The sequence below is a fragment of the Acidipropionibacterium virtanenii genome, assembly GCF_003325455.1.
Lineage (GTDB): Bacteria > Actinomycetota > Actinomycetes > Propionibacteriales > Propionibacteriaceae > Acidipropionibacterium > Acidipropionibacterium virtanenii.
This window is the reverse complement of the sequence record NZ_CP025198.1, coordinates 57,672-113,360: the sequence shown is the minus strand read 5'-3', so window position 1 is coordinate 113,360 and position 55,689 is coordinate 57,672. Positions and strand designations below refer to the sequence as shown.

The following is a 55,689-nucleotide window of genomic DNA, read 5'->3' as shown; positions in this document are numbered from 1 at the left end:
CTACCCCGGGGACCTCCCCGAGGCGTGACGCCGGGACACGAATTCGCAGTCTCAGATTGCATTCCTGAAATCGGTGTGGCAGACTTTCCTATCGCGTCGCAGGCGACGCAATCGAGAGAGGACACCGGCCATGGCAACACTGCAGAGAAGTCGCACATATGCGACCGTCCTGCCGCGCCCTGGCGTCCTCAAGCTCGACGCCCTCGATGGGCGACAGCGATCGCTGGACAAGCGATCCGGTAAGCCCCAGAACTGAGCAATGACGGGCCCGTAGCGGCCTGCTGACGTCTCACCCGGGGCACCCCCAAGGGCGCACCCCTTTCTTCATCGACTCCGATCAACAACGTGGATCATCTCGCGGATCCCCGTGAATACGAGCCGCCGGAAATGGGCTCAGTGCGCCCGAAAACACCCGATTAGGAGAATCATCATGTCCATTTTCCCGGTGTCGCTGAGCGGCACCGACAACACCTTGATGTGGGCCGAGGAGGCCGGCATCGAGGAGGCCGCACGCACCCAGCTGCGCAATGTGGCCGCACTGCCCTGGACCCGCGGCGTCCGCGTGATGCCCGACGTCCACTACGGCCTGGGCGCCACCGTCGGATCGGTCATCGCGATGAGCCAGGCCGTCGCGCCGGCCGCCGTGGGCGTCGACATCGGCTGCGGCATGACGGCGGTGCGCACCAGCCTGCGCCCCGACCAGCTGCCCGAGGACCTCGCGGGACTGCGGCACGGGATCGAGCGAGCGGTCCCGGTGGGCTTCGCGATGCACAACCGGGAGGCCCGCACGATCGCCCGGCACACCGACCTCAAGGCCCGCTACCGGACCGTGATGACCGACTACCAGGATCTCTACGCCCGCGAACTCACCGCCTCGGCACGCACCGGGAAGGCCGAGGCCAAGGCCGGCGGCCAAGTGGGCACCCTGGGCGGCGGGAACCACTTCATCGAACTGTGCTCCGGCGACGACGGCCGGGTCTGGGTGACGCTGCACTCCGGGTCCCGAGGCACCGGCAACCAGCTGGCGCAGGTGCACATGGAGATCGCCCAGGGACTGGCCCACAACCAGAACCTGGTCGACCGCGACCTGGCGGTGTTCATCGCGGGCTCGCCCCAGATGGAGCACTACCTGGGCGACCTGTGGTGGGCGCAGGCCTACGCACTGCTCAACCGCGACGTCATGCTCGCCGCCATCTGCGACGAGCTGAGGCATGCCATCCACGGGATCGGCTTCGAGGAGCCGATCCGCTGCCACCACAACTACGTCGCGGTGGAGACCCACGACGGGGAGGAGCTGATCGTCACCCGGAAGGGGGCGATCCGCGCCGGCGCCGGGGACATGGGCGTGATCCCGGGATCCATGGGCACCGGCTCCTACATCGTGCGGGGTCTGGGCAACGAGACCTCCTACCAGTCGGCCTCCCACGGGGCCGGACGCCGGATGTCCCGGAAGGCCGCCAAGCGGCGCTTCACCGCCGACGACCTGGCCGCCCAGACCGCCGGCATCGAGTGCCGCAAGGACGCCGGGGTCATCGACGAGATCCCCGCCGCCTACAAGGACATCGACGCGGTGATCGGCGCCCAGGCCGACCTCGTCGGCGTGGTGGCCCGCCTCCAGACGCTGCTGTGCGTCAAGGGCTGACGGCGCGGGATGTGGTCACGCGACCGATCCCCCGACAGTTCGGACTTTTTGGCCCGTTTCGGCTGAAAACACCGATCTGTCGGGGAATCGGTCTGCCCACCCGTCAAGTGGCCTGCCCCCACACCACGACTGGTTCCCGGACCTGCCCGTTGTGATGCGCTTCGACGACGACACACAGCCCACCGAGACGATCAGGTCGCGCCAGATCTGATCGTGCGTCGACCGCGCCTCCACCTTGACACCCTTCTGGGCCACCGTGACACTCGGCCTCCGCCTCGAGGTGCACCGAGAACCGGCCGCCTGAGATGCCGCCACGCGCGCCCGACGGGCCGCAAGGTGCGCGGCCTGGGGGCAGCGTCCTGACTGAACATCTTGCCCTGCGCCCGCCGCCACTCTGGCCAACGTCCCGGACGCCGGGTCCATTACCATGTGGTGTTGCCGTTTCCCGGAGGTGTCATGCCAGAACCGATCCGCGTCCTGCTGGTCGACGACCAGTCCCTGGTCCGATCGGGGTTCCGCATGCTCATCGAGGCCGAGGACGGCATGGAGGTGGTCGGCGAGGCCTCCAACGGCGCCGAGGCCCTCGAGGTGCTGCGCCACACCCCGGTCGACGTCGCCCTCATGGACATCCGGATGCCGGTGATGGACGGGGTGGAGGCCACCCGCCGTATCGCCGCCTCCCCTCTGGACACCAAGGTGATGATCCTCACCACCTTCGACCTCGACGAATACGTCTACGCGGGCCTCAAGGCCGGCGCCTCGGGATTCCTGCTCAAGGACGCCCGCCCCGCCGAGCTGCTCTCTGCCATCCGCAACGTGGCAGCCGGGGAGGCCGTCGTCGCACCCTCGGCCACCAGACGACTGCTCGAGCACGTCGTCCCCACCCTGCCCAACAATCCGCGCGAGTCCGACGAGCGGCTCTCGGTGCTCACCGAGCGGGAGCGCGAGGTGCTGGTGGAGATCGCGAAGGGCGCCACCAACTCCGAGATCGCCGCGAACCTCTTCATGGCCGAGGGCACCGTCAAGACCCACATCGGACGGCTGCTGTCCAAGCTCGAGTGCCGCGACCGGGTCGGGCTGGTGCTCTTCGCCCATGAGGTGGGCCTCGTCTCCTGACGGCGGGAAGAGACCGTGTCGGAAGTTGGGGAATAGATGCCCCAAGATCCGACACGATCTCCGGCCGGGCGTGGTGCCCTCACGGTTCCGGACGTCTCGTCCTAGGCTGACCACAGGCCGCACGTCGCCCGTCGAAAGGCAGAGATGTCCACTCCGCGTCGATCCAACCCGCTCGAGCCCCCGGCCCCAGACGCCGGGCCGCAACCTCGGGACGACATCCAGGCACCCCGTCGCGGTCTCGAGGAGTCGGCCGGTTCTCCCTCCTCGCAGTCCTCACCGCAGGACGACCCGCACCACTCCAGCCCTGTGCCACGCCCGGGCCCGGCATCTGAGCCACTGACATCGCCATTCGACGATCCCGCACTGCCCGATACCACGCAGGCCGATCCCAGCCAGGCCGCCTCGGCCGGCGTCGCGCTCACCAAGGTCTACGGCACCGGAGACACCCGCGTCACAGCCCTGGACGGCGTCTCGGTGGGCTTCGTGGGTGGCTCCTTCTCCGCGATCATGGGACCCTCCGGATCGGGCAAGTCCACCCTCATGCACTGCCTGGCCGGCCTGGACCGGATCACCTCGGGATCGGTCTTCCTGGCCGGCACCGAACTGTCGGCCCTGCCCGACAAGCAGCTCACCCGGGCCCGCCGTGATCAGGTGGGGTTCATCTTCCAGTCCTTCAACCTGCTCCCCACCCTCACCGCGAAGCAGAACATCCTGCTGCCACTGGAACTGGCCGGCGCCAAGCCCGATGCCGACCTGTTCACCAGCCTCGTCGAGGGGCTCGGGATCGCCGACCGGCTGACCCACCGTCCCTCCGAACTGTCGGGCGGCCAGCAGCAGCGCGTCGCCTGCGCCCGCGCGATGATCACCAGGCCCTCGGTCGTCTTCGCCGACGAGCCCACCGGCGCCCTGGACTCGAAGTCCGGCACCGCGCTGCTGGAATACCTGCGCCACTGCGCCAGCGACCTCGGCCAGACCATCATCATGGTCACCCACGACGCCCGCGCCGCGTCCTACGCAGATCGCGCCCTCATGCTTCTGGACGGCCGCATCGTCGATGACATCGCCTCCCCCACCGCCGAATCGGTGGGTGCCGCCATGGCCGGTCTGGAGGCCTGATGCGCCGCGCCCTGGCGGAGGTCCGCTACCACCCCACCCGTTACGTCGCCACCCTGGTCGCGATCGCCATCTCGATCGGCTTCATGGTCGGGGTCTCGGTGTTCATCCGGTCCCAGAGTTCGGCCCTGGGACAGCAGGAGTCCCTGGTCACCTCGAGGGCCGACGTCGTCGTCGACACCGGCTCCGGCGAGGCCGATCCCGACGAGGTCACCTCGGCCGTCAAGGGCGTGAAGGGGGTCGCCGCCGCCGAGCCCGCCTACCAGACCACCCAGGCCCTCCAGAACGGGGATGAGGCCGTCCAGGCCAACGTCTACGGGCTCCCGGGCCCGCAGTTCCGATGGGCCGGGCTGTCGAAGGGATCCTGGCCGACGTCATCCTCCCAGATCGCGCTGTCGACCGACGCCGCCTCCCGCCTCGGTGCCGACGTCGGCGACCAGGTGACCATCGGCGACAGGAAGCTCTCGGTGACCGGTCTGTCCGACGATCCCGGATCCCTGTTCGCCCAGACTGCCTACATGGCCCGCGACGCCGTCTCCGCCGACTCCCCGGCGTCGACATGGCTGGTGAAGATCGACTCCGGGGCCGACCCGTCGGCGGTCTCGACCGCGATCCGCAACGCCCTGAAGGGAATGGACGGGATGCCGAAGGCCGGCACGACGTCGGGCACTCTTCAGGTGGCTCCGGCGGCCCAGTACCAGCGCGAGGCGGTGACCTCGCTGACCGGCGACTTCGACGTCTTCAAGTACATGCTCCTCGCCTTCGCGGGGATCGCCCTGATGGTCGGCATGATCATCATCTTCACCACCTTCCTCATTCTGCTGGCCCAGCGACGCCGCCAGATCGGCCTGTTGCGCGCCGTGGGCGCCTCGGGCGGACAGGTGCGCGGCCAGTTCTTCGTCGAGTCGCTCATCATCGGGGCCGTCGGATCCCTGCTGGGAATCGGTCTGGGAGTCCTCATCGCGCTGGTCGGCTGCGCCTACACCGGGGCGCTGACCTTCGGGCTGGTGATGCCCTGGCGGGAGGTGGCGATCGAGTTCGGGATCGGGGTGCTGGCCACCGTCCTGGCCGCCTTCGTGCCGAGCCTGCGAGCCACCCGCGTCGCCCCCCTGGAGGCCTTGCGCCCCGCCGCCACCGTCGAGCGCAGACGCACCTCCATCGTCCTGGTCGTGATCTCCTGCGTGCTCCTGGTGATCGGCGCCCTGCTGGCCTGGCAGTCGCTTCGGGCCGGCTCCTGGAATATCGCCTGGGCGATGGGCTGCGCCGCGGTGCTGGGGATCGCCGTGCTCATCTCGACGCCGGTCTACGTGCCCTGGGTGATCAAGGGCCTGGGGCTGCTGCTGCGGCCGTTCGGGCCCACCGCGAGGCTGTCGACCTCCAACGCCGTCCGCAATCCGGTGCGCACCGCCCTGACCACCGGCGTCCTCATGCTGGCGGTCGGCATCATCGTCACCCTGCAGGTGGGATCCTCCACCACCCAGGCCACTGTCATGAAGCTCATCGACGACAACTATCCGGTGGACGTCACCGTCTCCACACAGCCGCAGAGCTTCGATCCGCAGACCGGGAAGGAGACGCAGGCGACGTCGGCCGAGCTGCCCTCCGGGGTGGCCGGCGAGGTGGCGAAACTACCCAATCTCAAGGCCTCGACGACGCTCGACGGGGCCCTGGTGACCAGTGGCGCCAACAAGGAGAAGGTGCTGGCCCTGGCCGGCTCCGACATCGACCAGGTCTCTCCGTCGGTGGCCTCCCGGGTGAAACCCGGCACCGTCCTGGTCTCCGGGGACACCGCGAAGGAGGGCTCGAAACTGGTGCTGACCGGCGACCGCGGCCCACTGACCCTGACCGTGGATCACACCGGGGCGCTGGACTCCTCGCAGATCATGCTGATCTCGGTCTCCGACCTCAACAAGCTCTCCTCATCGACGGTGCCCGCGGCGGTCTGGGGGACGATGTCCGACCGGACAGACATGGCTCAGACGATGGTGCCGATCGCCACGATCATGCAGTCCCACCCGGATCTGGCGGTCGGCGGTGGGGCCTTCATCGCCGGAGTCCTGGAGCAGGTGCTGAGAGTGCTGCTCATCGTGATGACGGCCCTGTTCGGGGTGGCGGTGATCATCGCGCTCATCGGTGTGGCGAACACTCTGGGCCTGTCGGTGCTGGAGCGCGGCCGCGAGTCGGCCCTGCTGCGGGCGATGGGCATGCAGCGAGGGTCGCTGCGTCTCATGCTGTTCTTCGAGGCGATCCAGATGGCGATGGCCGCCGTGCTGGTGGGGGTGCTGTGCGGCGCCTTCTTCGCCTGGCTGGGGATCAGATCGATCTTCAAGATGGCGGGGACGTCGACGGCGGTGCGCTTCTCGGTGGACTGGCCGACGACGATCGGGCTGGTGCTCATCTGCTTCGTCGCAGCGGCCCTGGCCTCGGTACTTCCGGGACGCCGTGCCGCCCTGGCGACGCCGACGGAGGCGCTGGCCGAGGAGTAGGGACGGGGACAGCGGTGCACCGAATGGTCGGACCGATCGGGCAACACCTCACCTGAACGGACAACACATCCGCGGAACGGGCAACACCTGGCCCCTTTCGGGCAACACCTGGGACAACACCTCATTGCTGGACTGACGTCATCAGTGGTGCGGACGTCCGGAGGTGGATCATGTCGGGGTTTCTGGTGGCGGCGCTGGCGGCGGAGTGGGAGCGCGAGTGCGAGTCGTGGGGGATCGGGGAACCGGAGCTGGATGCGCGGGATCTGCCCCGGCGTCTGCGCAGCGATGACGAGCTGGCGGTTCGGTTCCTGAAGAGGGCCCGAGCCGGCGGTCCGCGATCTCGGTTCGCCGCGCATGCCTTGCTGCAGGCCCTCATGCCGCTGCTGTGCGGACTGGCGCGGCGCGATCTCCGGGCCGGTCTGGACGAGTATGTGGCCGAGGCATGGATCAGGGTCATGACCTTCCCCACCACGCGGATCCACAAGGTGTGCACGAATCTCGCCCTGGACTGTCTCCACGTCGTGTCGGCGGGCAGACGCCGGACCGGCAGGGAGCGACCGCTGCCGGTACCGGAACATCCGGTCGATCCCTGGGCCGAGGAGGCTCCCGGGGAGCGGGCCCGCGAGCTCATCGACGCCGCCTTCCGGATAGGCATCGTCAATCGCAGCAGTCGGCCGGTGCTCATGAGCGTCTACGCCGAAGGACTGGGGCACGACCGCACCGCGCAGCGCTACACGATGACCCCGGAGGCGGTCCGCGCCCGGTGCAGCCGGGCGACCAGGGCGATGCGGCGTCACGCCTCCGAACTGGCGGAGTGCCTCTGAACCGAGGACCCCATCAGAACACGTCGAGAGATTCCGTTTGCGAATTCAACCTGTTTCGTTTACATTATTGAGGGGTGAGTTCGGTTCATGACTGTCCAGATCCATCAGTCTGCTCTCAGACATGGGCTGACCAAACTCCGGATCCAGCATCTCCGGCCGTCCGTAATCGAGGACATCTGGCTGGAGGATGACAGGCCCGGGCGCATGCTGCGGATCTGCCTGGATGATGCGGGACGGAGTTGGGAGCTGGTGGCGATCGTATTCGCCGAGAACAGATGCCTTGAGATCCATGCCATGAGGCTCAGACGAACAACCATTGAGATGTTGATGGGAGGGGCTGGACGATGGCCAAAAGCTACGGAACCGTCGACGGCGTCGAGATCACCGACGACGTGATCGAGGATCTCGTCTCGAACGCCGAGGCCGGGTTCCCCGGCGTGACTCCCCACCGGATGCCTGGCCGACCTGCGCTCGGCAGCGGGCCGGCGAAGACAGTCGCCGTCCGCCTTGATCCAAAGCTGCTCGAAGCGCTTCGGCAGCGGGCCGAGCATGATGACCAGACCCCCTCGGAGGTCATCAGAGAGGCGTTGCGACAGTTCCTGCGCCCCACCTGCTGAGACATACTGAGTCCATGGGCAGGCTCCAACGGGTGATCGCGGTGCTGGGTGTGGTGTACCTCCTGACGGTGGGGGTGCTCTATATGGTGCTCGCCGAGCGCTACGACGTGTTCCTCAAGCAGGGCCAGACCCTCACCGGCACCGTGACAGCCATCCGGGCGGCCCCGACCGGGGACTCCTCCCCGCTGCGAAATCTCACGCATCCCGGGGGCTCCACCATCGCCGTCATCCAGTACCGCTACGAGGGTGAGAAGGGCAGCACGACGAGCAGTCCGTACAGCAGCCCGCGGAAGTACGTCGTGGGCCAGCACGTCACCCTGGTGGCGCATCGCGCGAGCAGCGGGAACCCCGACGACGACGTCGTGGCCGTCAAGGACCGCACCGCCGCCGGCATGAGGGCCGCCCCCTACGGATTCTTCGTGAGTGCAGCCGCAGTGGCCTGGTTCCTGGGGATCCTCCCCCACCGCCCGGACCGACGTCGCCGGCTCCGGAGCAGAACGGCCGGCCGCAAGATCAGCCGGCCTTCAACCGCCACTCCAGGAACTCCCTGAGGTAACCGGTCTCGCCGTCCCTGCCGCCCTTTCCGACGTGCAAGGGCGGCAGCGAGGGTTCCAGTGTGACCCCGCGCAGCCTCTCCTTGAGGCCGCCGGGCACCACGAGCTGGTAGTACTCGCCGTTCTCCCCGATGGCCAGGGACTGTGAGGCGTTGAGGTACCAGCCATGCTTACCGGTCTTCGCGCGGTGGCCGTCGAGCAACTGGGCGCGCAGCGGCTCGGTCGACAGCCCCTTGGCCCGTGCTTCCTCGACGAAGGCATCGATCAGCTTCTGTGCGGCGGCACCCTCGCGGCGCCGGTCCATCTCATCGAGCTCGATCCGTCGACGGGCGTCCTCGGCGCGTTGGCTGGCCATGGGGGAAGTGTACGGGCAGGAACCCTGCACGCGGACCCAGACCCGACCCGCTCGGGGGTGTGGGGGTCGCCCCCCTCTCAATCGATTCAGAACAGCCCGACCGTCTCGCCGTTCTCGTCGATGTCGATCCGTTCGGCGGCCGGGTGCCTGCCCAGGCCGGGCATGGTGCGCATGTCCCCGCAGATGGCGTAGACGTAGCCGGCGCCCACCGCGGCCCGCACCTCGCGGACCGGGAGCCTCCAGCCGGTCGGGGCGCCCTTGAGCGCGGCGTCGTGGGACAGCGACAGGTGGGTCTTGGCGATGACGACCGGGAAGTGCCCGTAGCCCAGCTGCTGGAAGTGCGTGAGCTCCTTGGCGGCAGCCGGGGCGATGTCGATGCCGTCGGCGCCGTACACCCCTGTGGCGACGGCCTCGATCTTGTCGGCCAGCGAGGCCTCCAGACGATACGTGTAGCGGAACCGGGTGGGCTCCTGGCAGGCGGCGACGACGGCCCGGGCCAGCTCGGCGGCGCCGGCCCCGCCGTCGACCACATGGGTGGAGGCCGCGAAGTGGGCGCCGCACTCCTCGGCGATCCGGCGCACCACGTCGATCTCGTCGTCGTGGTCACCGGGGAACAGGTTGAGGGCGACGACCGGCGTCACCCCGAAGCCGCGGACGATCTCGATGTGCCTGCGCAGGTTCGGTGCCCCGGCCCACACGTCGTCGGGGTTGTCGAGGGTCATGCCCTCTGGCAGCGGCTTGCCGGGTACCACCGTGTAGCGGCCGGAGTGGGTCTTCAGCGCCCGGACGGTGACGACCATCACGGCGGCGTCGGGGTGCAGGCCGGAGACCCGGCACTTGACGTTGAAGAACCGCTCGGCGCCCATGTCGGAGCCGAACCCGGCCTCGGTGAGCAGGTAGTCGGAACTGGTGATGCCGATCTGGTCGGCGACCACCGAGGAGTTGCCGGTGGCGATGTTGCCGAACGGGCCGGTGTGGATGAGCACCGGAGTGTTCTCGGTGGTCTGCAGCAGATTGGGTTTCAGCGCGTCGCGCAGGATGACGGTCATGGAGCCGGCGGCGTGGAGATCCTCGGCGGTGACGGGCTGTTTGGCGCGGTTGTAGCCGATGACGATGCGGCCCAGGCGGGCGCGCAGATCCTTCAGGGAGGTGGCCAGGGAGAGGATGACGCCGACCTCGCTGGCGGCGGTGATGTCGAATCCGGTCTCGCGGGGGACGCCGTCGATGCGGCTGCCCAGCCCGACGATGACATTGCGGAGGGCACGGTCGTTGATGTCGACGACGCGGCGCCAGGAGACCGAGTGCGGCTCGATGTCGAGCTCGTTGCCCTGGTGGAGGTGGTTGTCGATCATCGCCGCCAGCAGGTTGTGCGCGGCGGTGATGGCGTGGAAGTCGCCGGTCAGGTGCAGGTTGAGCTTCTCCATCGGCAGCACCTGGGAATGACCGGCCCCGGCGGCTCCGCCCTTGATGCCGAAGGTGGGGCCCATGGAGGGCTGGCGCAGGGCCAGCATGGAGCGCCTGCCGATCCTCTCGAGGCCCTGGGCGATGCCGACCGCGGTGGTCGTCTTGCCCTCGCCGAGCGGGGTGGGGGTGATGGCGGTGACGACGATGTACTTGGCGCGAGGACGGTCCTCGTGCGCCGTCACGGCGTCGAGGGAGATCTTCGCGACGTCGTTGCCGTAGAGCTCGAGGTGCTCGGGGCCGATCCCGGCGCGGGCCGCCACCTCCCCGATCGGATCGGTGTGGGCGGCGCGTGCGATCTCGAGGTCTGACAACACTGTCATGACCCTATCTTTCCGCCTCCCGTCCCACGATGTGAGCCCGGGGTGGAGATCGGGGAACCGTCAGGCGGACCGGGCCTCGCCGAGCACCGTGAACTGCCACAGCAACGCAGACCGGCGCAGGGAGTCGACATCGATCTGCCCGGCGTCCCGCCCGCCGACAAGATCCCGGCGTCATCGAGCACCTGCCTGCGAATGTATTTCTGACCGAGCCGCGTCTCACCAGACCCACCGGACGCCCGGAGACGATCGACAGTTCGTCCTCCGGGTCGAACAGGGCGAATCCGAGACGGGAGCCGGGCTCCCCCGATCCGACGGCTCACCTAGGATCGGGGTGGTTCTGCCGACGACCGAGAGGGGATCCCGTGGCCTTCAGCGAGGGACTGCGCCGGCTGTGGCGCCTGCCCCGGTTCCGCCGGATCCTCGGTGTGAGGTTCTCCACCCAGGCCGCCGACGGCACCCTCCAGACGGGGCTGGCCTCCTACGTGCTCCTGTCCCCCGAGCAGCAGCCCGACGCGTGGTCGATCGCCATGGTGCTGGCCATCACGATGCTGCCGTTCAGCATCATCGGTCCCTTCATCTCCGTGACCCTGGACCGCTGGCCGCGCCAGCGCATCCTGGTGGGCACCGACGGGCTGCGCTGCATCATCGCGCTGGCGGTGGGCGCCCTGGTGTGGGACGGCGCCCGGCAGAACCCGGCCCACCTCACCCTGCTGTTCCTGCTGCTGATCGCCATGAGTCTCAACCGTTACCTGCTGGCGGCGCTCACCGCCGGCCTGGAGCACACCATCGACCGGCGCGAGTACCTCACGGCGTCGTCGATCATGCCGGTGATCGGCCCACTGGGAATGATGATCGGGGTCGTGGTGGCGGCCGCCGTCCGGATGATCGGCGGCCACTGGATGCCGGTCCACCACGCCGACACCATCATCTTCTGCGTCTCCGCCGTGCTCTTCGCCTTCTCGGCCCTCCTCGGCACCCGGTTCGGTCGCGACGAGCTGGGCCCGACCGTCCCCGACCCCAGCAGGTCGGCCTCCCAGGTGCTGCACGGGATCATCGACGGCTTCAGGCACCTGAGCGGCCTGCCGGTAGTGAGTTCCGGGCTGACCCTCATCGGATTCCAGCGACTGCTCTTCGGCGTCTACTCGGTGGCCATGATCCTGGGCTACCGCAACTACTTCCACGCCAAGGTCGACGTCAACGCAGCGATGGGCGACATGGCCGTGTGGGGAGTGGTGATGGGGGCCGGCTTCGTGCTGTCGGCCGGCTTCATGCCCAGGGTGGTGCGTGCCATCGGGATGCGCCGGGCCCTGATCGCCATGATGGTGGCCACCGCCGTCATCCAGGTCTTCCCGGGCGCGATGCTCAACCGCTGGGGACTGCTGGTGGCGGCGTTCCTCGTCGGCCTGTTCGCCCAGTCGGTCAAGGCCGGTGTGGACACGGTCTGCCAGGCACACATCGACGACGCCTACAAGGGCCGGATCTTCATCGTCTACGACATGATCTACAACGCGCTGTTCGTCGGCGGGGCCGTGGTGGCGGCCCTGGTGCTGCCGGTGCATGGCATCTCGCACGCCGGCCTTATCGGCCTGGCGGTGGCGTATCTGCTGGTCGGGGCGCTGTTCGCCGTGATCAGCGGCCGTCAGGAATCGGCCCTGTACGACCGCGGCACCGCCGTCCACTGATCCCGTGCCGGCCCCGGGCACACCCCCCGATCAAACGGTCCGACCATATTTTGGGACGGGTTCTCCCGATCTGCGGGACGCCCTACTGTGCAGGGCATGAGGCAGACGTCGCTGGCCACCGGCGAGCTTATTAGCTAGCGCGTCCTACCCGCCGCGAAGCGAGTGAGACGCGCATCCCGTTGTCCCTTCCGGGACGGCGGGTTTTTTGTTGCGTGTCCCAGTCCGCACAACCCACATTCAAGGGAAGTCGAGAAGATGAAGTACACAGTCATCGGTGCAGGAGCCATGGGATACCGCTACGGGGTGCTGCTCCAGGAGGTCGCCGGTCTGGACGTCGACTTCGTCGACACCTGGCAGCCCAACGTCGACGCCGTACGCGATCAGGGCGGGGTCTACGTGTCCCGCGACCACGCCGATCGCCACCTGGTTCCGATCCATCTGTGCACCCCTGAGGAGTACACCGGGCATCCCGACGTGTGGATCGTCTTCGTCAAGCAGATGCAGCTCGACGACGTGCTCAAGCGCTGCGCCCACCTGTTCACACCCGACCAGTACCTGTTCACCGCGATGAACGGGATGGGCCACCTCGACAAGATGCGCCGCTACTTCCCCAACAAGCGGATCGTGGCCGGCACCGCCCTGGTCGCCACCGTCCTCAACGGGCCCGGCGACGTCGACTTCATCGGCGCTCCGGGAGCGGGCACCATGCACATGGTCAACGCCACCGAGATCCCTGACGAGACCACCCGCGCCATGGAGCGCGACTTCCGCGCCGCCGACCTCAATCCCGAACTCACCCGCAACCTGTACGGCACCCTGATGGCCAAGGTGATCTTCAACTCCGTGGTCAACACCCTGTGCACCATGTTCACCTCGACGATGGGCGAGTACGCGTCCTACGACGGGGCCGACCAGATCACCCGGACTCTTGTCGACGAGGCCTACGACGCCTGCGAGAGGGCCGGCATCGCGCTCATCATGAGCCGCCAGGAGGAGGTGGACTCGGTGAACCACGTGAGCAAGGTGGGCAACCCGCTGCACTACCCGTCGATGTACCAGGGCTTCTCCAAGGGCCGCCCCACCGAGGTGGACTACATCAACGGCTACATCGCCAGGCTCGGCCGCGAGCACGGCTACACCTGTCACGTCCACGAGTTCGTCACACAGGAGATGCACCTGGCCGAGGCGATGCGCGACGCCAAGGCCGCGGTGAGAACGGCAGCCGAGCAGGAGAAGGCGGACCAGATGGTCGTCGAGCCCGAGAAGGCACCGGTGGCCGCCCGAGGAACACTGCGATTCTCACCGGGACCGGGCACGGATCGGCGCTGAGCGGCCGGGAAACGGCCCGGTCCCGGTGACCTTCGCAGTTCGCCCGGGAGGCATCCCGCCGATCTCCCGTCCTGGCCGCCCGAGTGGGACAGACTGGGGCGATGACAGAGGTGCGGTTCGCGTCCACCGAACTCGTCCACATGGACCGGAACACGTATATGTGGGTCGACCTGATGCACTTCTCGGTCGATCCCGGGGCTACTGACCATCAGATCCTCACCGCTCTCATGGACGCCCACGAGTACCACACCATGTACATCTTCGGCGACGGAGAATTCGCGGAGGACCCTCCCGTTCATGCGTCCTGGGCCGTCAAGGATCTTGATACCACGATGTTCCGGCCTACGGATGCCGCCAGCGCACAGGGCATCATCCTCGCCTGGGCCAACTGGACCGAAGACGAACGCCACTACACCCAGAGCCGGGAGACGATGAGTCGGCTGAACTCGGAGGTGTTGGCATATCTGAGACCCGGAGACGTCTACGAGTTCCACCCTCCCGAGGGCGAGGAGGCGATGTACGGGTGCGGGTGGATCCTCGGCCAGGGAGGCTTCCACGAGTTCGTCGTCATCGACCGGGACTCGTCGTCTCTCCACGTCATCGTCGCCTCCGACGACTGACACGGATCGCACCTCCCGGATCCCCCGCTCAAGAGGCCGTTTCGTCCCGGCGGAGACGAAAACCCCTGTTGAGCGGGAGATCCGGTAGTCGCGCTGACCCGGACACGGCCGGTCGCCTGGCCCTGGAACCCCTCGATCAGGCCGTTGCCAGATATTCAGCCAGAGCGGCTCGGACGACGGACGCCGGATCTGTACGGTCCCGGAAGGCCCGGGCCAGCACGGCCGCCCGCTGATCCTCGTCAAGATCGAGCAGGAGCGCGCCCGGGCCCCATTCGGTACGGTCCTCATCGAAGTTGTACCCGCGCTCGGCCTCAGCGACGAGTTCGACCAAGCGCTCCGAAGAGACTCCGGGCACGTTGTCGACGGTCCTGTCATCACTCATGAGCGGTGCCCCTTCCTGGTCGGTCTGTAGCTCGTGCGAAGAGCCATCGCGTGGATCACTGCCTCTTTTCCATCGTCCCCCAGAATCGTCACGATTTCGAGTGGTCTTCCCGCAGTATCGAATCCCGTGTACAACCAGCGCTCAGGGCCCTCACCCAGCGCCTGCCGCGTGACGTAGTACTTCAGGGCGACGTCGATGTCAGTCCCGGTACACCCATGTTTGAACGCCGAGCGCGCCATCCTCATCGAGGCCACCTCCTCGCACCAGTCGTGTCGCCTCCATGATCCCAGGGAACAGGTCGGCGGTACGGGATGACCAGTCCCGTCGACCTTCGCAGTCATCATCGGAGGCACCGGGCCCCGGTCGTATCGTGAGCAGTGGTCCGCCCAGACATGAGCGGCACTGTCGCGGGCGGATGGAAGGAGACTCGGATGGAGGAGTTCCGGCGCAGCACCGCGCTACCGCACCTGGAAGGACGGCGCTCATGCCGGGACACCCCGTGCTACCGGCCCCATGCCCATGACACCTTCTCGATCGGGGTCATCGATGAGGGAACCTCCGTGCTCACCGGTCCACCGGCCGGCCAGATTCTCCTGAGGCCCGGCGACGTCGTCACCATCCCGGCAGGTCAGGTGCACGCCTGCAACCCGCATGAGGGCCGATGGCGCTACCAGATGATCCATATGGATCAGTCATGGGCGGCCGCGCTCACCCCCGGCGGAGCGGACTCCCATCTGTTCGCGGGCATAAGTGTGCTGCGCCGCCCCGACCTGAATCGCCGCGCCGGCGCCCTCGGCGAGGTGATCTTCGCCGATGACTCGGCCGAACGCATCGAGGCGGCGTTCACCGAAGCACTGGGCGCCCTCGACGCCGCGGAGCCGGAATTCCTCGTCGGCAGCAGCACCGATCCCGAGCTCCTCGATGTCCTGCGACCGGTGCTGGAGCACCTCAGGAATGACGAGGTCAATCCTTCGTTGGACGAGCTCGCCCGGCTCGTCGGCATGTCCAGATTCCGGCTCATCCGGTCGATGAAGCGCGCCACCGGGCTGTCCCCACTGGCCTGGCGGCAGAACGTCCGGATCGTGCGGGCCGAGCACATGCTGCGGCGGGGAGTTCCCATCGTCGAGACCGCCCACGCCCTCGGATTCGCCGACCAGAGTCACTTCCACCGCGTCTTCCGTGCCCATGTCGCGGCATCACCGGGCGTCTATCGCGGCTGACTGCACGAACGTACAAGACCGTACAAGCCTTCTCCTCCGACACTCGACGGGTCCACCGCCACAGGTCAGGAGAGATGTGGAACAGTTCATCGCCGTCGCCCTCGCGCACTTTCTGGCCCTGCTCGTCCCGGGAGTCGACTTCTTCCTTATCGCCCGCACCGCGATCACCAGCGGCTGGCGCAACGCCACGGGCGTATGCTTGGGCATCGCCGCCGCCAACGGCCTGTTCATCACCGCCGCATTCTCCGGGGTCTCCCTCGTCGCGCAACCCGTGGTGCTCGATACCATCCGGCTGGCGGGCGGAAGCTTCCTTATTCTCATCGGGGTGATGTTCCTCAGGTCGCGGGGACGCATCGACCTCGGCGAGGACCCTCGTGCAGAACCGGCGAACTGGGCTAAGAACCTCGGTCTCGGCATCACCTCAGGGCTACTGAACCCCAAGAACGCCCTGTTCTACGTCAGCCTCGCCGCGGCGGTGTCGGCCGACGGACCCGCGAGGCTCGCGCTCTACGGCGCCTGGATGTTCACCGTGGTGCTGGCATGGGATGTCTTCGTCGCCGTGGTCCTCGGCTCCAGGCGAGCGCTGGCTCGGATGGATCGCGTCCTGCCGTGGCTCACCAGGATCGCCGGGGGCGTCCTCACTCTCTTCGGACTCGGCATGCTCGGCACCCTCGTCACCAGCCATCTCGGATGAAAGGCAGCGATGAGCGCGCATCGGGAAACGGCCCGATCGCACCTCTCGGATTCCCCGCTCAAGAGGCCGTTTCGTCCCCACGGAGACGAAAACCCCTGTTGAGGGAGAGATCCGGAGCGCACCCGTCCCCCGGACAGACCTCACCCCCGCATCCGCGAGGACACGGGGGTGAGATGCGTGCGAGAGCTTCAGAGAATCACTTGTTGAAGCGGCCCTGCTTGTACTGGGCGGTCACCACCTTGCGGTGGGTGTAGAACTCCACCGAGTCCTTGCCGTTGGCGTGAAGGTCCCCGAAGAAGGAGTCCTTCCACCCGGAGAAGGAGAAGTAGGCCACCGGGGCGGGCACACCGAGGTTGACACCGAGCATGCCGGCGTCGATGTTCTCGCGGAAGTAACGGATCGATGCCGCCGAGTCGGTGAACAGGCAGGAGCCGTTCGCCAGATGGTGGGCATTGGCGAAGGCCACGGCCTCCGGCAGGTCCTTGACCCGGACGATGTCGACCACCGGGGCGAAGATCTCGTCGGTCCAGATGCTCATGTCCTGGGTGACGCGCTCGAAGATGGTCGGGCGGACGAAGTAGCCGTCCTCCGGGACCCCCTCGCGGCCGTCGAGGACCAGCTCGGCGCCGGCCTTGACGCCCTCCTCGATGTACTTGAAGGTCCGCTCCTGGTTCTGCTTGCGGATGACCGGCCCGAGGTAGTAGTTCTCCTCGGTGGTGTCGCCCATGTCGATGCCCTTGGCGGCCTCGGTGAACTTGGCGATGAACTCGTCGGCCACCCCGTCCTCGACCAGGATCACCGAACCGGCCATGCAGCGCTCACCCGAGGATCCGAAGGCGCCCGACAGGGTCTTGGTGACGGTGTCGGCGACGTCGGCGTCGTTCAGCACGATGGTGTGGTTCTTGGCGCCGGTCAGCGCCTGGACCCGCTTGAAGTTCGCGGTGCCGTGCTCGTAGACGTACCGGCCCACGCCCTCGGAGCCGACGAAGGAGATCGACTTGACGGTCGGATTCTCCAGCAGCTCGTTGACGACGTCGGGCCCGCCCTGGACGATGTTGAGGACGCCGGCGGGAAGCCCGGCCTCCACGGTCAGGTCGATGACCTTGTTCATCAGGTTCGGGGTCTTCTCCGAGGGCTTGAGCACCATGGTGTTGCCGCAGGCGATGGCCATCGGGAACATCCAGAAGGGCACCATCATCGGGAAGTTGAACGGGCAGATGGCCCCGGTGACGCCGATCGGGTACCGGTAGTTGGTCACCTCGACGTCGGTGGCGACGGTGGGCAGGGAGTCGCCCATCAGCAGGTTGGGGATGGAGGCGGCGTGCATCACGTTCTCGATGCCGCGGCCCACCTCGGCGACGGCCTCGTTGTGGGGCTTGCCGTTCTCGGCGGTGATGATGTCGCCCAGCTCGTCCTTGTCGCGCTCGAGCAGCTGCTCCAGCTTGAACAGGATCTTGGCGCGCTTGATCACCGAGACCTTCGACCAGGTCTTGAAGGCCTCCGCGGCGTTGGCGATGGCGGCGGCGGTCTCGTCGCGGGTGGACATCGCCACCCGGGAGACGATGCCACCGTTGGAGGGGTTGGGAACGTCCTGGATGTCGGTCGACGTCGAGGAGACCCACTCGCCCCCGATCCAGTTCTTCAATGTCTTGACAGATGCAGTGTCGGCGCTACTCATGTCTGCTACCAGCTCCAATTGATGGGAGATATTCTGCTTGCGCAGGACTCACTGTACGCCTTAATGGTCGGACCAAACAGGACATGCACGAATGTGCTGACAAGATCACCAAATGTCAGCCACGGCTGGCGACAAGCCCAGCGGCCGAGGGCCGGCGTTGTCACGCCCCTCAGACCACCCGGGCCCGCGCCTGGCCCTCCATCACCTCCTGGAGCAGCACCACCGTCTCCTCGGCCAGATCGACACCGAGCCTTCTCGCGAGCCTGGTCAGGACGTAGACGAGCCGCTCGACCTCGGAGCTGTCATCGGCCAGATGGGCCACCCGGATCTTCTCGCACATCAGCTCCTCGTCCTCGGGGCAGCACACCAGGGCCCGGTCCAGGGCGAACCGGGCGGTCCGCAGGTCACCGGAGGCGCGGGACCGGCGGGCCAGCTCGACGCCGACGTCGCGGATGGTCTGCACCATCTCGGTGCGCCACTCCTCGGCCCAGTGCCACTGGCCGGGGGCGGCGTCGGCCATCGGTGCGCCGCGCACCAGGTCGAGGACGGCCCGCAGACTCGGGTCGGAGGTCCTGCGGATCCCGCCGACCAGCATTACCTGGGCCTTCTCCCAGTCGGTGCCCACGGCGTCACTCATCCGGATCTCCCCGTCGTAGGCGTCGGGCAGGTAGGCCTTCCCGGCATCGTCGCGGCCCAGCCATCGTCGCAGCCGGGACGTGTTCGACCGCCTGGTCGGCTCCGAGACCATCAGCGCCGCGCCCATCTGCGCCGAGCCGCTGCCGGGATGGGCGAGGATCCAGGCGCAGTACTCCAGGCACTGCCGCACGGCCTTCGACGGACGTTCCCCCCGCGCCCCCACGAGCTCGACAGTGCCGAGCACTCGGAGGACCGGGGCCTCGGCAACGGTGCTGGGCGACACATCGGTCTCCTCATCGGGCGGTGGGACGTGGGGGTGCTCGCACGGCATCGCCGCCATGCCGAGCCCTTCGACGGGAGCGCGAGCGGGATGATCGACGACATGCACGACGCGGTCCTCGGCGCTGCTGCCGGCAGGTCCGGTGAGATCGCGGTCGGCGGCCCGGGGGTCCTCACCGTCGTGCTCCCACCAGGGCGCCTCTTCGGTGCGGTCGGCGCTCGTCGCCTCGACGAGGGTGACGATCCCTCGCCTCACCGGAGCGGTCACGAGCTGCGGTGCGAAGACCCGCGATCCCAGCCGAGCCGATTCGGCGGACTCGATCCTCACCAGTGCCAAAGCCCTATTGGGCGGGTCGGTGGCGGCAGCCGGACTCACCAGCACCACCCCGGCCCGGCGCAGCTGCAGGGGGTCGGGCAGCCGGTCGGGGACGGCGTCGGTCACGATCACCCGCTCGACCGGCGGGAGGTCCTCGGGCACGGCCCTGGGACCCGCCAGCAGGGCATCGATGCTGTCCATCGCGTCCCTGCCGGAAACCAGCCGGACGTCCTCGCATCCGGTCTCGCCCAGCCACGCCAGCCCGGGCCCGGCCGCCACCACCTCCAGCCCCTGGCTCCACCGTGTGCAGGTGAGGCTGAGCGCGATTCCCGCGACCATCGCCTCGACGTCGGCCGGGTCCCCCGTCACTCCCAGCCAGCCGTCGGTCTCGGCGAGATCGAGCACGACCGGACCGTCATCGTCGTCGCCGAGGACGACGGTGGCCATCGGCAGGTCATCGGGGTCAGGGCCCCCGGTCTCCTCGTCGCCGGCACCGGCCAGGGCTGCGCGCAGGGCCGCGGCCTCGTCCTCCAGCACGGGCACCCGGCGGCCCACCGGGCGGGCGAAGAGCTGGGAGCGCCGCCCGGCGAGCAGGGCGCCCGAGATGGCGCCGGCCAGGAAGAGGCTCATCCCGGCCAGCGCCGTTCGCAGCGCCTCCGACCGTCCGTCGGCGGCCGGAGGGACGGCAGTCGGGGTGCCGGCGGGGGTCGTGCCGGACTCAGGGACCGCCGCGGGAGCGGCGGGCACAGCGGCTTGTGCCGGTGCGGAACTCGCAGCGGCCGTCGGCGCCGGGGAGGGGGTCGGCGCCAACCTGCCTGGAGATGCCGGGGCGGCCGGCAGGCCCCGGGGCACGTGCGGCGCCGGGACCGGGGCCGCGGCCCGGCCCTGGGAGGCGGGAGCCGAGGGCAGCCGCAGGATCCAGCCGACGTCGATCGCATCGGGGTCGGCGATCCGGTCCCGGTTGAGCTGGTAGATCTCGGTCCAGCGGTCGGGATCGCCGAGGTGGGACCGGGCCAGACCGCTGAGGGTGTCGCCGCGCGCCACGGTGACGGTCCGCGGGTCGGCGGGAGCGTCCGCCGGAGACGAGCCACGGGCATCGGCCGGGCTCGTGGGCCGGGCATCGGCCGGAATTCTGATCGTGTCGCCCACCGGCAGCGCGGCCGGGTCGATGCCGGGATTGGCCGCGGCGATCCGGCGCCACCGGGTCGGGTCACCGTAGGACTGCCGGGCCAGCGACCACAGGCTGTCGCTCGGCCCCACCACATGGTCGACGCCGTCGGCTGCGGCGACTCCCGCGTCGGCGGCCTGCTGATGGTCCGTGGCGGGGGCGCTCCCGGTGCCGTGGCCGGCATCGGGTACCGCACGGTCGGGGACGGCCACCGGCGACGCAGCAGCGACCGGGGCCGCCGGTGGCGGCCCCTCGGCGCGGGAGATCGGGGCCAGCAGCGCCAGGCTGGCGACCAGCAGTCCGGCGGCGATACCTTGCACCGGCCGCAGGCCCGGGACGCGGAACCGACGTCGCCCCGGCAGTCCGGCGGCCAGGTTGACCGCCTCGACGGCCACGGCGACCGTGAACACCAGCCAGGCGGCCCAGCCGACCAGGGTGAACAGGCCGAGCAGCAGGCCGCCGTCGTCAGGGGCGCTGAGGGCCTGTGGAAGACGCCGCAGCTCCTCGGGACGGCCCCAGGCGAGCAGGGCGACCGGCGAGCCGATCACCAGGAGCACCAGCACGGCCGTGGCGACCAGCGAGGAGAGGATGCGTCGGACGGCGGTCATGGCTGTCGCTCCCTGTGGCTGTCGACCGGCGCCTCGGCGGACGCCGAGACATGGAATGAGCCCGGCAGGCCGGGCAGCAGGAGATCCGCCATCGAGACCGTGCAGCCGACCCGCACCTCGACCCGACCGGGGAACCCGACAGGGACTGCGAGTCCCACCGGATCGACGTCGACCGCAGGTACCGTGCATCGGGTGCCCGCCAGATCGGCCAGGGCCACCTGACGCCCGGCCATGACGCCCTGGGCGGGTCCGGCGGCCACCGAGACGGCCCGGGCGGCGGCCTCGGCGGCCGAGTGAACGTCCCCGCGAGTCTGCCACAGCCGCCAGGATGCGGCGGTGAGGGCGGCCAGCAGCAGCACGGCGGGCAGGACGACGGCAGCCTCCAGGGCCGCCGCCCCACGGTCCCGGGCGGGTCTGTGCCCGATGCCCGGGGCACCGGCAGCAAAGGACTCGACTGCACGAGACTCGGCAGCACGGGACCCGACGATGAGGGTGATGAGGCGTCTCATGTCCCCTCCTTCACCCCGACGGCGCTGGCGCTCAACGGCGTCGACGCCCGGTCGAGGAGTACCGGGACGCGGGCGCGCACCTCGACGGTCGTCAGCGCTCCGGACCGATGGACCGCCACAGAGATGTCACGGACCCCGGAGGGCCCGGCGACCTGCCGCGCGGCGTCCAGGGCGTCGCCCGGCTGCGAACCGGCCAGCGTCTCCGCGCGCACCGCGGCCCGGGCGGCCTCGGTGACCGCCGAGCGCGCCTGGAGCACCACCGCGGCCTGGATGACGCCGAACACGGCCATCAGGACGAGCGGCCAGACCAGCGCCCACTGGACCGAGTCGACGACTCCGCGCTCGGTGCCGGCCCGGCGTGACGCGCCGGTCAGGTGGGCAGGTGACTCTTGACGTAGGCGGTGATGGCCGTCACGACGATGGTGGCCACTGATACCGCCCCGACCAGCAGGATGGCGTTCTCGGTGGACTGGCTGAGTCCCCGCTCGTCGCGACGGGGAGTCCGCGGGCGCTGCGGTGCCGAGGGCAGGAGCGTCAGGACCGGCAGCATCACCGCGGCGGCGCGACGGATGAGGGCGATGCCACGCGGGGAGCTCGGCACGGGTCGTGGTGGTGTGGACATCGGGGCCTCCGGCGGGGTGAGCGGTGGATGGACGGGAGTGAGCGGTGGACGGGCAGCGGTGGACGGTCGACAGACGGGAGGGATCGCGGGGGACGACGGCGAGGGTGCTCATGGCGCCAGCCCTGAAAGGCGCAGCAGAGGCGGGGTGAGCAGCACCAGGCCGAGGACAAGCACCGGCACCACCATCCACACCGTCATGGATTCGGAGGTCTCCTGGGCTGCGATCTTCTCGCGGGTGAGGTGGGCGTCGCGCATCTCGGCGGCCCTGGCCCGCAGTGTCCCGGCCAGCGCGGCCCCCTGGTCGTCGAGGCGCAGCACCTCCACGAGCTCGGCCAGTTCGGGCAGGTCCAGCTCATCGGCCAGCCTCTCCAGCCCCGCCCAGGGGGCCTGCTGCTCCAGGCGCGCACGCTCAAGGGTGGCGCAGATCCGGATCATCACGGCGTGATCGCTCAGCTGGGCGGCGTCGACCAGTGCCCGTGACGCCGACTCATTGGCGAGCCTGGCCAGGGTCACCAGGTCGATGAAGCTCAGTACCGCCTCGGCGGCGTCCTGCCTGGCCTCCCGCCGGCTGGAGCGCAGCCGCAGGTCGGGCAGGAACCAACCCGCCGCGCCCAGAGCCATGGACACCAGCACCGGCGCGGCGGGCGGGTTCAGCCCGGTCAGCCGGCCCACCCCGGCCACCAGCAGCGGAAGCATCAGCCCGGCCAGGGCCCACACGCACTTCTCGACCATGAAATCGCTCAGCGTCCGGCCGCGCAGTGCCAGCACCCGCCGGGTCGGCTGCGACACCCTGCCCAGCCGTCCGGCGGCGAGTCTCGCCCCCAGGCGGTCCAGACGGCCGGCGTCCGCAGGCAGCTCGGCCAGCGGAGAGGGCTCGGCCCCGGCCCCCGACAACCGGTCGAGGGCGTCGGACAGCCGGACCGGGGCTCGGCGCCGTCCGGCGACCACGAGCACCGGGGAGGCGGCCAGCACCGCCCCGCAGGCGGCCGCCAGGACGAGTGAGGGCTCAATCACGGCGTCCCCCTCCTCCAGGCTCCGCCTTCACCAGAACCCGCCGCCACCAGGATCCGGCCGCGACGGCGGATCTGCGACCGTCTCGCGAGCACCGCCAGGGCCCCGGCGTACATGGCCGCGTAGAGGCACAGCAGCCCCTGGCCGAGCAGGCTCGCGTAGGGGGTGAAGTAGCTGCGCCCGAAGACCAGCGCCACGCCCAGCACGACCCCGATGACGGCGGTCACCTGCCGCACCACGATCCGCGGCTTGGCCCGTTCGGTGCCGATCTCCCGCATCGCCTTCGCGCGATCGGTCAGTCCGCCGGCCAGGGCGGTGAGCGTGGCCGAGGCGCCGGTGCCGCCCCGCTGGGAGGCGATGAGCACGGCGGCGATCACCTGATCGGCGTCGGCGGAGTCCAGGTCGTCGGCCAGATGCTGGAAGGCCGCGCGCGGCTCCCACCGGGCGTCGAGGCGTCCCACCAGCCCGGCCAGCGGTTCGGCGAGGATCTCGGGGGCCTGACGCCGGGTGGCCCGGATGGCGTCGACCACCGATTTGCCGGTGGACGCCGACCCGGCCACCAACCGCACCCAGCGCTCCAGCCCACGGACCAGGTCGAGATCGCGTTCGGGCGGATCGGCCAGCAGCACCGGCAGCCCGATGAGCAGGGCGGGCCCGAGCACCAGGAGGATCGCCCAGCCGGTGATGAGGTACCCCACCAGGCCCGCGACCAGACCCGCTGTCCACCGGATCCGGCGGCCTCGTGGTGCCGATCGCCACCTCTTCTCCACCGCCGTCCACAAGTGTGTGGACAGTCCTGTGGATAACCTCTCGCCACGGGGTGGACGGGGAGCCGGCACCGCACCCGCCAGGATCATCACCAGGCCGCCGGTCACCAACGCCGCGAGCAGGCCGGCCAGCGCGGCGTTCATGACCAGGATCCGATCTCGGGATCCACGGCCCGCAGCTCGGCCAGCAGGCCGGGATCGGGATGGAAGACGGTGCCGCGCGGCCCTCCGGCGCCGCTGGGGCCCGCACCGGCCGCATAGGTGAGGTGGGTCACCGGTCTGCCGCCCTCCATGGCGCCGGTGAGCTGGCGGATCTCGGAGATGTAGCGGCGCCGCACCCCCTCCCGCCAGGTGTCGTCGACGAGGGTGACGTGGACCAGCAGGGTGATGTTGTGGGCGATCTGGCGGTAGGCCTCGTCCATTCCCATCGCCCCGCCGCGGGCCACCCTGGCGGCCAGCCGGTCCATGGTCGAGGAGGCCGAGTGGGAGTGGGTGGTGCTCAACGAGCCGGCGCCGGTCTGCATGGCCTCGAACATCGCCCCGGCCTCAGCCCCTCGCACCTCGCCGATCACCAGCCGGGACAGGTTCTGCCGCAGCGCCTCGGGGATGAGATCGGCCACCGTGTACTCGCCGACGCTGCGGCCGTCGATCCGCTCCCCCAGCCCGACTGTGGCCTGCAGGGCGATCATGTTGCGCCTGGCCGGGCGCAGGTGGGTGAGCAGCTCGTAGTCGGTCTCCAGGGTGCCGAACCGCTCGGTGGGCGGGATCGCGTCGACCAGCGCCCGCAGCAGGGTGGTCTTGCCGGCCCCCTGATCCCCCGAGATGACGATCGACTTCCGTGCCCGCACCGCGGCGCGCAGCAGCACCGCCACCGCCCGCGGCATCATCCCGGTGGCGGCCAGGTCGTCGAGCCCGACGTCGGTAAGGGTGTGGTGGCGGATCACCACCGAGGGCCGGTGGGCCAACCCGAAACCGATGACGTGGAGACGGTAGCGGTCGCCCAGGGCCACCGTCATGGTGGGGTGGGCGTCGTCGAAGGGGCGGGGCGGATCGGCGGACTCGCCGAGGAACCGGATCGCCTCGACCAGTTCGGCATCGGAGTCGGCCACCGGCGGACGCTCCTCCCGGTGGCCGTCGGAGAACTGGACGAGCACCTGGTCGCAGCCGTTGATCTCGATGTTCTCGGCGTCGGGGATCTCGAAGAGGGGCTGAAGGCGGCCGTAGCCGAAGATCGCATCGATGACCACCCGGACGTGGCGCATCTCGGCGTCCATCGACCACAGCGCCTCGCCGGTGGCGGCGAGCCGCTCGGCGTGGGCGTGGACCACCTCGCGGATCACCGCCTCCCCGAGCATCCGCAGATCTTCAGGGTCCAGATCCAGGCCCCGGTTCTCCCGGTGCTCGGCCCGCTCCCGGCTGATCCGGTCGCCCGCCTCGCGACGCAGCCGCACCACGAGCGCCCAGTCGACCGGTCCGTCGCCGACGCGGTCTGCCTGCGATCCCGTCCGCGATGCCGTCGCGCCCGGACCGGGGACCGACGAGGGCCGCCTCGGAGTCCATCCCGGGGCGGGGCGCAGCGGCGTACTGGCCGACGTCGGACCCACCCGGCGCAGCAGCCCGGCCAGGCCGGCGCTCGAAGGGGTCGACGCCGCGGGGGCTCCTGGATCCCCGTCGTGGCGGCCGGAACTCGTGGGTCCGGCGTCGTCGCGGTCCGCACCGTTTCGGCCCTCACCGTTGCGAACAGCGCCGTCCAGACGTCGTGGGGCGGTCACAGCGCGACCTCCCTCGCGGCGTCGGCGAGCAGCCCGGCGAGCCGTGCGGCGCTGTGGCGCAGACCCGACGCGTAGCGTCCCGAGGCCCATCCGCGGGGTCCCGGGGCGCCGTCGGACAGCACCGCCGCGGCGCGGGGATCGTCGGCCACCTCGGCGATGACCGGCATCCCGAACTGGGCGCAGATCTCGCGAGCCGAGTAGGGGTGCCCGGCGCCGACCGTCACCAGGCCGACGGTCGCGGCGGTGCGCGACGACACCGCTTCGACGGTCTCGGCGTTGACCGACAGGCCGGCCAGCGGGCGCAGACCGCAGCGGGTCACCACTCCCACGGCACCGGCCCTGGCGCACAGCTCGGCGGGCAGGCCGTCGGAGCCCATCCGGCCCAGGTCGACGATGACGTCGACACCGGCGTCGCCGAGTTCAGCCAGCGAGGCGGCGATCGCCGGCCAGATCATGGTGAACAGGGCGGGCTGGGCGGGATGCCCGAAACCGGGCAGGAAGCGGGCGGTGGGGCTCGGCCGGCCGTCGATCCCGGGCAGCGCGATCACCTGGTTCCACAGGGCCGCGGTGAGATCGGTTCCGGCGCGATGGGCTCCAGCCAGATCCGCCAGGCCGCCGCCCGTCTCGGTTCCGGCGGACAGATATCCGGACTCCACCGCGTGGGAGGGGTGCGGATCGGCATCGACCATCAGCACGTCGCGGGGCCAGCACAGCGCCAGGCCCAGGGCGGTGGTGGTGACGCCGGGGGCTCCGGAGGCGGAGGTGAGCAGCAGGATCGCCATCACGGCCCCCTGACGATGACGGCCACCCGGTCGCGGGAGGCCAGATCGGCCAACCGGGCCGCCTGATCGGCGCTCACCTCGACGTCGAGCAACCAGCTGGTGCGGTCCTCGGCACGGACCGGGGCACGGACGACGACGGCATCGGTACTGCGAGGGGTCTCGGCGTCCGCGCTGCGCGAGGCGTTCGCGGCGGCCTGTGTCTCGGACTTCTCGGCCACCTCCACGACGCTGATCCGTGTTCCGGCGGGCATCGGCGAGGTGGGCATCCGTCCGGCGGGAAGCCGCAGCCCCACTCTGGACGTGCCCGGTGTGAGCGGCAGGGCACCGACGGACCCCCTGCCGGGCAACGACCCGGCAGGCAGGTCGACCCGGGCATGTTCTCCGATCAGTCCGTCCAGCTCGGAGGCCGGCAACGTCGACACGCCTTCGGCGACCGAGATCGAGACCACCCCGACGTCACCGGAGCGCAGCTGCTCGCCACGGGCGACGTCGCGGGTCATCACGAGCACCGACTGGGCCCGGCTGGCCTGGGTCCAGGCGAAGGCGCCGCCCAGGGCACCCAGCACCGCGCACAGCAGGCCCGCGACGATGAGCATCGGGGAGCGCCGGGAGCGCAGCCGGGGCGACTCCTCGACGGCTCCGGGCGCGGTCGCGCCGGGCTCTGCGACGTCGTCGGAGGGTGCATGCCTGGCCCTCCGCGTGCGGGCTGTCAACATGACGCTGTACTCAAGCAGACATCACGGACGACCTCAAGGTTCTGTGCCGAAATCTGTGGATAACTCGCCGCCTGTGGAAAACTCCCGCGGCGACCACACAGGTCAGCGCAGGTGCACGGATCCCTTGACCGACCAGCTGAGGCTCGCATCATCACTGCCCGAATCGTCGCTCACGACGACTTTCGCATCGAGCTGGAGTTCCTCGGCGGTCTCGTAGGGCGCGTTCTGGCCCACCATGAAGGAGGCCCCGGGCTCCAGGACGTACGGGGGACGTTGGGTGCCGGCCTTGAAGGGAGTGGTCGGCGCCTTGTCCGTGGCCATCAGCTCCGGGGCCCTCACCCCGACCAGCCCCGGCTCCCACGGCCAGTCGGGGTACCGGGCGGTGATCGCCACCGTTCCGATGCCCAGGCTGATCGGATCCGTGGAGATGTTGGTGACGACGTAGCGCAGCACCACGAGCCGGTCGCCCTTCGCGATGACCGGCGTCCCGTCGGTGGGATCGACCATCACAGACGCCGTCGGCGCCGGCGCGGTCGCCACCTGGTAGACGGTGATGCGGACCCGCTTGTCGCCGACGACTCCCAGGCGGTGCCCCGAGGTGGCCACCGACGTCGCCCAGTCGGCGGTGGTGAATCCGGCCGATGCGGTGGTGGAGGGGGTGGGAGTCGGCGTGGCGGTTCCCGACGTGCTCTCGCACCCCGCGATGGCGAGCGATACGGCAGTCACCGTCGCAGCCACGGCCCTACCGGCGATCCGTCCGGGCTGAATCATCTCTCCCCCTTCCATCCGGCCGCTACCCCCACTCTCATGGCCGCCAGTCTTCCATCCTGACCCACAGATCTGTCGGGGCCCCATGGCCGATAAAGCGGACGGCGTCACCTCCGAGGCGGGTCACCGACCTTCGGGATGCGGGTGCGAGACCACGAAACCGGATCGGGCTTGTCACCCCCGCGGGGGACGGATCCGGCGCTGAACACGAGGTCGCCGACCAGCTCTGGGCGAACAACGGGTGAGTTCACGGGTGAGTCTTCCAATTTTCAACGAATCCGGCTCCCGGATGCCCATCTCCAGTGCTTACATGCTCGTGTCTACATCACCGGAATGCGGTTCGCGGCCGTGACACCGGCAGGTGTTGACATGTGCCCACTCGCCACCAGATCTTGGAGGGATCCGTGCCACCAACCCTTCCGGGCGACTCCACGCCCATCACCCGCATCATCGGGGCCGCGCTCGACCTCGCCTGGCTCGAGTCGGCCGGCCGACCGCTCGACGAGGAGGAGAGTCGCCTGCTGAACCTGTGCGATGATCTCTGGCATGTGAGGGCCGATGTCGCCAGGCCCGATCCGCACATCACATCGCAGGCCACCTGACCGGCTCCAGACAGCGCCCGTCCGGGGCCCGGCTCAGAACCGGGATTCGCGCAGCAGGGACATCGTCACCGAGTCCCACCGCCTCCCGTCCCAGAGCCGGGCCCCCGGCACGCGTCCGCACTCCGAGAAACCGAGACCCGAGGCGCAGCGGATCATCCTCTCGTTGCCGCTCCAGGTGGTCATGGTGAGTACATGGGCGTCGGTCTCCCGGAAGGTCTGGCGCATCCAGCTCGCCAGTGCCCGCCGCCCGATGCCCTGTCCCCACAGCTCGGGATCGAAGATGACGATGCCGAGCTCCCACCAGCCGCCGCCGGCCGGGGGCTCCTCGAATCGATTGACGAACCCGCAGCGGTGGCCCTCCACGGTCACCAGCGCCCGGTCCCCCGATCGCAGACGCGGGCGCCAGTCCGCGCAGAACTCTTCGTACTCGCGGTCGTCGACGTCGCCGAAATAAGGCCCGTCCCACCGTTTCCACGCCGCATCGGGCACCTCGACGTTCCAGTGCCACAGCCAGATGAGGTCTTCCTCGACGAGCGGGATGACGTCGACCTGCGGGGTCATGGTTCTCCTCAACATCGTCGTCATCGGTCCTGTCCGTCCGCGGCGCCGGTGCGACCGTCGCCCTGACGGTCCGCCGCAGCCGCTCGCACAGCCGTGCGCAGCCCCGACGGGTCCCCCGCCCGGCCCGGGTCGGGGGGCATTTTCTCAGAGCCGCCTCCGCCTGATCCACATCGACTCCGGCCCGCAGCGCCACGATCGCCACCCTCACCCGACCGTCCGCCCGGGTGAGGGCGTCCGCCGCCGCCTCGGGGGAGGCGCCGGCGGCCTGCTCGACCATCCGCACCATCCGCCGGTGGAGCTTCTCGTTGGTGGCGACGACGTCGACCATCAGATTCGACCAGGTCTTGCCCAGCCGCACCATCGCGGCCGTGGAGATGGCGTTGAGGACCATCTTCTGGGCGGTGCCGGACTTCATCCGGGTCGATCCGGTGACCGCCTCGGGACCGGTGTCGGGAAGGATCGCGACGTCGGCGAACCCGGCGAGCGGCGCCTGTGGATTGGTGGAGATGAGTACGGTCGCAAGGCCACGGCGCCGGGCCTCGGCGAGCGCTCCCCGGACGTAGGGGGTGCGGCCGCTCGCGGCGATGCCGATGACGGCGTCGTGCGGGCCGGCCTGTGCCAGCTCGGTGGCGCCGAGCTCCTCGGAGTCCTCCGCCCCCTCGACCGCCCTCACGAAGGCCCCCTCACCCCCGGCCATGTGACCGATGACCCGGTCGGGCCCGATGCCGTAGGTCGGCAGAAGCTCGACGGCGTCGAGCACCCCCAACCGCCCCGAGGTGCCGGCTCCGACGTAGTGGATCGACCCGCCCGCGGCCAGGGCTGCGACATACAGGTCGACCGCCCGGGCGATCTCCCCGGTGCAGGACTGGACGGCCGACGCGACCCGGGCGTCCTCGCCGAGGATCTCGGTCACCACTCCCGCGGAGTCCAACTGATCGATGTCGAGGGTGCGTTCATTGCGCGTCTCCGTGGGCCAGCTCAGGCGGGGCCCGGACAGGACCCGGGAAGAAGCTGTCACGCTACCTCCTTCTTCACTCGCACATCGACGGCACGCTGAACGTACCTGCCCCATGTAGATTCTGTCCACACCTGATGTCCTCCTGTGTCCTTCTGGAGGGAAGCGCCCGGAGACCGGCGTATGGTCCCTGGCCATGACAGTGATGGGGATCGACCTTGGAGGCACCAGCACCCGTGCGTTGATGGTCGATACTACAGGTCGGCAGCTGGGCCGCGGACAGGCAGGCGGGGCCAACCTGAGATCGGCCGCCGGCGGTGTCGTCGCGGCCGCCGAGGCGGTGTCCGCAGCGGCCTCCGGAGCCGTGGAAGCGGCCGGCGGGAGACGTCCCGAGGTGATCGTCGTCGGCGCCTCCGGGGCGGGGGCGGCGCGCCACGACGAGGTGTCGGCGGCGATGCGGGAGACACTGGCAGGGATCTGCGGAAGGGTCCGGGTGGAGAACGACCTGGCCACCGCCTTCCGGTCGGCCAGCGAGAGCCCGGACGGATACCTGCTGCTGTCGGGCACCGGTGCGGTGGCGGCACGCTTCCGCGACGGGTCGGTGGTCGGCCGGGCCGACGGCCTGGGCTGGATCCTGGGGGACGTCGGTTCGGGCCTGTGGATCGGCTGGCAGGGACTGCGCGCCGTGGCTGCCGATGTGGACGGGCGCGGACCCGCCACGACCCTCTCGACGTCGCTGATCGGGGCGCTGGACATCCAGCCCGTCACCGGGGACCCGGCCCAGGACCTCGTCCGCCGGATCGACGAGCTGGTCCCGGCCCAGATGGCGCGCCTGGCGCCGCTGGTGCTCGAGGCGGCAGGGCCCGACCGGGTGAGCGCCGATGAGGTGAGCGCCGGCATCTGCCGCGAGGCGGCGTCCGGCCTGCTGAACAGCCTGCGAGCGGTGGTCGGGGAAGGACCGCGCACCGTCGTCCTGGCCGGCGGCGTGCTGGCCCACGACACGGTGGTGCGCGAGCTGGTGACCGGCGAGCTGGAGGGCTGGACGGTCCTCACCGCCTCCGATCCGGTCCTCGGCGCGGTGAGGATCGCCCGGGAGATGATCGCGGCCCCGACACGCGACGTTGCTCGAAAGTGTCGTTGTGATTTTCTCGACGACGAGCTGTGACAAATTGCTGAGTTGTCGTTGTTGCATTTGACGGGAGCACCTGTGACAGGGTCACGTCTCGCGCGAGTGATCGTCGGGCCCCAGCCCGGCCAACCCAGCTCCCACCACTCCCGTCAGGATCAGACGGGCCGCATTTTCTCGCTCCAGAACCCGGAATCCCGGGCCGCCGTCGCCCGATCCCGGCCTCTGGGACGAGAAATTGTCGCCCGTCCCGATCGCACTCACCGGCACCTCAGTTCGAAGTCGATCTCGAAGGTGCGATGCCAGGAGAATCCGACGTTCTCCACCCGCCAGCCGACGAATCCCAGATCCCACAGCCCGTCCTCCAGCATCCGGGTGGCCTTCTCCACGGCCCGCGCCTCCTGGCCGGGGCCGAAGACGGTCCCGGTCGAGGCCAGGCCCAGTTCCTCGCGCAGCCCTCGGCGCCCCCGGGCCTGGTGGACGCAGTCCTCCAACAGGCGGTGCACCAGCAGTTTCTCGCGTTCCGGCCGGGAGCCGGTCCCCCGCCACTCCCCGTAGCGGATGACACCGGAGTGGTTGCTCCCGACACGCCGTCCCTGCTTCCCGGCATGCACTGGGACGGCGTGTCAGGAGCAACCACTCCACACGGCCGAGACGAACCATGGCGAGGACTGGAAGCTCGCTACTTCATCGTGCCCTGGGAGACCGATCCCTGCAGCTGCCGCTGGAAGATGACGTAGACGATGAGCACCGGGAGCACCGTGAGCACCACGGCGGCGAACAGGGCACCGTAGTCCACCTCGTAGTTGGTGCGCGAGGCGAAGGCCGCCAGCCCCTGGGAGAGCACGTAGTTGTCGGTCCTCGTGTTCAGCGCCACGGGGATGAGGTACTGGTTCCACAGACCCAGGAAGTTGAAGATCGCCACCGAGGCGAAACCGGGCTTGGCCATCGGCAGCATGACGCTGAAGAAGGTGCGCCATTCCCCGGCGCCGTCGATCTGCGCGGCCTCGTAGATCTCGAAGGGCAGCGTCTTGAAGAAGGCGTAGAGGAAGAACACGGTGAAGGGCAGCGCGAACGCCACATAGGTGATGATGAGGCCCGGGATCGTGTTGAGCAGTCCCATGTTCTTCAGGGTGAAGAACAGCGGGACGACAGCCAGGAAGATGGGGAACGTGTTGCCCGCCAGGAAGAGCGTGTAGATGAGCTTGTTCCCGTGGAACCGGTAGCGGGCGAGCACATAGGCGCTCATCGCCCCGAGCACCATGACGATGATCAGTGCGGAGAACACCACCACGATGGTGTTGAGGAAGAAGTCGCCGATCTGAGCGGTGGTCCAGGCGTTCTTGAAATTGATCCACTGGATCGTCTTCGGCAGCCCGAAGGGGGAGGAGAAGATCTCACTGGTGGTCTTCAACGAGGTGAGGATCGTCCACAGCAGCGGGAGGATCACGATGACCGCCCACACGATGAGCAGCACGTGGGCGGTGGTCGAGACGGCCTTGTCGCCGGTGCTCGACCTCGGATGGTGGACGTCGATCTCGTCGACGGCGACGGGAGCCTGAAGGGAGGTACTCATGCCATCGTCACCGTGTCCTTGCCGCCGGTCAGACGATTCACCAGCGCGACGATCCCGGCGAAGATCATCGTCATGATCGCGATGACGACGCCCATCGCGCAGGCGAGGCCGTACTGGCCCTTGCTGAATGCCGCCTGGAAGAGCTGCTGGCTCATCACCAGGGTGGAGTTGCCCGGCCCTCCGAAGGGGTTCAGCACGCTCATGTAGACGAAGGCGTCCAGGGAGGCGATGCCCAGGTAGATCCACGCCGTCTGGACGTTGTCGCGGATCAGCGGGACGGTGATCGAGACGGCGGTCCTGAACCGGCCCGCCCCGTCGATCCTGGCGGCCTCGAAGATCTCGGCGGGAATCGACTTGATGCCGGCGATGAACAGCAGCATGTAGAAGCCCACATAGGCCCAGATCATGACGAACATGGAGACCGGCATGGCGGTCGACTTCTCGCCGAGCCAGGCGAACTCCTCGGCCCAGTGCGCTCCCGACTTCGTGAGGATCCCGTTCACCAGCCCGTGCGAGGGATCGAAGATCTGGCCCCACATAAGGCCGATGACCACGGCTGGCACGCAGTACGGGAAGAACGACACGACGCGGTAGAAGCCCGACCTGCTGAGGCCGCGGGTCTGGCCGTAGCTGGACCCTCCCACCGTGATCATCGTGGCCAGGATCAATGACAGCACGATGGTGATGAGCGGCACGAATACCGCCAGCAGCACGTTGTTGACCATCGCCTTCTGGAATACGTCGTCGCCCAGCAGCCGGACGTAGTTCTTCAGCGCCACGAAATCAAAGGTGGCCGAGAACCCTCCCCAGTTGGTGAGCGAGTAGTAGAACGCCTGGATGAACGGCGACACGACGAAGACCAGGTAGATGATCAGCGGGACGCCGAGGAACACGGCGAAGAAGCTGACCTTGTCGAAGCTCCAGTGACGGTGACGCTTCCTCGCGGGGGGAAGGGCCTCGGGCGCCTCAGGAGCACCGGAGAGGGTTCCTACCTCCGCGTAAGCGCCCAGGGGGGTGGATGCACTCATGCAGGACTCAATCTGATGGAGGGGCGGCCGTCCGGCCCGGGGACCGGACGGCCCGGAAAGGGTCAGGACAAACGCGGTCGCGGGCTCACTTGACCTTGATCTTCTGCACCGAGGAGTCGTCGGCGATCTTGTCGGCGACCTCCTGCATGCCCTTGGTGAGTTCGGCCACCGACGACTTGCCGGCCAGGAAGTCGTTCCACAGCACCAGGTGATCCTTGTTGATGCCGTAGAAGTCGACGTGCTGGATGTTGAACACCTTGTCTCCGGCGGTGTCGAGCATCTTCGTCAGGGAGACCAGCGCCGTGGAGCCGAAACCGTCGGCCGGGACGGTGTCCTTGACGATGGTCGGGGACAGGATCGTCTTGGCGAAGTTGGTGGCGGCGTCCTTCGACAGCATCGCCCGCATGAACTCCTTGCCGGCACCGGCGTTGACGCCCTTCTTCGGGAAGATGAACGGCTCACCCGGGGCGGCGTTCATCGCCTCGTATCCCAGCTTCGGGGAATCGGTGAGCACCAGTTCCGGGGCGCCCATCATCTTGAAGCCGGACTTGGTCTGCTTCTTCATCTCGTTCTCGATCCACGAGCCCGACGGATACAGCAGCGCCGCCTGGTCGTTGGACCACTGGGCCTGGGCGGCGGTGAAGGCGGTCCCCGCGCCGCCGGGCTTGAAGAATCCGGCGTCGATGATCTTCTTGAGCGCCTTGAGCACGTCCTGGATCGTCTTGTTGGACCAGGCGTTCTTCTCCAGGTTCTCGATCGGCAGCCGGACCTCGTCGCCGCCCTCCTTGAAGGCGCTGCCCAGCACCAGGGTGCGGTAGTAGCTCGCCGCCTCCTTGCCCCACAGGAAGAGGTACTTGTTCTTCTTCTTGGCCGTCTCGCCGAGCTTGTACGCCTCGTCCCAGGTCTTCGGCACCGTCCAGCCGTTGGCCTTGAAGAGCTCATCGGAGTACCACAGCGCGTAGGCGCTCATCACGTAGTTGAGGATGACGAACTTGTCGCCGCGGGTGCCGACCTCCTTGACGCCGGCGTAGAGGGTGTCGGCGATCTTCTTGCCCTCGTAGTTCTTGGCCGCCAGGATGTCGTCGGCGGTGTCCAGCTGGTCGAGCACCGACGCCACGCCGATCGAGTTGGCGCCCGAGTTGTCGATGACGTCGGGCGGGTTCCCGCCGACGAAGCGCGGCTGGAGCTCCTGCGAGATGTTGTTGGAGGCCTTCACCGAGGTGGTGAGCTTCGGGTACTTCTTCTTCATCTGCTGGGCCGCGAACTCGCAGTAGGCGATGCCGTAGCCGCCGTTGAAGATGACGGCGTCGAGCTTGCCGTCCTCCTTGATGCCGAAGGGGTTCGAATCTGATTTCTTGCCGGCCGACGGAGCGCCGCCGGAATCGGAGTCTCCGCCGCCACTCGCGGCGCAGGATGCCAGGGGCACCACGGCCGCAGCCGCAACGGCGCTCTTGAGGAAACCTCGGCGGTTGAAGGTTGACTGGGTCATGGTCATTCTCCTTGGTTGATGCCCGCCGACACTGGCGGACAGGGATCAATCACTCAGTGCTCTCAGGAAGGCCCTGCGTCCTGAACAGTAGTGACGCCCGGTGGGCGGCCACAAGCACTGCAACCGAACCGTTACGTCGCACTCACATAGTGCGTCATCCTTGCCCATCTGGGAGGCGATTCGAACCAGAATAGTGAGCGAATCGCTCACCCCAGGTGAGTGTCGGACTTCACGTGTGGACACCGTCCACCCCCTCGTCGGGTCCAGAGCACACCGTCTTCACGGGCCGGCGTCAGGACGCCCCGACAGACGGGTGGCAGGATCGTCCCATGGGCTCCTTCACCACCGACGACACCGCACTGGTCTTCGAGGGGGGCGGCATGCGCGCCAGCTACTCCTGTGCCGTGGTGGTGAAGCTGCTGCGCGAACAGGTCAGCCTGCCTCACGTCTCCGGGATCTCGGCGGGTTCGTCGAACACCGCGAACTACCTGTCGAAAGACGCCGCCAGGGCCAGGGAGTGCTTTGTCGAGTTCGCCGCCGACCCGAAGCTGGGTGGACTGCGCACTTTCGTCACCGGTCACGGACTCTTCAACTCCGAGTACATCTACCAGCACACCTCCCTGCCCGAGGAGGCCCTGCCCTTCGACTGGTCCGCGTTCGAGACCAATCCCGCGGCGATGCGTATCGGCGCCACCCGCACCGACAACGGCGAGCAGGAGTGGTTCACCCGCGACGACGTCGACTCGATGAAAGACCTCATGGTGCGGGTGCAGGCCTCGTCGACGATGCCCGGGCTGATGCCCCCGGTCACCATCGACGGGGTGGAGTACGTCGACGGTGCGATCGGCCCCAACGGCGGAATCCCCCTCGACGCCGCCCAGATGGACGGTTACGAGCGCTTCCTGGTGGTGATGACGCGGACCCGCGACTACGTCAAGAAGCCCCCGCGCAATATCCGCGCTCTCAACCGGATCTTCCGGAAGAGGCCCGCGGTGGCCGAGGCGCTGGCCGGGAGGTGGCGCCGCTACAACGCCACCCGCGAGGAGCTGCTCGATCTGGAGCGCGACGGCAGGGCGGTGCTCTTCTTCCCCGACCAGATGCCGATCGAGAACCAGGAGCGCCGGGTCGCCAGGCTGCGGCACTGCTATGCGATGGGGATGGCCCAGATCAACCGCCAGTGGCCCCGATGGCGGGACTTCCTGGGCATCTGAGGCTCAGCGGACCGCGTCGGCGAAGGCTTCGAGGCAGCGGTCGTTCTCCTGCTGCGAGCCGATGGACAGGCGGATCCCCTCGGGCTGCCAGCAGCGGGCGAAGACGCCATGGCTGCGCAGCACGTTGTCGATCCGCGCGGTGTCGTCGCCGGTGGACAGCCACACGAAGTTGGCCTGGGAGTCGCCGACCGGCCAGCCCTGGGAGCGAAGCCCGGCGGTGACCCGCTCGCGCTCGGCGACGATCCTCTCCACCCGCACGTCGAGCTCGTCCTCGTGGGCAAGGGAGGCGAGCGCCGCGTGCTGGGCGAGGTCGCTGACCGCGAAGGGGGTGGCGACGCGGCGCAGGTCCTCGGCGATCTCGGCGCTGGAGATCGAGAAGCCGATCCGCAGCCCGGCCAGCCCGTAGGCCTTGGAGAAGGTCTGCAGGTTGACGACGTTGGGGTGGCGGGCCAGCATGTCCAGGCCGGAGACGGAGTCGGCGTCCCGGTTGAAGTGCACGTAGGCCTCGTCGATGGCGACGATGACGTCGTCGGGAACGCGCGCCAGGAAGGCCTCCACCTCGTCGGTGTGGAGGGTGGTGCCGGTGGGATTGTTGGGGGTGCACAGCAGGATCAGTCGGGTGCGGTCGGTGATGGCGGCGGCCATCGCGTCCAGGTCGTGGTGCAGGTCGGGTCGCAGCGGCACCTTGACCGGCGTCGCTCCCCCGACGACGGTGATGATCGGGTAGGCCTCGAAGGACCGCCAGGCGAAGATCACCTCGTCGCCCAGGCCGGCGGTGGCATGCACCAGCTGGGTGGCGACCTCCACCGAGCCGGCGCCCACGGCCACCTGATCAGGGGTGACGCCGAACCGCTCGGCGATGGCGGTGCGCACCTCGACGGCCCCCATCGAGGGGTACCGGTTGTAGGAGCCGAGCCGACGCTCGATCTCGGCGACCACCGAGGGCAGCGGCGGGTAGGGGTTCTCGTTGGAGGACAGCTTGACGGCGTCCGGGCCCTCGGCGGCACCCTGCTTGTACGGCGGAAGTGACCTCACCACATCGCGTCGGCTCATCGTTGACGTCCTCCTCTGCTGCCCTGTGCAGCTCCGAGGGTCTCACATCCCGGCAGGAGGGCCCGCCGCGGGCCACATCGTGGGGGCCGGACGGAATGCGGAGACGGATCTCCCGACAGATGGGGCTTTCCGGCGGCCCGTTCGAGCCGAATCAGCCCGACTGTCGGGAGATCCGCCGGTTCACAGCACCTTGGACAGGAAGTCCTGGGTGCGCAGTTCCTTCGGAGAGGTGAGGATCTCGCGGGGATCCCCCTCCTCCACCACGACGCCGTCGGCCATGAACATGAGGTGACCGCTCACCTCGCGGGCGAATCCCATCTCGTGGGTGACGACGATCATCGTCATGCCCTCGCCGGCCAGCTTGCGCATCACGTCGAGCACCTCGCCCACCATCTCGGGGTCCAGGGCGGAGGTGGGCTCGTCGAAGAGCATCACATCGGGGCGCATCGCCAGCGCCCGGGCGATCGCCACCCGCTGCTTCTGACCGCCCGACAACTGGGCGGGACGGGCATCGGCCTTGTCCTCCAGGTGCACCTGGCCGAGCAGGTCGGCGGCCCGGTCGAGGGCCTCGGCCTTCGACATCCGCCCCAGCTGCAGCGGGGCCATCGTGATGTTCTCGGTCACCGTCATGTGCGGGAAGAGGTTGAAGTGCTGAAACACCATCCCGATCTTCTGGCGCACCTCGTTGATGTCGGTGCCCGGATCGGTGAGGTCGTGGCCCTCGATGAGCACCTTCCCCGAGGTCACCTCCTCCAGCAGGTTGAGGCAGCGCAGGAAGGTGGACTTGCCCGATCCCGACGGTCCGATGACCGAGACCACCTGCCCCTTGTGGATCGTGGCGTCGATGCCCTTGAGCACCTCGTTGGAGCCGAAGCTCTTGTGCAGGTCGACGGTCTGGACGACCGGGGTCTCGCTGATGTTCTCGCTCACTTGTTGACCTTCCGATCGACGAAGTTCGACAGTGTTGTCAGGGCGTAGATGACGATGAAGTAGATGACGCCGACCATGATCCAGATCTCGAAGGACCTGAAGTTGCGGGCGATGATCTGCTGGCCCTGATAGGTCAGTTCGGCGAATCCCAGCACGGCGAGGATCGAGGTGTCCTTGAGGCTGATGACGAACTGGTTGATGAAGGACGGCGTCATGATCTTGACGGCCTGGGGCACGATCACCTTGCGCATCGACTGCAGCCAGTTCAACCCGAGCGATCTCGACGCCTCCATCTGGCCGGGATCCACAGACTGGATGCCGCCTCTCACGATCTCGGTCATGTAGGCGCCGGCGTTGAGGCTCAGGGTGAGCACGCCGGCGGTGAAGACGTCGATCTTCTGGCCGGTGACGGTGGGCATGCCGAAGTAGAAGAAGAATGCCTGGACCAGCAGCGGGGTGCCGCGGAAGATCGCCACGTAGACCGAGGCGATGCCCGACAGGATCCTCACCCCGGAGACCTTGCTGAAGCCGAAGACGACGCCGAGCACCAGGGCGATGAGCAGGGACAGCGCAGTGGCGGCCACCGTCATCGCCAGGCCCTTCATCAGCGCGGGGAAGCTCTCGGTCAGCAGGGCGAGGAAGCCGTCGCTCTTCTCCGAGTCGGAGTCGGGGGCCTTGAGGTACTTGTCGAGCACCTGCTGGTAGGAGCCGTCGGTCTTCATCCCGCTGAGGCCGGCGTTGAAAGCCTTGAGCAGATCGGCATTGCTGCCCTTGAGGACGGCGAATCCGTAGGAGGCGCCCGCCTCCTTCTCGGTGACCACCTTGAGCCCGTTGCCCTCCTTGATGCCGTAGGCCAGCACCGGGTAGTCGTCGAAGACGGCGGCGGCGTTCCCGGTGTTCACCTCGGAGTACATGGTGTCGGCCTTGTCAAGGGCCTTGACGGTGTAGCCGTACTTGGAGGCGTTCTTCTGGGCGAAGGTCAACGACTCGGTGCCGGTCTTGGCGACGACGGTCTTGCCCTTGAGATCCGCGTAGCCCTTGATGTCGGAGTCCTTGGCGACGGCCATCTGGATGCCCGAGTCGAAGTACGGGTCCGAGAAGTCGAAGACCTTCTTGCGCTCGTCGGTGATCGACATCCCGGCGATGACGCCGTCGGCCTGCTTCGACTTGACGGCCTGGAGAGCGGCGTCGAAGCCCACCGACTTGATCTGGACGGTGAATCCCTGCTGCTTCGCGATGGCCCGGATGAGATCCATGTCGATGCCGGTCATATTCCCCTTGGCGTCGCGGTACTCGAAGGGGGCGAAGGTGGTGTCGGTGGCGATGATGAAGGTCTTGCCCTTGACGCCGGCCACCGAGGCGTCGTCGGCGGGGGCGTTCTCGCCGAGGTATTTCACCAGCAGCTTGTGATAGGAGCCGTCGGACTTCATCTTCTCCAGGCCGGTGTTGAAGGCCGCCAGCAGCGCCGCATTGCTGCCCTTGAGGACGGCGAATCCGTAGGAGGCTCCGGCCTCCTTGGCGGTGACGACCTTGAGGCCGTTGCCCTGCTTGATACCGTAGGCCAGCACCGGATAGTCATCGAAGACGGCAGCCGCATTGCCGGTGTTGACCTCCGAATACATGGTGTCGGCCTTGTCGAGAGCCTTGACGCTGAATCCGTACTTGGAGGCGATCGACTTGGCGAAAGTCAGCGACTCGGTGCCCGTCTTGGCGACGACGGTCTTCCCTTTGAGATCCGCATAGGACTTGATCGAGGTGTCGGTCTTCTTGATCGCCATCTGAATACCGGAGGCGAAGTACGGGTCTGAGAAGTCGAAGGCCTTCTTGCGCTCGTCGGTGATCGACATCCCGGCGATGACGCCGTCGGCCTGCTTGGACTGGACGGCCTGGACGGCGGCGTCGAAGCCCACCGATTTGATGTTGACCTTGAATCCCTGGCTCTTGGCGATCGACTGGATGAGATCCATGTCGATGCCGGTCATATTGCCCTTGGCGTCGCGGTACTCGAAGGGGGCGAAGGTGGTGTCGGTGGCGATCGTGAAGGTCTTGCCCTTGACGGAACCGGCCGACGAGTCGTCGGCCCAGGCCTTGGCCCCCAGCGATCCGGGAGCCACGGTGAGCAGTGCCATCAGCACGCCGATGAAGGCGGCGAGACGGATCGCCCACCGCGGCCGTCGAGATATGGAATGCATGGGGCCTCCCAGCGGTCATGCGGCGGATGAATACGCCGCGACCGTACTTGACGCCGGCTCTTCCCGGGACACCGGGTGCGATTCGAGACGGTCCGAGCCGCCCCTTGCCGAGCCCGCTGTCGCGAGCGGCGCAGACTGCCGCATCGGTGGAGGGTCGTCTGCATATCCACCAGATCGTCGAGCAGCGGCTCATCGACCGCGACTACGGCCCTCAGACGGGGCTGCTGGCCGCCGACGTGGAGGCGCGGTGGGGATCCCTGGACGACGCCCCCGGCATCGAGTCCGCCGCCGACCTGCTGGCGAGAGTGCGCCGCGGCCGGGATCGTGCGGCAGGTCGAGGACCGAGGCGTGCGGATCATCATGATCACCGCCGACAGCGCGACGGCGGGCCGGGGATCGCCCGGCAGGTCGGTCTGGGCGACCGCGTGGGTTCCGGCCCCGAGGCTGTGGGGCGGCCCTGGGACTTCGACGTCATCGCCGAGGTGTTCCCCGCCGACAAGCAGGAGGCAGTCCGCGCGCTGCAACGCACCGGTCATGTCGTGGGGATGACCGGCGACGGCATCAATGACGCCCCCGCTCTGGCGCTCGGCGCCCAGCGGTCCGGTGGCGGGCGTGGTGGCCGGCAACCTTGTTCTCGTCTCAGTGCTGGCGATCTCCGGCACGGACACCAGCGCCGTGCCGTGGACGTCGGCCGCTCAGTCAGGCTGAACAGTCAGCGAGAACTCGATGCAGGACGGGCCCAGGCCTCCGCCACGATCTCCGCCGCTTCTTGGGGACCGACCTGGAGCCGGCACTGATGAGAAAGCGCCGCATCCCAGTCCTCCCGGGTCGGGGCCGAGGCGAACGTCGCTCCGGACCAGGGCTCCTTGACTGACCAGATCATCGAGAGTGCGCCACACGTTGGTACCCAGTTCTCTGACATCCTGAAGGCGAACGGTGCGCATCGGCGCACGCGCCACCGTTTGGAGCAGTTTCACGGCTTCAGCCATCAACCCTCAATTCACTGAGCGGCAGTATACCTTTAATGTATATCCATGCTCAGTGAATCAGTGGAGTTTGATACGCACGGCCACCGGCGCCGCGGCGTCCACCACTCACTGGAGCCACTGCCGGCCAACTCGGCATCTCACCCCCGGGGGAATACCCGCTCCACCCCGACGCCGGCCACGTAGCATGGCGTCGCTGCGGAGAGCGGACACCAGCGAAAGGCAATGCGGCATGCACGGTGAGTACAAGGTTCCCGGGGGCAAGCTCGTCGTCGTCGATCTCGACGTCGACGACGGACCCGAGGGCAGGTTGAAGAGCGTCCAGATCTCCGGGGACTTCTTCCTCGAGCCCGACGAGGCCCTGGGCCGCATCACCGCGGCACTGGAAGGGGCCCCGACCGACCTGGCTGCCAACGCCCTGGCCGAGCGGGTCCAGGGTGCCCTGCTGCCCACCGACGTTCCCTTCGGCATCACCCCCGAGGGTGTGGGGATCGCGGTACGGCGGGCGCTGGGCAAGGCGGTGGACTGGGATCTCATCGACTTCGACGTCATCCACGGGCCGTCGGTGGACCCGATGCTCAACGTGGCGATGGACGAGACCCTGGTCGACGACGTCGCGGCCGGGCGGCGCAAGCCGTTCATGAGGCTGTGGGAGTGGAACGCCCCGCAGGTGGTGATCGGCTCCTTCCAGTCCTACGAGAACGAGATCAACCAGGAGGGGGTCGACCGCTTCGGGATCACGGTCTCGCGGCGGGTCACCGGCGGCGGGGCGATGTTCATGGAGCCGGGCAACTGCGTCACCTACTCGCTGGTGATCCCCCTGGCACTGGTGGATGGGCTGAGCTTCGCGCAGTCCTACCCCTTCCTCGACGAGTGGACGATGGAAGCGCTGGCGAAGGTGGGCATCCAGGCCCACTACGTGCCCCTCAATGACATCTCCTCGCAGGTCGGCAAGATCGGCGGGGCCGCGCAGAAGCGCTTCAACAACGGCTACATGGTCCACCACGTGACGATGTCCTATGACATCGACGCCGAGAAGATGCTGCAGGTGCTGCGGATCGGCAAGGAGAAGGTGCGCGACAAGGGGCACCGTTCGGCCATCAAGCGGGTGGACCCGATGCGCTCGCAGACCGGTCGGCCGCGCGAGGAGATCCTCGACGTCTTCTACAACCACTTCAAGGAGAAGTACGCCGCCACCGACGGCGCCATCACAGATGAGGATCTGGCGGTGGCGAAGCGGCGCTGCGACGAGAAGTTCTCCACCTATGAGTGGACCCACCGGCTGCCCTGAGACTGCGGGGTCCTGCCTCCACGGCCCGCTTCACCCCGGCACGGCGTCCCCCCTTTCCCTTCCCCGGCCCGGACTCTTCCGGTCACCCCTTGACACCTGACCCGGTTCTATGGTTCATTAGTTGAGTAACGAACCGAGGAGGTGAATGTGAGTCCCGCACCAGCAGACGGCCGTCCGATCTTCCTCACGCTCGCCGGGCAGATCGCTGACGACATCCTCGCCGGGGTCTATCCGCCGGGCGCCCACGTGCCGTCGACCAACGAGCTCTCCGTGTTCTACAAGATCAATCCCGCAACCGCGGGCAAGGCCCTCAACCGCCTCGTCGACCAGCAGATCCTGGAGAAGCGACGCGGCCTGGGGATGTTCGTCACCGAGACCGGCGTCGAACGTCTCAGGGAGCAACGCAGGACCCTGTTCGCCGAGAACTACCTCGCCCCACTCCTGGAGGAGGCCGAACGCGTCGGTCTCTCCACCGACGACATCATCACTCTCATCCACCGCCAAGGGCCGGGGTCGCAACGCCCCGCCATATGACGGAAGGAGCCCACCATGACCACCAATGACGGGATCACCATCACCGGCCTGTCGAAATCCTTCGGCCGCAATGAAGTGCTCCACAACATCGATCTCGAGCTTCCCGCCGGGCGGGTCTACGGACTCCTCGGGGCCAACGGGGCCGGCAAGACCACACTGATGTCCCTCATCTGCAATCACATCTTCCCCAGCTCGGGGCGAATACTCATCGACGGGCAGTCACCTGCCGAGAACGCCGCCGTGCTGGAGCGGACCTGCTTCATCCATGAGGACCAGCGCTGGCACGACGACTTCACCCTCGACATGCTCATGAGGGTCGCGCCGTCCTTCTTCTCCGAATGGTCCGCCGTGACCGCCGAGCATCTCGCGGCGAAGTTCCGGCTGCCCCGCCGGACCCGTCTCAAGAAGCTCTCCAGGGGGCAGCGCTCGGCCCTGGCGATCACCATCTCGCTGGCCTCCCGGGCGCCCTACACCTTCCTCGACGAGCCCTACCTCGGGCTCGACCCGAGTGCCCGGTCGATCTTCTACACCGAACTCATGAACGAGATCACCGAGGCGCCGAGGACCGTCATCATGTCCACCCACCTCATCGACGAGGCCTCCTCCCTCATGGAGGACGTCGTCCTCATGCGCGACGGCCGCATCGAGATGCACGCCGACGTCGACACCATCGCCTCCGAGGCGTACACCGTCCGCGGTCTGGCCGACGACGTCACGCAGGTGGTGGCCGGCCTCGAGATGCTCTCCTCCCAGTCGATGGGCCGCATCGAGTCGGCCCTGGTGCGAGGAGACCTCAACGGCGACACCCATGCACTCGCCGAGGAACTGCATGTGTCGATCGAGCCCGCGGGGCTCCAGGAACTCGTTGCCGCATTCGGCATCCTGGACGCCGGCGACTCCATTCCCGGCACTTCCGGATCCGCCACTGCACAGCCCGCACTGAAAGGAGTCCAGTCATGAACCGCACACCCAGGCCCCTCAGATCCTTCCGCCTGACCGTCTTCTCAGCCACCAACGTGCTCTTGGTACCGCTCATCATCCTGGCACTGATGGTCGCCATCTCCGTGATCATCACGCTGATCATCGGTATCAAGACCGGGCTTCCGCTCAGCCAGGAGGCCTCCATGGGGATGACCTACAACATGGGATCGGTCTTCTCGATCCCCGGATTCCTCATCGCCGTGGGGGCGATGACCGTCAATCGGCAGTTCGCCACCGCGCTGGCCTTCGGCTCCACCCGGCGCGACTTCTGGATCGGCAGCTCGCTGGGCTTCCTCGTCATCTCCCTGGTGACCGGCATCGGCGGCGTCGGGCTGATGTGGCTGGAGAAGGCCACCGACCACTGGTTCATCGGCGCCAGGGCTATGGACGTCTACGTCCTGGGCAGCGGTGACGCCTGGCAGGCCTTCCTCACCATCACCGTGCTGTCGCTGTGCTCGTTGTTCCTGGGAGCGGGGTTCGGCACCCTGTTCCGGGCCTGGGGCCCGCGGGTGGTGGTCGCCTCGGCCATCGGCATGGGTCTGGTGCTCTGCGGCGGCATCGCACTGGTCGTCTGGCAGTGGGACGCCTGGGGACCCGCCATCCTGAGACTGGGCGCCTGGGTGATCACCATCGGCACCGGGACACTGGGGCTGATCGCGATGCTCGGCAGTTTCATCGCCAACCGGAGAAGCGGCATCACCGCCTGACCGTTCTCCAATGCAGGCAAATGACTCGAATGCAGGTGCATTCGAGTCATTTGCCTGCATTCGAGGGATCCGGGAACCCCCACGTCGACGTCCAGGAACCGGACCGCCGCGCGCCTCAGGCCATGGCACGGGTGACGAGATCGGCCACCGAGTCGACCACGACGTCGCAGCCCTCCTTCACGTCGTCGGGGGCGTGCGGAAGGGTGGCGGACAGGTCGGCGACCGCGTGCATCGGCAGGTCGTTCCAGGAGTCGCCGATCGTGTACACCTCGCCGTGGCCCGGCAGGAAGTCGGCGAGCAGGCGGGCCAGACCGGTGCCCTTGGTGACTCCGGCGGGAACGACGTCGATGAAGAACAGGTTGCGGTGCAACTCGGCCCGGCCGTCACACAGGAGCCGGAGCCGGGCCTCGATCCGTGCCCTCACCGCATCGTCGGGGATCGCGATCGGCATCCCGAACAGATCACGACGATCGAGGTCCTCGACCTCGCCCCGGATCGCCCACGGGGCCACCTGAAAAGGTCTGCCGTCCGGCCGGGCGAGCTCCGGTGCGAGCACGGCGTGGTCGCGATCGATCGTGGAGGCCATCAACATGGCCGGCTCACCGCGGAGCAGATCGGTGATCTGTCCCAGCAGCCCGGGCCCGATCGGCGTCGATGCGAGCACGGTGAGGTCGCCGTCGGCGACGACCGCGCCGTTGAACGCGATGACATGATCCGGGCGGGGCAGGCCGTAGCTCCTCAGAGCCTCCCCGACCGCCTGCAGGGAGCGCCCGGTATTGATCACCAGGACGTTGCCGGCGGCGGTCCAGCGGGAGAGCGCGGCCATGTCGGCGCTGCTGACACCTCCCTCGAAGATCAGGGTGCCGTCGAGATCGGTGGCCAGAACCTTGCGCATGGCCCCATCCTCCCAGGACTGCCATCACCTGGTGATCACCCGGCTTCCGGGCGGCGGGCGGGTTGTCTCCGGGCAGGAGGCCGGTGTCAGGGCCGCATGGGCTTGACCGCCGCGGCGACGGCGCCGTAGACGTCGTCGACACCGCCGGCAAGGATCCTGGCGACGGTGTGCAGCAGGGGCAGATCCTCCTCGGTGGCTCCCGCCTGGTGGGCGAACTCCACCGCCAACGGGGCGGCCGGGTAGCCCTCGACGGTCTGCTCGAGCCGGTCCATCTCGGCCAGCGCCTCGTCGGGCTTCTCTCCCTTGCCCAGGCGCACCCCGTAGACCTTGTTGCGGCCCGACAGGCCGGTGACCTCCAGATCGCCGACCCCGGCGAGCCCGTAGGGAGTCTCGGGGTTGCCGCCGACTCTGGCCACCAGCAGCGACATCTCCCGGATCGCCTGGGCGAAGGAGGCCGCCTTGAGGTTGTGGCGGGGCACCCCGGTGGACTCCCCCAGCCCGTCGGCGATGCCCAGGGCGATCGCGAAGACATTCTTGAGGGCGGCGCACAGTTCGACGCCGGTCTCGTCGTCGCTGGGCCGCACGCCGTAGGTGTCGGTGGCGACGTCGCGGGCCAGCTCCTCGGCGGTCGGATAGTCCTTGGAGGCGTAGGTGGTGGCGGTGACCTCACCGGCACCGCACTCGTTGGCCTTGACCGGACCACCGATGGCCACCAGCGGCGGAAGGTCGACGCCCTTGTCGGCGGCGATCGATCGGATGGCCTCGGGCAGCAGCCGGATCCGCCCGTCGGGATCGGTCCAGAATCCCTTGGAGGTGAGACACAGCGCCTTCACCCCGCCGATGTGGTCGAGGGCCATCTCGGTGACCTTCGGCAGTCCCCCGGAGGTCACGGCGATGTCGACGACGTCGGCGCCCTCCAGGGCCTGGGCGAGCTGATCGGACCGGAAGGTCTTGATGCCGGGAGCCGCCTCGACATTGATGCGGGGGTGCGGCTGGCCGGCCTCGATGGCGTCGAGCAGATGGTCGTCGAGCCAGGTGCCCCACAGGTGGACCTCCCAGCCGGACTCGATGAGGGGCTTGCACAGGGCGGCGCCCATGGCGCCCGCCCCCAGAACAGTGAAAATCGGCATGACTCTCTCCTACCTCAATCCTCGACCTTGGGCGATTCGGGTTTGGTGCTCGGGTAGCGCTCCGAGAGGATGTGCAGATCCTCGAAGACGTCCTGGAGCTGCGGGTAGAGGCGTCGCTGGACCGCCGCGACGTCCTTGTACTGGTCGTGCAGCGAGGTGTCGGGCTCGGTGGTGTCGCCGAAGTGGGCCATCGCCTCCGCGGAGGTGGCGACGTCGTTGGGCCCCTCGCCCGAGCCGTGGGCGCCGATGGCGGCCATCGCCAGGGCGGCGGCGCCGAGCGCGGAGATCTCGTCCTGGACGCAGGTGGTGATGGGCAGCCCGGCGGTGTCGGCCATGATCTGACGCCACAGCTTCGAGCGGGTGCCCCCGCCCATGGCGCGCAGGGTGGTGATCCTGGTGCCGGTCCGCCGCTCGATGGAGTCGAGGTTGAACCGCATCTCGAAGCCGATGGATTCGAGGATGGAGCGGTACATGTGGGCCCGGGAATGGGTGCCCCGCCAGCCGACCACCGCGCCACGGGCCACCGGATTCCAGTACGGGGACTGCACCGCGTTCCAGTAGGGCAGGGTGATGAGCCCTTCGGAGCCGGGCGGGATGGCCGCGGCGGCCTCGTCGAGGGCCGGATCGGGCTCGCCGAGCAGTTTCGGATCGCCGAGGGCCTCGCGGAACCAGCCGGCCAGGTAGGAGCCCGAGGACTGCAGCACCTCGAAGACGTACTCGCCGGGGATGCCGGAGACCAGGGTGCGGACCCCGGAGTCGTAGGCGTAGGTGGGCGACTCGACGCCGGCGTTCACCGCGGTGCCGAGGTTCAGGTAGGCGATCTCGGGGTTGATGGCGGCGGCGCCGATGCCGGCGGCCTGCCCGTCGCCCAGGCCGGCGACCACGGGGACGGTGTGGGGCAGGCCCCAGGCCTCGACCAGTTCGGGCTTCAGTTCGGCGACGGGCTGGGCCGGGGGCACCAGTTCGGCCATCTGGTCGGCGCGGACGCCGGCGATCTCGAGCAGTTCGTCGGACCAGGTGCGGTTCTCGATGTCGAACAGGCCGAGGGAGTCGGCGGAGGCCTCGGAGGTGGCCCACCGGCCGGTGAGCTGAAAGGTGATGTAGCCGCCGACGTCGATGACCTTGTCGGCGTCCTCCAGGACGCCGGGCTCGTTCTCCTTGACCCAGGTCATCTTGTAGATGGCGGGGGTGACGCCGGCCGGCTTGCCGGAGAGCTGGTGGACGTGCTCGGTGCCGTATCGGCGGATCTGCTCGGTGGCGCGGCCGTCGAGCCACAGGATGCCGTTGCGCTGCGGGGTGCCGTCGTTCGCGAAGGGGGCGAAGGACTCGCGCTGCTGGGTGATGCCGATGGCGCCGATCCGCTCCTTGTCTGCGGGGGCGAGGCGGGAGAGCACCTCGGCGATCGTGTCACGGGAGGTCTCCCACCAGCGGATCGGGTTGTGCTCGTAGTGGTCCATCGCGGGCGTGTGGAGCTGGATCTCGCGTTTGGCCGTCTCCCAGACATTGCCGTCGACGTCGACGACGATCGCCTTGGTGGAGGTGGTGGACGAGTCCAGAGCCACGACCAGGGGGCCCTCGGTGCTGCGTGTCTGTTCTGCCATGGTCCTTCACTTCTGTGTGGGGTCGGACTGTGTGGGATCGGACTGTGTGGGATCGGAAAGTGGTCGCGCTGACCGGTCCGGACCGCGACTCACATGGTCACGAGAAGGCCCGATCGACGTGGCCTCAACGATATTGCAGTTCTCAACCGCCCGGGGTCAGGAGTTGCCTAGCCCCAGCTTCGCCGAGGCCAGCCCGGCGATCTCCTCGGCCGACCTCGAGGCACGGACCGCCGCCAGGAAGTCGGCGTCCTGGATGGCCTTGATGACCTCCTGCAGCACCGCCAGGTGCTGCCCCGCTCCGCCCAGCGCGAGCATGATCACAACGTCCACCGGGATCTCGGTGTCGTCGACTCCGGCCATCTCGCGGAACCCGACCGGGGTGCTCAGAGTGGCGATGGAAATGGCATCAGCGATCACGTGTTCGGCATCGGTGTGGGGAATCGCCACGCCACCGTTGACCGGAAGTCCTGTCGGATAGTTCTTCTCGCGATCGACGAGCCCCTGGAGAAACGACTCTCTGGTCCTTCCCTGCTCCCCCAACGCACCCGCCATGAGGGAGAACAGCTCACCACGGCCCGGTACCTCGACCCCGACATGAACCAGTTCGGGGACAATCAGGTCACTCATTGTTGTGGACGCTCCTGTCATCAATTTTTCAAGGTTTCCACGGCCGCCCCGCGATCAGTCGACCACGGGGCGGCCAAGGATTCTGCATCAGAAGATGCTGTTCAGAAGATACGGTGCAGCACCGATATGATCACATTCGGAAGGTTGTAGCCGAAGAATGCATCTGTCACCTCGCCGTTCACCTTGATTCCGGTGGCATGCATCATCGCCGTCGCCTCGGGAGCGAAGACGCTCGTCCCCCATTCCACGAAGAAGAGGAAGATCGCGGAGATAATGATCGTCCGGAACATATTCCCCTTGCTCGCCAGGCAGATCATCGGGATCATGTAGACGATCACGGTGAGCATGCCCACCGGGAAGTAGTTCATTCCCGGGATGATGAAGGCGAAAGCGATGGACAGCGGGATCATGAGCACGGTGGTGGTGATGGCCGCGGGATCGCCCAGGGCCAGGGCCACGTCCATGCCGATGTTGAGCTCTCGCTCCGAGCCGTCCTTGTTCTTGCCGAGATGGCGCTTCATGAACGTCTTGGCGCCCTCGCCGACGGTGGACAGGCCCTCCATCATCACCGACACCATGCGGGGCAGCAGCACCAGCACGGCGGCGATGCCCATGCCCATCACGAGCACCCCCTGCCAGGACTGGCGGGTCATCAGGCCGAGGAAGACACCCACGATGAGGCCGATGAAGGCGGTGTCGCCGAAGAATCCGAGCTTCTCGCCGACCTTCTCCATCGAGACGTCGATCTTCTTGACGCCGGGGATCCGGTCGAAGATCCAGTTGAATCCCATAGCGATCGGCCAGGCTGAGGTGATGAAGGACAGCGTCGAGCAGGTGGTGCCGGTCAGGCCGTAGTACTCCTGCCACTTCGGCGCCACGCGCTGGGCGACGATGACGTCGATGATCGACAGCACCAGCACGGTTCCCAGGCCCACCCAGAAGTTCCCGGTCAGTGCGTACGCCAGGGTGCCCGGGATCAGGTAATGGATGAAGTTCCAGATGTCCACGTTGAGGACGTTGGTCCACTTCAGGACGATCATCACCACATTGATGAGGACCACGAGAAGAATGGCCGGGGCGGCGAACGGCACACCGAAGGACGCGGCGCCGACGGCGGCCCATCCCACATCGACGGTGGTGAATCCGCTGCCCATATGACGGTAGTACTTGATAGCCGGATCGACGGTGGCCATCAGGAAGTTGATGACGATGGACAGACCCGAGAATCCGATACCGATCATCAGACCGGCCTTGAGTGACTTTCCGAACGGCATTCGGAAGATCAGGCAGAGGATGAGCATCACGATCGGCAGCATCACGACAGCGCCGACGTCAAGGATCCCCTTGATGATTTCCATGATTATCTGATTTCCTTCGCTGGATCAGGACTCGCGGTGGATCAGGACTCGTCGAGGACCTTGCGGCAGGCGTCGATCACCTGCTGCTTCACGGCGTCCTCGCCGATGCCCGAGATGAGCCCGAAGACCTGCACCATGGGCTTGTTGAGGGGCTTGGGATAGCGGGTGGTGAGCATGATCACGTCGACGCTGTCCTGGAGGGAGGGCAGCTGGCCCACGGTGCCCTTGGTGATCCTGGCCGGGATGCCGGCCTCCTTGAGGATGTCCTTGATCTTCTCCTGGGCGACGGTGGACGTGGCGATGCCCGATCCGCAGGCGATGAGGATCTTCACTTCATTGGCCATGATTTGTTCACTGCTCTTTCTGGTTGGGCTGAAGGACGACCTTGAGGGCCTCACCGGTGCGGGTCAGCTCGATCGCCTCGTTGATACTGCTGAGGGGCAGGATGTGGCTGACGATCTCGTCCGCCGGGTACTGGGGGCTGATGGCCAGCTCGAAGGCCTTCTGCACCTGGATGCTGCTGGCGCCGTAGTGGCCGTAGATCCACAGGCTCTTGTAATGGACCATGTTGGAGTCGATCTCGGCGAGTTTGCCCTTGGCGACGCCGCCGAAGAAGACGGCCGTGCCGCCGGGGCGTGCCATCTCGATCACCTGCTGCTGACCGGCGGTGCTCGGGTTGGCCGAGATGGCCTTGTCGACGCCGCGGCCGTTGGTGAGGCGCATCACCTCGGCCACCGCGTCGGTGGCGCTGGAGTCGACGGTGTGATCGACGCCGAAGGGGGCCGACTTCTCCAGCCGGGCGGCGTTGAGGTCGATGAGGATGACCTTCGAGGCTCCGCGCAGCCGGCTGAGGATCGACAGGTTGACGCCGATCGGCCCGGCTCCCAGGATGGCGACAGTGTCGCCGAGCTTGATGTCGATGTTCTCGGCGCAGGCGTAGGTCGACGACAGCGGCTCGGCCAGGCTGGCCCGCACCGGATCGATCCCCTCGGGAACGGCGAAGGTGGCGCCGCGCTCCACCCGCTTGGCGGTGTAGGCGATGTACTGCGCGAATCCGCCGGGGCGCGTCACATAGGACTCGACGTCGACGCACTGGTTGCTCTGCCCGGCGCGGCAGTACTCGCACTTGAGGCAGTGGGCCTCGGGGTAGACGTAGATCCGCTCGCCCACGCGGTACTTGTCGACGCCGGGGGCAACCTCAGCCACTGTGCCGACCACCTCGTGGCCGTAGATGAAGGGGTAGTCGCCCTTGCGGGAATCGGTCGTGAGGTTGCGGATGTCGGAACCGCACAGGCCCACGGCCTCGACCTTGACGACGAATCCGCCCTCGGGGCACTGCGGCCGGGGCACCTGCTCGAAGCGGATGTCTCCCGGGCCGTGCATCACCGCGGCGTCCATAAGTTCTGCCATGCCGTAACTCCCTTGTCCTGCGATCTTGTCCTTGCGATCCGGCTTGTGACGACGATGGTGCCGGAGCAGGCGGCGACGCGCAGTTGAGTTCCTGCCAGGGTGCAGGCAGGCTTCCCGGGTCCGCGGGGTGGCAGGATCTGCTGCCAGGCCCGTGGCAGCCCGGATCTGCCCACCCCCTGGCAATCTCGTGATGGAGGCCGCCCCCATGACCGTCGGTAGAATTCTTCCAAGGTGATTCCAGTGATCCTTTTCTCCGAACGTCAAGCACTGCTGCTGCAGCTTCTCAGCGAGGTCGACCATGCCACTACGGGCTCAGACCTCGCCGCTCTGCTTGGAGTGAGTTCGAGGACGCTCAGGTACGATATTTCCCGGATCAACGGCGTCACCAAGATCGAGATCATCGAGGCCACATCCAAGGGCTATCGGATCAACCGCACGCTGTACAATGATTTCCTCGCCAGAAATTCACAGCTGGCCACCCAGCTGGACCATCACGAGCGCATTCTCCTGTATCTTCTCGGCACCCCCCGCACCGACATCTACGACATCATGCGGGACTGCTTCCTCAGTGAGTCGGTGACCCGGGCGGCGCTGCAACGGCTACGGCCCCAGGTGGAGTCCCACCAGCTGGAACTTCAGGTCAAGGGGTCATCGGTGAGGCTGTCGGGGGCCGAGATCAGTTTCCGGCGGCTGCTGGGCGATCTGGTCCGCAACGCTATGGACGTCGCCGTCGGAAAGAATGAGAAGATCAGCCGCTATCTTCCCGATATCGAACTGGATCACGTGTCCGACATCCTGACCACTCTGATCCGCGACAGGAATCTGGAGATCGACGACATCCGCATGGGGAACGCCGTCGTCAACCTGGCCATCTGCCTCCAGCGTTTTCAGTTCCCGATCGATCCTGAAACGGCTCCGAGGGCAGTGCTCAATCCAGTGACCGAGGAGTTGTCGGAAGCCCTGCTGGATCAGCTGTCGTCGCAATTCCCCGACCGGCCCTTGTCCGCCGCTGACAGGGAATATGCCAGGGCGATCGTAGCCATTGCCCTGGACCCCCATGTGGAGGGCGTCGACCGGAAGGCGAGGCGCACCGGAGTCAGCGATGCGACGCGGAACTGCCTCGATGAGACCATCGACCACTTCAACCTCCAGGTCGACAAGGACAAGCTCTACGAGAGCGTGTCGGGGCACGTGGAGCGGCTGGCCCTGCAGACCCGCGCACTGCCCTACTTCCGCAACACCCTCCAGGAGTCGCTGAGATCGCGCTCCCCCTTCCTCTACGACGTCGCGGTCTACCTCGCCGACCGCCTCACCCGGGCCCTCGGCATCACCTTCTCCGATGACGAGATCGGGCTGCTCGCCATCTACCTGGGCCTGTACTCGCGTCCGGTCAACGCCGACGACCACGCGATCTCGGCAGTGGTGATCTGCCCGCGCTACCAGACCCTGCGCGACTGGCTGCTCGCCGGCCTGGTGGATCATTTCGGCAACCGCCTGCAGATCATCGACCTGGTGTCGACGAAGTCGGAGGCCGACGAACAGGACTGCGATCTGGTGATCTCCACCACCGACGAGTCCAGCCGCACCCATCCCTGCGTCCAGATCAGCGCCCTGCTCTCGGACCTGGATTTCAGCGCGGTGGATTCGGCGATGCTGCGCGCCGCCAAGGCGAAGTCCCGCACCCGGATCGCGGAATCGGTGCGACGATTCCTCGACCCCGAGCTGTTCTTCACCGACGTCGCCCCGAAGAATTCCGGGGAGGCGATCGGATTCATGTGCGACGCCCTGGAGGAGAAGGGCGTCGTACCGGCCGAGTTCCGCGACTCGGTGCTACTGCGCGAGACCTACTCGCCGACCGCCTTCGCCCGGCGCTTCGCGGTGCCGCACGCGATGGATTTCCTGGCGCACCGGACGAAGGTCGCCGTCCTCATCCCTGACTCCCCCATCAACTGGGAGTCGGCCGACATCAGTCTGGTGCTCATGCTGGCGATCAACGGGGACGACTACGACGACTTCATCCACTTCTACCAGCCGCTCATCAGCCTGCTCTACGACTCCCGTCTCTACTCGGAGATCCGCAAGGTACGCACCTTCGAGAAGTTCATGAGTTTCCTGGACGACGAGTTGTCCGAGACCGAGTGATCACCACTCATTCCCCCGAACCATCCCTTCATCCCCCAACCCAGATAGAAAGGCCATCATGATTCTCGAGGAACAGCGCCAGGCCGTCGTCGACGCATGTCAGGAGATGCAGCGCAAGGGACTGGTCGTCGGCACCGCCGGCAACGTCTCGGTGCGGGTCGACGACAAGGTGTGCATCTCGCCGTCGGCGGTGGAGTACGAGGACCTCACCGCCGAGCTGGTCGGCGTCCACGACCTTGACGGCAATGCCGTCGAGGCGCAGTTGAAGCCCTCCAGCGAGCTGCCGCTGCACCTGGCCGTCTACCACTCCACGGACGCCGGGGGCATCACCCACAACCACGCCCCGGCGTCCACCGCGCTGGGACTGGTGTGCGACGAGATCGCCTTCTCCCACTACTACTCGGCGATGTTCGGCGGTCCTGTCCGGGTCTCCCCCTACGCCGATTTCGGCACCGACCAGCTGGCCCACAACGTGGCCGAGGCGCTGCAGGGCCGCTCAGGGGCGCTGATGAGCAACCACGGCGCCATCACCATCGGGCCGACCCTCGACAAGGCGCTCTCCCTGCTGCCCTACCTGGAGTACATCTGCGAGATCCAGCTGCGGGCGATGGCCACCGGCCAGCCCGTGAAAGTGCTCACCGAGGAGCAGATCGCCTTCCAGATCGAGGCCATCAAGGGGTACAAGCCCGCCAAGGCCTGAGGGAGGACGCAGGACGTGTAGGAAGTTGGCGAGCAGACGGACCAACTTTCTACACGACCTCCTCCCGTCCGGCTCCCGCGAGTGGGAACGCCTGTTGACACGCCCCCGAACCGTGCAGGAACCGGCGCATCACGACACCCGCTTCCGACGCCGCGGCTGCCTTCACGACATCGGAGGCGGCCACCGTCGCGCGGTGTGGACCAACGCAAGGATCCGGACCTCATCGCCATGAATCTCATACACGAGGCGGTAATGCCCGGTCGGGAAGAATTCACGGGTCCCTTCGACGATGCCCGGTCGCCCCAGCCGGGGATACTCGACCAGCCGAAGCACGGCATCACTGAATGCCCTGTCCAGACGCGCCGCGGCCCGTGGGCTGTCAGCCGACGCGTATTCCCAAATGGCGTTGCGATCGTCAATGGCCTGCGGGGACCAGTAGGCGATCATTGCGCCGCCGTGCGACGCCGGGCGAACTCCTCCTCGACACGGTCACCACTCACGCCATCTCCCGCGGAGAACGAGCTGCGCGATGCCTGGACCTTCTCCGCCAGGAA

General features: G+C 67.9%; 57 protein-coding genes and 1 pseudogene (2 of these 58 running past the window's edge). 24 read left to right on the top strand and 34 right to left on the bottom strand.

Features of this window, described 5'->3' with window-relative positions; all coding sequences use genetic code 11:
• From JS278_RS00530 to JS278_RS00505, 7 genes are all read left to right on the top strand, one after another.
• Positions 1-28: the final stretch of a type II toxin-antitoxin system VapC family toxin gene (locus JS278_RS00530; RefSeq protein WP_181833778.1), read on the top strand. Its footprint begins 398 nt before the window's first position; only the last 28 of its 426 coding nucleotides appear in the window; the start codon falls outside the window, past its left edge; the stop codon is at positions 26-28.
• Between the two features lie 102 nt (positions 29-130).
• Positions 131-256 carry a hypothetical protein gene (locus JS278_RS16535; RefSeq protein ID WP_281269209.1) on the top strand — a complete coding sequence of 42 codons (126 nt, stop codon included), beginning with the start codon at positions 131-133 and terminating at the stop codon, positions 254-256.
• A 174-nt stretch (positions 257-430) separates the two neighbouring features.
• Positions 431-1,642, top strand: a complete 1,212-nt coding sequence (locus JS278_RS00525; protein ID WP_114043473.1) for an RtcB family protein — start codon at positions 431-433, stop codon at positions 1,640-1,642.
• A gap of 456 nt (positions 1,643-2,098) precedes the next feature.
• Complete coding sequence (locus JS278_RS00520; RefSeq protein ID WP_114043472.1) at positions 2,099-2,758, top strand: response regulator; 660 nt, start codon at positions 2,099-2,101, stop codon at positions 2,756-2,758.
• A gap of 144 nt (positions 2,759-2,902) precedes the next feature.
• Complete coding sequence (locus JS278_RS00515) at positions 2,903-3,874, top strand: ABC transporter ATP-binding protein (protein WP_245935153.1); 972 nt, start codon at positions 2,903-2,905, stop codon at positions 3,872-3,874.
• On the top strand, positions 3,874-6,357 hold the full coding sequence (locus JS278_RS00510) for an ABC transporter permease (protein ID WP_114043471.1): 2,484 nt from the start codon (positions 3,874-3,876) through the stop codon (positions 6,355-6,357). Before JS278_RS00515 ends, JS278_RS00510 begins: the two co-directional genes overlap by 1 nt.
• 170 nt (positions 6,358-6,527) lie before the next feature.
• Entirely contained in the window at positions 6,528-7,181 is a 654-nt protein-coding gene (locus JS278_RS00505) for an RNA polymerase sigma factor (RefSeq protein ID WP_245935152.1), read from the top strand.
• A gap of 45 nt (positions 7,182-7,226) precedes the next feature.
• Here JS278_RS00505 and JS278_RS15755 read toward each other — a convergent pair whose 3' ends face one another.
• Positions 7,227-7,472, bottom strand: coding sequence for a hypothetical protein (locus tag JS278_RS15755; RefSeq protein WP_147243099.1), 246 nt, complete (start codon positions 7,470-7,472; stop codon positions 7,227-7,229).
• Between the two features lie 53 nt (positions 7,473-7,525).
• On the opposite strand from JS278_RS15755, the gene JS278_RS00500 reads away from it, so the two are divergent.
• Together JS278_RS00500 and JS278_RS00495 are read left to right on the top strand one after the other, a co-directional pair.
• Entirely contained in the window at positions 7,526-7,798 is a 273-nt protein-coding gene (locus JS278_RS00500; protein WP_114043470.1) for a CopG family ribbon-helix-helix protein, read from the top strand.
• Positions 7,799-7,812: 14 nt separating this feature from the next.
• A complete protein-coding gene (locus tag JS278_RS00495) occupies positions 7,813-8,349 on the top strand; it encodes a hypothetical protein (RefSeq protein ID WP_114043469.1) in 537 nt (178 codons plus the stop codon).
• On the opposite strand, the gene JS278_RS00490 is transcribed toward JS278_RS00495, so the two are convergent.
• Together JS278_RS00490 and JS278_RS00485 are read right to left on the bottom strand one after the other, a co-directional pair.
• Positions 8,312-8,707, bottom strand: coding sequence for a hypothetical protein (locus JS278_RS00490; protein ID WP_114043468.1), 396 nt, complete (start codon positions 8,705-8,707; stop codon positions 8,312-8,314). The two genes, JS278_RS00495 and JS278_RS00490, sit on opposite strands and share 38 nt — an antisense overlap.
• An 86-nt stretch (positions 8,708-8,793) precedes the next feature.
• Positions 8,794-10,491 carry a formate--tetrahydrofolate ligase gene (locus JS278_RS00485; protein ID WP_114043467.1) on the bottom strand — a complete coding sequence of 566 codons (1,698 nt, stop codon included), beginning with the start codon at positions 10,489-10,491 and terminating at the stop codon, positions 8,794-8,796.
• Between the two features lie 362 nt (positions 10,492-10,853).
• Between JS278_RS00485 and JS278_RS00480 the strand changes: the two genes are divergently transcribed.
• The 3 genes from JS278_RS00480 (at position 10,854) to JS278_RS00470 (ending at position 14,122) form a co-directional block, all read left to right on the top strand.
• Positions 10,854-12,173: an MFS transporter gene (locus tag JS278_RS00480; protein ID WP_114043466.1), complete on the top strand. Its 1,320-nt coding sequence runs from the start codon at positions 10,854-10,856 to the stop codon at positions 12,171-12,173.
• Positions 12,174-12,428: 255 nt separating this feature from the next.
• Positions 12,429-13,502 carry a ketopantoate reductase family protein gene (locus JS278_RS00475; RefSeq protein WP_245935151.1) on the top strand — a complete coding sequence of 358 codons (1,074 nt, stop codon included), beginning with the start codon at positions 12,429-12,431 and terminating at the stop codon, positions 13,500-13,502.
• Between the two features lie 101 nt (positions 13,503-13,603).
• Entirely contained in the window at positions 13,604-14,122 is a 519-nt protein-coding gene (locus tag JS278_RS00470; protein ID WP_147243098.1) for a hypothetical protein, read from the top strand.
• Positions 14,123-14,258: 136 nt separating this feature from the next.
• Here JS278_RS00470 and JS278_RS00465 read toward each other — a convergent pair whose 3' ends face one another.
• Entirely contained in the window at positions 14,259-14,504 is a 246-nt protein-coding gene (locus JS278_RS00465; protein ID WP_114043464.1) for a hypothetical protein, read from the bottom strand.
• Positions 14,501-14,845 carry a hypothetical protein gene (locus JS278_RS16275; RefSeq protein ID WP_147243097.1) on the bottom strand — a complete coding sequence of 115 codons (345 nt, stop codon included), beginning with the start codon at positions 14,843-14,845 and terminating at the stop codon, positions 14,501-14,503. Before JS278_RS16275 ends, JS278_RS00465 begins: the two co-directional genes overlap by 4 nt.
• Before the next feature lie 90 nt (positions 14,846-14,935).
• On the opposite strand from JS278_RS16275, the gene JS278_RS00455 reads away from it, so the two are divergent.
• Entirely contained in the window at positions 14,936-15,724 is a 789-nt protein-coding gene (locus tag JS278_RS00455; RefSeq protein ID WP_114043462.1) for a helix-turn-helix transcriptional regulator, read from the top strand.
• Positions 15,725-15,800: 76 nt separating this feature from the next.
• A complete protein-coding gene (locus JS278_RS00450) occupies positions 15,801-16,418 on the top strand; it encodes a LysE family translocator (RefSeq protein WP_114043461.1) in 618 nt (205 codons plus the stop codon).
• A gap of 196 nt (positions 16,419-16,614) precedes the next feature.
• Here JS278_RS00450 and JS278_RS00445 read toward each other — a convergent pair whose 3' ends face one another.
• The 11 genes from JS278_RS00445 to JS278_RS00395 all read right to left on the bottom strand — a co-directional run bounded on the left by JS278_RS00445 (position 16,615) and on the right by JS278_RS00395 (position 28,053).
• Positions 16,615-18,096, bottom strand: coding sequence for a CoA-acylating methylmalonate-semialdehyde dehydrogenase (locus JS278_RS00445; protein WP_114043460.1), 1,482 nt, complete (start codon positions 18,094-18,096; stop codon positions 16,615-16,617).
• 169 nt (positions 18,097-18,265) lie between these two features.
• The gene (locus JS278_RS00440; RefSeq protein ID WP_114043459.1) at positions 18,266-21,103 is read right to left on the bottom strand and encodes a LysM peptidoglycan-binding domain-containing protein; all 2,838 of its coding nucleotides are present in this window, start codon (positions 21,101-21,103) and stop codon (positions 18,266-18,268) included.
• Positions 21,100-21,612, bottom strand: coding sequence for a TadE/TadG family type IV pilus assembly protein (locus tag JS278_RS00435; protein ID WP_114043458.1), 513 nt, complete (start codon positions 21,610-21,612; stop codon positions 21,100-21,102). The genes JS278_RS00440 and JS278_RS00435 overlap by 4 nt, the downstream gene beginning before the upstream one ends.
• On the bottom strand, positions 21,609-21,902 hold the full coding sequence (locus JS278_RS00430) for a hypothetical protein (RefSeq protein ID WP_114043457.1): 294 nt from the start codon (positions 21,900-21,902) through the stop codon (positions 21,609-21,611). Before JS278_RS00430 ends, JS278_RS00435 begins: the two co-directional genes overlap by 4 nt.
• Before the next feature lie 80 nt (positions 21,903-21,982).
• A complete protein-coding gene (locus JS278_RS00425; protein ID WP_425451454.1) occupies positions 21,983-22,234 on the bottom strand; it encodes a hypothetical protein in 252 nt (83 codons plus the stop codon).
• Between the two features lie 108 nt (positions 22,235-22,342).
• Positions 22,343-23,248 carry a hypothetical protein gene (locus tag JS278_RS00420; RefSeq protein WP_114043456.1) on the bottom strand — a complete coding sequence of 302 codons (906 nt, stop codon included), beginning with the start codon at positions 23,246-23,248 and terminating at the stop codon, positions 22,343-22,345.
• Positions 23,245-24,162, bottom strand: a complete 918-nt coding sequence (locus JS278_RS00415; RefSeq protein WP_114043455.1) for a type II secretion system F family protein — start codon at positions 24,160-24,162, stop codon at positions 23,245-23,247. The genes JS278_RS00420 and JS278_RS00415 overlap by 4 nt, the downstream gene beginning before the upstream one ends.
• Complete coding sequence (locus JS278_RS00410) at positions 24,153-25,367, bottom strand: TadA family conjugal transfer-associated ATPase (RefSeq protein WP_114046027.1); 1,215 nt, start codon at positions 25,365-25,367, stop codon at positions 24,153-24,155. Before JS278_RS00410 ends, JS278_RS00415 begins: the two co-directional genes overlap by 10 nt.
• Before the next feature lie 413 nt (positions 25,368-25,780).
• Positions 25,781-26,566, bottom strand: a complete 786-nt coding sequence (locus tag JS278_RS00405) for a hypothetical protein (RefSeq protein ID WP_114043454.1) — start codon at positions 26,564-26,566, stop codon at positions 25,781-25,783.
• Positions 26,566-27,066, bottom strand: a complete 501-nt coding sequence (locus tag JS278_RS00400; protein ID WP_114046026.1) for an SAF domain-containing protein — start codon at positions 27,064-27,066, stop codon at positions 26,566-26,568. The genes JS278_RS00405 and JS278_RS00400 overlap by 1 nt, the downstream gene beginning before the upstream one ends.
• Positions 27,067-27,384: 318 nt before the next feature.
• Positions 27,385-28,053 carry a hypothetical protein gene (locus tag JS278_RS00395; RefSeq protein ID WP_114043453.1) on the bottom strand — a complete coding sequence of 223 codons (669 nt, stop codon included), beginning with the start codon at positions 28,051-28,053 and terminating at the stop codon, positions 27,385-27,387.
• Between the two features lie 401 nt (positions 28,054-28,454).
• Here JS278_RS00395 and JS278_RS00390 point away from each other — a divergent pair, with 401 nt between their 5' ends.
• Positions 28,455-28,652 (top strand): hypothetical protein, encoded by a 198-nt coding sequence (locus JS278_RS00390; RefSeq protein WP_147243096.1) that lies wholly within the window; start codon positions 28,455-28,457, stop codon positions 28,650-28,652.
• 33 nt (positions 28,653-28,685) lie between these two features.
• Here JS278_RS00390 and JS278_RS00385 read toward each other — a convergent pair whose 3' ends face one another.
• Both JS278_RS00385 and murQ read right to left on the bottom strand, forming a co-directional pair.
• The gene (locus tag JS278_RS00385) at positions 28,686-29,213 is read right to left on the bottom strand and encodes a GNAT family N-acetyltransferase (protein ID WP_114043451.1); all 528 of its coding nucleotides are present in this window, start codon (positions 29,211-29,213) and stop codon (positions 28,686-28,688) included.
• Between the two features lie 199 nt (positions 29,214-29,412).
• A pseudogene (gene murQ / locus JS278_RS16705) lies at positions 29,413-30,285 on the bottom strand (N-acetylmuramic acid 6-phosphate etherase); the annotation flags it as partial.
• 79 nt (positions 30,286-30,364) lie between these two features.
• On the opposite strand from murQ, the gene JS278_RS00375 reads away from it, so the two are divergent.
• The gene (locus JS278_RS00375) at positions 30,365-31,333 is read left to right on the top strand and encodes an N-acetylglucosamine kinase (RefSeq protein WP_114043450.1); all 969 of its coding nucleotides are present in this window, start codon (positions 30,365-30,367) and stop codon (positions 31,331-31,333) included.
• Positions 31,334-31,554: 221 nt separating this feature from the next.
• On the opposite strand, the gene JS278_RS00370 is transcribed toward JS278_RS00375, so the two are convergent.
• From JS278_RS00370 to ngcE, 4 genes are all read right to left on the bottom strand, one after another.
• Positions 31,555-31,908 (bottom strand): DUF4127 family protein, encoded by a 354-nt coding sequence (locus JS278_RS00370; protein WP_114043449.1) that lies wholly within the window; start codon positions 31,906-31,908, stop codon positions 31,555-31,557.
• 68 nt (positions 31,909-31,976) lie between these two features.
• Complete coding sequence (locus JS278_RS00365) at positions 31,977-32,870, bottom strand: carbohydrate ABC transporter permease (protein WP_114043448.1); 894 nt, start codon at positions 32,868-32,870, stop codon at positions 31,977-31,979.
• On the bottom strand, positions 32,867-33,898 hold the full coding sequence (locus JS278_RS00360; protein WP_114043447.1) for a carbohydrate ABC transporter permease: 1,032 nt from the start codon (positions 33,896-33,898) through the stop codon (positions 32,867-32,869). Before JS278_RS00360 ends, JS278_RS00365 begins: the two co-directional genes overlap by 4 nt.
• 85 nt (positions 33,899-33,983) lie before the next feature.
• Entirely contained in the window at positions 33,984-35,387 is a 1,404-nt protein-coding gene (ngcE, locus tag JS278_RS00355) for an N-acetylglucosamine/diacetylchitobiose ABC transporter substrate-binding protein (protein ID WP_114043446.1), read from the bottom strand.
• A 329-nt stretch (positions 35,388-35,716) separates the two neighbouring features.
• Between ngcE and JS278_RS00350 the strand changes: the two genes are divergently transcribed.
• Entirely contained in the window at positions 35,717-36,598 is an 882-nt protein-coding gene (locus JS278_RS00350; RefSeq protein ID WP_114043445.1) for a patatin-like phospholipase family protein, read from the top strand.
• Between the two features lie 3 nt (positions 36,599-36,601).
• Here the strand turns inward: JS278_RS00350 and hisC are convergent, their stop codons facing one another.
• The 3 genes from hisC to JS278_RS00335 all read right to left on the bottom strand — a co-directional run bounded on the left by hisC (position 36,602) and on the right by JS278_RS00335 (position 40,773).
• On the bottom strand, positions 36,602-37,651 hold the full coding sequence (gene hisC / locus JS278_RS00345; RefSeq protein ID WP_114043444.1) for a histidinol-phosphate transaminase: 1,050 nt from the start codon (positions 37,649-37,651) through the stop codon (positions 36,602-36,604).
• 180 nt (positions 37,652-37,831) lie between these two features.
• Positions 37,832-38,581, bottom strand: coding sequence for an amino acid ABC transporter ATP-binding protein (locus JS278_RS00340; protein ID WP_114043443.1), 750 nt, complete (start codon positions 38,579-38,581; stop codon positions 37,832-37,834).
• Positions 38,578-40,773, bottom strand: coding sequence for an amino acid ABC transporter substrate-binding protein/permease (locus JS278_RS00335; RefSeq protein WP_114043442.1), 2,196 nt, complete (start codon positions 40,771-40,773; stop codon positions 38,578-38,580). The genes JS278_RS00340 and JS278_RS00335 overlap by 4 nt, the downstream gene beginning before the upstream one ends.
• A gap of 146 nt (positions 40,774-40,919) precedes the next feature.
• Here JS278_RS00335 and JS278_RS16530 point away from each other — a divergent pair, with 146 nt between their 5' ends.
• The 5 genes from JS278_RS16530 to JS278_RS00310 all read left to right on the top strand — a co-directional run bounded on the left by JS278_RS16530 (position 40,920) and on the right by JS278_RS00310 (position 45,272).
• Positions 40,920-41,570 (top strand): HAD family hydrolase, encoded by a 651-nt coding sequence (locus JS278_RS16530; protein WP_281269208.1) that lies wholly within the window; start codon positions 40,920-40,922, stop codon positions 41,568-41,570.
• Between the two features lie 421 nt (positions 41,571-41,991).
• Positions 41,992-43,050 carry a lipoate-protein ligase small subunit gene (lplB, locus tag JS278_RS00325; protein WP_114043440.1) on the top strand — a complete coding sequence of 353 codons (1,059 nt, stop codon included), beginning with the start codon at positions 41,992-41,994 and terminating at the stop codon, positions 43,048-43,050.
• A 147-nt stretch (positions 43,051-43,197) separates the two neighbouring features.
• Entirely contained in the window at positions 43,198-43,584 is a 387-nt protein-coding gene (locus JS278_RS00320) for a GntR family transcriptional regulator (RefSeq protein ID WP_114043439.1), read from the top strand.
• Positions 43,585-43,599: 15 nt separating this feature from the next.
• Positions 43,600-44,544: an ABC transporter ATP-binding protein gene (locus JS278_RS00315; RefSeq protein ID WP_114043438.1), complete on the top strand. Its 945-nt coding sequence runs from the start codon at positions 43,600-43,602 to the stop codon at positions 44,542-44,544.
• A complete protein-coding gene (locus JS278_RS00310) occupies positions 44,541-45,272 on the top strand; it encodes a hypothetical protein (RefSeq protein ID WP_114043437.1) in 732 nt (243 codons plus the stop codon). Before JS278_RS00315 ends, JS278_RS00310 begins: the two co-directional genes overlap by 4 nt.
• 115 nt (positions 45,273-45,387) lie before the next feature.
• Here JS278_RS00310 and JS278_RS00305 read toward each other — a convergent pair whose 3' ends face one another.
• The 7 genes from JS278_RS00305 to JS278_RS00275 all read right to left on the bottom strand — a co-directional run bounded on the left by JS278_RS00305 (position 45,388) and on the right by JS278_RS00275 (position 52,293).
• Positions 45,388-46,167, bottom strand: a complete 780-nt coding sequence (locus JS278_RS00305) for an HAD family hydrolase (RefSeq protein WP_114043436.1) — start codon at positions 46,165-46,167, stop codon at positions 45,388-45,390.
• Positions 46,168-46,253: 86 nt separating this feature from the next.
• Positions 46,254-47,297 (bottom strand): NAD(P)H-dependent glycerol-3-phosphate dehydrogenase, encoded by a 1,044-nt coding sequence (locus tag JS278_RS00300; protein WP_114043435.1) that lies wholly within the window; start codon positions 47,295-47,297, stop codon positions 46,254-46,256.
• A 14-nt stretch (positions 47,298-47,311) separates the two neighbouring features.
• Positions 47,312-48,898 carry a xylulokinase gene (locus tag JS278_RS00295; RefSeq protein ID WP_114043434.1) on the bottom strand — a complete coding sequence of 529 codons (1,587 nt, stop codon included), beginning with the start codon at positions 48,896-48,898 and terminating at the stop codon, positions 47,312-47,314.
• A 156-nt stretch (positions 48,899-49,054) separates the two neighbouring features.
• On the bottom strand, positions 49,055-49,525 hold the full coding sequence (locus JS278_RS00290) for a PTS sugar transporter subunit IIA (RefSeq protein ID WP_114043433.1): 471 nt from the start codon (positions 49,523-49,525) through the stop codon (positions 49,055-49,057).
• 101 nt (positions 49,526-49,626) lie between these two features.
• A complete protein-coding gene (locus tag JS278_RS00285) occupies positions 49,627-50,883 on the bottom strand; it encodes a PTS transporter subunit IIC (RefSeq protein WP_114043432.1) in 1,257 nt (418 codons plus the stop codon).
• 41 nt (positions 50,884-50,924) lie between these two features.
• Positions 50,925-51,227: a PTS sugar transporter subunit IIB gene (locus JS278_RS00280; protein WP_114043431.1), complete on the bottom strand. Its 303-nt coding sequence runs from the start codon at positions 51,225-51,227 to the stop codon at positions 50,925-50,927.
• 7 nt (positions 51,228-51,234) lie between these two features.
• The gene (locus JS278_RS00275) at positions 51,235-52,293 is read right to left on the bottom strand and encodes an alcohol dehydrogenase catalytic domain-containing protein (protein WP_114043430.1); all 1,059 of its coding nucleotides are present in this window, start codon (positions 52,291-52,293) and stop codon (positions 51,235-51,237) included.
• Between the two features lie 240 nt (positions 52,294-52,533).
• Here JS278_RS00275 and JS278_RS00270 point away from each other — a divergent pair, with 240 nt between their 5' ends.
• Positions 52,534-54,435 (top strand): BglG family transcription antiterminator, encoded by a 1,902-nt coding sequence (locus tag JS278_RS00270; protein WP_114043429.1) that lies wholly within the window; start codon positions 52,534-52,536, stop codon positions 54,433-54,435.
• Between the two features lie 58 nt (positions 54,436-54,493).
• Complete coding sequence (locus tag JS278_RS00265; protein ID WP_114043428.1) at positions 54,494-55,135, top strand: class II aldolase/adducin family protein; 642 nt, start codon at positions 54,494-54,496, stop codon at positions 55,133-55,135.
• Positions 55,136-55,297: 162 nt separating this feature from the next.
• Here the strand turns inward: JS278_RS00265 and JS278_RS00260 are convergent, their stop codons facing one another.
• Both JS278_RS00260 and JS278_RS00255 read right to left on the bottom strand, forming a co-directional pair.
• A complete protein-coding gene (locus JS278_RS00260) occupies positions 55,298-55,582 on the bottom strand; it encodes a type II toxin-antitoxin system RelE/ParE family toxin (protein WP_114043427.1) in 285 nt (94 codons plus the stop codon).
• On the bottom strand, positions 55,579-55,689 hold the end of the coding sequence (locus JS278_RS00255; protein ID WP_114043426.1) for an antitoxin of toxin-antitoxin stability system. The gene runs 159 nt beyond the window's last position; the window shows 111 of its 270 coding nt (coding positions 160-270); the start codon falls outside the window, past its right edge — the gene reads right to left on this strand; it ends in the stop codon at positions 55,579-55,581. Before JS278_RS00255 ends, JS278_RS00260 begins: the two co-directional genes overlap by 4 nt.

What these genes read in the sequence shown, in the direction of transcription:
- JS278_RS00290 (WP_114043433.1), bottom strand. Translation starts at nt 49,525, where the DNA reads ATGAGTGACCTGATTGTCCCCGAACTGGTTCATGTCGGGGTCGAGGTA.
- JS278_RS00410 (WP_114046027.1), bottom strand. Translation starts at nt 25,367, where the DNA reads ATGCTCGGGGAGGCGGTGATCCGCGAGGTGGTCCACGCCCACGCCGAG.
- JS278_RS00405 (WP_114043454.1), bottom strand. Translation starts at nt 26,566, where the DNA reads ATGGCGATCCTGCTGCTCACCTCCGCCTCCGGAGCCCCCGGCGTCACC.
- JS278_RS00445 (WP_114043460.1), bottom strand. Translation starts at nt 18,096, where the DNA reads ATGAGTAGCGCCGACACTGCATCTGTCAAGACATTGAAGAACTGGATC.
- JS278_RS00310 (WP_114043437.1), top strand. Translation starts at nt 44,541, where the DNA reads ATGAACCGCACACCCAGGCCCCTCAGATCCTTCCGCCTGACCGTCTTC.
- JS278_RS00300 (WP_114043435.1), bottom strand. Translation starts at nt 47,297, where the DNA reads ATGCCGATTTTCACTGTTCTGGGGGCGGGCGCCATGGGCGCCGCCCTG.
- JS278_RS00440 (WP_114043459.1), bottom strand. Translation starts at nt 21,103, where the DNA reads ATGACCGCCGTCCGACGCATCCTCTCCTCGCTGGTCGCCACGGCCGTG.
- JS278_RS00360 (WP_114043447.1), bottom strand. Translation starts at nt 33,898, where the DNA reads ATGAGTGCATCCACCCCCCTGGGCGCTTACGCGGAGGTAGGAACCCTC.
- JS278_RS00275 (WP_114043430.1), bottom strand. Translation starts at nt 52,293, where the DNA reads ATGGCAGAACTTATGGACGCCGCGGTGATGCACGGCCCGGGAGACATC.
- JS278_RS00350 (WP_114043445.1), top strand. Translation starts at nt 35,717, where the DNA reads ATGGGCTCCTTCACCACCGACGACACCGCACTGGTCTTCGAGGGGGGC.
- JS278_RS00430 (WP_114043457.1), bottom strand. Translation starts at nt 21,902, where the DNA reads ATGGCCGTGTTCGGCGTCATCCAGGCCGCGGTGGTGCTCCAGGCGCGC.
- JS278_RS00425 (WP_425451454.1), bottom strand. Translation starts at nt 22,234, where the DNA reads ATGTCCACACCACCACGACCCGTGCCGAGCTCCCCGCGTGGCATCGCC.
- JS278_RS00265 (WP_114043428.1), top strand. Translation starts at nt 54,494, where the DNA reads ATGATTCTCGAGGAACAGCGCCAGGCCGTCGTCGACGCATGTCAGGAG.
- JS278_RS00280 (WP_114043431.1), bottom strand. Translation starts at nt 51,227, where the DNA reads ATGGCCAATGAAGTGAAGATCCTCATCGCCTGCGGATCGGGCATCGCC.
- JS278_RS00465 (WP_114043464.1), bottom strand. Translation starts at nt 14,504, where the DNA reads ATGAGTGATGACAGGACCGTCGACAACGTGCCCGGAGTCTCTTCGGAG.
- JS278_RS00295 (WP_114043434.1), bottom strand. Translation starts at nt 48,898, where the DNA reads ATGGCAGAACAGACACGCAGCACCGAGGGCCCCCTGGTCGTGGCTCTG.
- JS278_RS16535 (WP_281269209.1), top strand. Translation starts at nt 131, where the DNA reads ATGGCAACACTGCAGAGAAGTCGCACATATGCGACCGTCCTGCCGCGC.
- JS278_RS00335 (WP_114043442.1), bottom strand. Translation starts at nt 40,773, where the DNA reads ATGCATTCCATATCTCGACGGCCGCGGTGGGCGATCCGTCTCGCCGCC.
- JS278_RS00495 (WP_114043469.1), top strand. Translation starts at nt 7,813, where the DNA reads ATGGGCAGGCTCCAACGGGTGATCGCGGTGCTGGGTGTGGTGTACCTC.
- JS278_RS00455 (WP_114043462.1), top strand. Translation starts at nt 14,936, where the DNA reads ATGGAGGAGTTCCGGCGCAGCACCGCGCTACCGCACCTGGAAGGACGG.
- JS278_RS00505 (WP_245935152.1), top strand. Translation starts at nt 6,528, where the DNA reads ATGTCGGGGTTTCTGGTGGCGGCGCTGGCGGCGGAGTGGGAGCGCGAG.
- hisC (WP_114043444.1), bottom strand. Translation starts at nt 37,651, where the DNA reads ATGAGCCGACGCGATGTGGTGAGGTCACTTCCGCCGTACAAGCAGGGT.
- JS278_RS00490 (WP_114043468.1), bottom strand. Translation starts at nt 8,707, where the DNA reads ATGGCCAGCCAACGCGCCGAGGACGCCCGTCGACGGATCGAGCTCGAT.
- JS278_RS00525 (WP_114043473.1), top strand. Translation starts at nt 431, where the DNA reads ATGTCCATTTTCCCGGTGTCGCTGAGCGGCACCGACAACACCTTGATG.
- JS278_RS00375 (WP_114043450.1), top strand. Translation starts at nt 30,365, where the DNA reads ATGACAGTGATGGGGATCGACCTTGGAGGCACCAGCACCCGTGCGTTG.
- JS278_RS00500 (WP_114043470.1), top strand. Translation starts at nt 7,526, where the DNA reads ATGGCCAAAAGCTACGGAACCGTCGACGGCGTCGAGATCACCGACGAC.
- JS278_RS00485 (WP_114043467.1), bottom strand. Translation starts at nt 10,491, where the DNA reads ATGACAGTGTTGTCAGACCTCGAGATCGCACGCGCCGCCCACACCGAT.
- JS278_RS00260 (WP_114043427.1), bottom strand. Translation starts at nt 55,582, where the DNA reads ATGATCGCCTACTGGTCCCCGCAGGCCATTGACGATCGCAACGCCATT.
- JS278_RS00285 (WP_114043432.1), bottom strand. Translation starts at nt 50,883, where the DNA reads ATGGAAATCATCAAGGGGATCCTTGACGTCGGCGCTGTCGTGATGCTG.
- JS278_RS15755 (WP_147243099.1), bottom strand. Translation starts at nt 7,472, where the DNA reads ATGGATCTCAAGGCATCTGTTCTCGGCGAATACGATCGCCACCAGCTC.
- JS278_RS00400 (WP_114046026.1), bottom strand. Translation starts at nt 27,066, where the DNA reads ATGACCCGCGACGTCGCCCGTGGCGAGCAGCTGCGCTCCGGTGACGTC.
- JS278_RS00435 (WP_114043458.1), bottom strand. Translation starts at nt 21,612, where the DNA reads ATGAGACGCCTCATCACCCTCATCGTCGGGTCCCGTGCTGCCGAGTCT.
- JS278_RS00470 (WP_147243098.1), top strand. Translation starts at nt 13,604, where the DNA reads ATGACAGAGGTGCGGTTCGCGTCCACCGAACTCGTCCACATGGACCGG.
- JS278_RS00515 (WP_245935153.1), top strand. Translation starts at nt 2,903, where the DNA reads ATGTCCACTCCGCGTCGATCCAACCCGCTCGAGCCCCCGGCCCCAGAC.
- lplB (WP_114043440.1), top strand. Translation starts at nt 41,992, where the DNA reads ATGCACGGTGAGTACAAGGTTCCCGGGGGCAAGCTCGTCGTCGTCGAT.
- JS278_RS00475 (WP_245935151.1), top strand. Translation starts at nt 12,429, where the DNA reads ATGAAGTACACAGTCATCGGTGCAGGAGCCATGGGATACCGCTACGGG.
- JS278_RS00365 (WP_114043448.1), bottom strand. Translation starts at nt 32,870, where the DNA reads ATGAGTACCTCCCTTCAGGCTCCCGTCGCCGTCGACGAGATCGACGTC.
- JS278_RS00385 (WP_114043451.1), bottom strand. Translation starts at nt 29,213, where the DNA reads ATGACCCCGCAGGTCGACGTCATCCCGCTCGTCGAGGAAGACCTCATC.
- JS278_RS00395 (WP_114043453.1), bottom strand. Translation starts at nt 28,053, where the DNA reads ATGATTCAGCCCGGACGGATCGCCGGTAGGGCCGTGGCTGCGACGGTG.
- JS278_RS00520 (WP_114043472.1), top strand. Translation starts at nt 2,099, where the DNA reads ATGCCAGAACCGATCCGCGTCCTGCTGGTCGACGACCAGTCCCTGGTC.
- ngcE (WP_114043446.1), bottom strand. Translation starts at nt 35,387, where the DNA reads ATGACCCAGTCAACCTTCAACCGCCGAGGTTTCCTCAAGAGCGCCGTT.
- JS278_RS16275 (WP_147243097.1), bottom strand. Translation starts at nt 14,845, where the DNA reads ATGACTGCGAAGGTCGACGGGACTGGTCATCCCGTACCGCCGACCTGT.
- JS278_RS00305 (WP_114043436.1), bottom strand. Translation starts at nt 46,167, where the DNA reads ATGCGCAAGGTTCTGGCCACCGATCTCGACGGCACCCTGATCTTCGAG.
- JS278_RS00315 (WP_114043438.1), top strand. Translation starts at nt 43,600, where the DNA reads ATGACCACCAATGACGGGATCACCATCACCGGCCTGTCGAAATCCTTC.
- JS278_RS00510 (WP_114043471.1), top strand. Translation starts at nt 3,874, where the DNA reads ATGCGCCGCGCCCTGGCGGAGGTCCGCTACCACCCCACCCGTTACGTC.